General features: G+C 56.3%; 53 protein-coding genes and 2 pseudogenes (2 of these 55 only partly in view). 38 read left to right on the top strand and 17 right to left on the bottom strand.

Annotation, left to right across the window (positions count from 1 at the left end; all coding sequences use genetic code 11):
* On the bottom strand, nucleotides 1–232 hold the beginning of the coding sequence (locus KRR23_RS14575) for a hypothetical protein (RefSeq protein WP_216743061.1). The gene continues 245 nt to the left of window position 1, outside the view; the window shows 232 of its 477 coding nt (coding positions 1–232); its start codon is at nucleotides 230–232; the stop codon falls past the left edge of the window.
* A gap of 970 nt (nucleotides 233–1202) precedes the next feature.
* Here KRR23_RS14575 and KRR23_RS14580 point away from each other — a divergent pair.
* The 23 genes and pseudogenes from KRR23_RS14580 to KRR23_RS14690 all read left to right on the top strand — a co-directional run bounded on the left by KRR23_RS14580 (nucleotide 1203) and on the right by KRR23_RS14690 (nucleotide 21283).
* The gene (locus KRR23_RS14580; protein ID WP_216743062.1) at nucleotides 1203–2120 is read left to right on the top strand and encodes an NAD(P)-dependent oxidoreductase; all 918 of its coding nucleotides are present in this window, start codon (nucleotides 1203–1205) and stop codon (nucleotides 2118–2120) included.
* Nucleotides 2114–2428, top strand: coding sequence for an NIPSNAP family protein (locus KRR23_RS14585; RefSeq protein ID WP_216743063.1), 315 nt, complete (start codon nucleotides 2114–2116; stop codon nucleotides 2426–2428). Before KRR23_RS14580 ends, KRR23_RS14585 begins: the two co-directional genes overlap by 7 nt.
* A gap of 15 nt (nucleotides 2429–2443) precedes the next feature.
* Nucleotides 2444–3376, top strand: a complete 933-nt coding sequence (locus KRR23_RS14590) for a VOC family protein (protein ID WP_216743064.1) — start codon at nucleotides 2444–2446, stop codon at nucleotides 3374–3376.
* Nucleotides 3369–3746, top strand: a complete 378-nt coding sequence (locus KRR23_RS14595; protein ID WP_216743065.1) for a YciI family protein — start codon at nucleotides 3369–3371, stop codon at nucleotides 3744–3746. The genes KRR23_RS14590 and KRR23_RS14595 overlap by 8 nt, the downstream gene beginning before the upstream one ends.
* Nucleotides 3747–3756: 10 nt before the next feature.
* Nucleotides 3757–4710, top strand: a complete 954-nt coding sequence (locus tag KRR23_RS14600; RefSeq protein WP_216743066.1) for a fumarylacetoacetate hydrolase family protein — start codon at nucleotides 3757–3759, stop codon at nucleotides 4708–4710.
* Nucleotides 4711–4891: 181 nt separating this feature from the next.
* Nucleotides 4892–5839, top strand: coding sequence for a transporter (locus KRR23_RS14605; protein WP_216743067.1), 948 nt, complete (start codon nucleotides 4892–4894; stop codon nucleotides 5837–5839).
* A gap of 87 nt (nucleotides 5840–5926) precedes the next feature.
* Nucleotides 5927–7162 (top strand): MFS transporter, encoded by a 1236-nt coding sequence (locus KRR23_RS14610; RefSeq protein ID WP_216743068.1) that lies wholly within the window; start codon nucleotides 5927–5929, stop codon nucleotides 7160–7162.
* 190 nt (nucleotides 7163–7352) lie between these two features.
* Nucleotides 7353–8216: a VOC family protein gene (locus KRR23_RS14615; protein WP_216743069.1), complete on the top strand. Its 864-nt coding sequence runs from the start codon at nucleotides 7353–7355 to the stop codon at nucleotides 8214–8216.
* Nucleotides 8213–8917: a class II aldolase/adducin family protein gene (locus KRR23_RS14620; RefSeq protein ID WP_216743070.1), complete on the top strand. Its 705-nt coding sequence runs from the start codon at nucleotides 8213–8215 to the stop codon at nucleotides 8915–8917. Before KRR23_RS14615 ends, KRR23_RS14620 begins: the two co-directional genes overlap by 4 nt.
* Before the next feature lie 18 nt (nucleotides 8918–8935).
* A complete protein-coding gene (locus KRR23_RS14625; RefSeq protein ID WP_216743071.1) occupies nucleotides 8936–10396 on the top strand; it encodes a 2-hydroxymuconic semialdehyde dehydrogenase in 1461 nt (486 codons plus the stop codon).
* 10 nt (nucleotides 10397–10406) lie between these two features.
* Nucleotides 10407–11189 (top strand): 2-oxopent-4-enoate hydratase, encoded by a 783-nt coding sequence (gene dmpE, locus KRR23_RS14630; protein ID WP_216743072.1) that lies wholly within the window; start codon nucleotides 10407–10409, stop codon nucleotides 11187–11189.
* An 11-nt stretch (nucleotides 11190–11200) separates the two neighbouring features.
* Nucleotides 11201–12004 carry a 2-oxo-3-hexenedioate decarboxylase gene (gene dmpH, locus KRR23_RS14635; RefSeq protein WP_216743073.1) on the top strand — a complete coding sequence of 268 codons (804 nt, stop codon included), beginning with the start codon at nucleotides 11201–11203 and terminating at the stop codon, nucleotides 12002–12004.
* Nucleotides 12005–12020: 16 nt separating this feature from the next.
* On the top strand, nucleotides 12021–12221 hold the full coding sequence (locus tag KRR23_RS14640) for a 2-hydroxymuconate tautomerase family protein (protein ID WP_007971593.1): 201 nt from the start codon (nucleotides 12021–12023) through the stop codon (nucleotides 12219–12221).
* Nucleotides 12222–12256: 35 nt separating this feature from the next.
* The gene (locus KRR23_RS14645) at nucleotides 12257–13195 is read left to right on the top strand and encodes an acetaldehyde dehydrogenase (acetylating) (RefSeq protein ID WP_216743074.1); all 939 of its coding nucleotides are present in this window, start codon (nucleotides 12257–12259) and stop codon (nucleotides 13193–13195) included.
* A 10-nt stretch (nucleotides 13196–13205) separates the two neighbouring features.
* Nucleotides 13206–14225, top strand: coding sequence for a 4-hydroxy-2-oxovalerate aldolase (dmpG, locus tag KRR23_RS14650; protein WP_095966101.1), 1020 nt, complete (start codon nucleotides 13206–13208; stop codon nucleotides 14223–14225).
* A gap of 123 nt (nucleotides 14226–14348) precedes the next feature.
* A pseudogene (locus KRR23_RS29425) lies at nucleotides 14349–14723 on the top strand (LysR family transcriptional regulator); the annotation flags it as partial.
* A gap of 19 nt (nucleotides 14724–14742) precedes the next feature.
* Nucleotides 14743–16386, top strand: coding sequence for an acetolactate synthase large subunit (locus tag KRR23_RS14660; RefSeq protein WP_007938271.1), 1644 nt, complete (start codon nucleotides 14743–14745; stop codon nucleotides 16384–16386).
* 40 nt (nucleotides 16387–16426) lie between these two features.
* Nucleotides 16427–17869 (top strand): NADP-dependent succinate-semialdehyde dehydrogenase, encoded by a 1443-nt coding sequence (gabD, locus tag KRR23_RS14665; RefSeq protein WP_216743075.1) that lies wholly within the window; start codon nucleotides 16427–16429, stop codon nucleotides 17867–17869.
* A gap of 156 nt (nucleotides 17870–18025) precedes the next feature.
* Nucleotides 18026–18423, top strand: a pseudogene (locus tag KRR23_RS14670) (hypothetical protein); the annotation flags it as partial.
* Between the two features lie 98 nt (nucleotides 18424–18521).
* Nucleotides 18522–19286, top strand: a complete 765-nt coding sequence (locus tag KRR23_RS14675) for an SDR family NAD(P)-dependent oxidoreductase (RefSeq protein WP_216743076.1) — start codon at nucleotides 18522–18524, stop codon at nucleotides 19284–19286.
* A 74-nt stretch (nucleotides 19287–19360) separates the two neighbouring features.
* Nucleotides 19361–19825 (top strand): SRPBCC family protein, encoded by a 465-nt coding sequence (locus KRR23_RS14680; protein WP_216743077.1) that lies wholly within the window; start codon nucleotides 19361–19363, stop codon nucleotides 19823–19825.
* A 54-nt stretch (nucleotides 19826–19879) separates the two neighbouring features.
* Nucleotides 19880–20272, top strand: coding sequence for a nuclear transport factor 2 family protein (locus KRR23_RS14685; protein WP_216743172.1), 393 nt, complete (start codon nucleotides 19880–19882; stop codon nucleotides 20270–20272).
* A 102-nt stretch (nucleotides 20273–20374) separates the two neighbouring features.
* Nucleotides 20375–21283 carry a LysR family transcriptional regulator gene (locus KRR23_RS14690; RefSeq protein WP_216743078.1) on the top strand — a complete coding sequence of 303 codons (909 nt, stop codon included), beginning with the start codon at nucleotides 20375–20377 and terminating at the stop codon, nucleotides 21281–21283.
* Nucleotides 21284–21354: 71 nt separating this feature from the next.
* On the opposite strand, the gene KRR23_RS14695 is transcribed toward KRR23_RS14690, so the two are convergent.
* Nucleotides 21355–22293 carry a LysR family transcriptional regulator gene (locus KRR23_RS14695; protein ID WP_007938283.1) on the bottom strand — a complete coding sequence of 313 codons (939 nt, stop codon included), beginning with the start codon at nucleotides 22291–22293 and terminating at the stop codon, nucleotides 21355–21357.
* A gap of 183 nt (nucleotides 22294–22476) precedes the next feature.
* On the opposite strand from KRR23_RS14695, the gene KRR23_RS14700 reads away from it, so the two are divergent.
* Entirely contained in the window at nucleotides 22477–23352 is an 876-nt protein-coding gene (locus KRR23_RS14700) for a LysR family transcriptional regulator (protein ID WP_216743079.1), read from the top strand.
* Here KRR23_RS14700 and KRR23_RS14705 read toward each other — a convergent pair.
* Nucleotides 23315–24676, bottom strand: coding sequence for an aromatic acid/H+ symport family MFS transporter (locus KRR23_RS14705; RefSeq protein WP_216743080.1), 1362 nt, complete (start codon nucleotides 24674–24676; stop codon nucleotides 23315–23317). The genes KRR23_RS14700 and KRR23_RS14705 overlap by 38 nt on opposite strands.
* A 109-nt stretch (nucleotides 24677–24785) precedes the next feature.
* On the opposite strand from KRR23_RS14705, the gene KRR23_RS14710 reads away from it, so the two are divergent.
* The 6 genes from KRR23_RS14710 to KRR23_RS14735 all read left to right on the top strand — a co-directional run bounded on the left by KRR23_RS14710 (nucleotide 24786) and on the right by KRR23_RS14735 (nucleotide 30408).
* Nucleotides 24786–25682, top strand: a complete 897-nt coding sequence (locus KRR23_RS14710; protein ID WP_216743081.1) for a LysR family transcriptional regulator — start codon at nucleotides 24786–24788, stop codon at nucleotides 25680–25682.
* A gap of 246 nt (nucleotides 25683–25928) precedes the next feature.
* Nucleotides 25929–26699, top strand: a complete 771-nt coding sequence (locus KRR23_RS14715) for an SDR family NAD(P)-dependent oxidoreductase (protein ID WP_216743082.1) — start codon at nucleotides 25929–25931, stop codon at nucleotides 26697–26699.
* Between the two features lie 188 nt (nucleotides 26700–26887).
* A complete protein-coding gene (locus tag KRR23_RS14720) occupies nucleotides 26888–27835 on the top strand; it encodes a transporter (RefSeq protein WP_216743173.1) in 948 nt (315 codons plus the stop codon).
* A 171-nt stretch (nucleotides 27836–28006) separates the two neighbouring features.
* The gene (locus tag KRR23_RS14725; RefSeq protein WP_216743083.1) at nucleotides 28007–28951 is read left to right on the top strand and encodes an alpha/beta fold hydrolase; all 945 of its coding nucleotides are present in this window, start codon (nucleotides 28007–28009) and stop codon (nucleotides 28949–28951) included.
* Between the two features lie 89 nt (nucleotides 28952–29040).
* The gene (locus KRR23_RS14730) at nucleotides 29041–29775 is read left to right on the top strand and encodes a pirin family protein (protein WP_216743084.1); all 735 of its coding nucleotides are present in this window, start codon (nucleotides 29041–29043) and stop codon (nucleotides 29773–29775) included.
* 27 nt (nucleotides 29776–29802) lie between these two features.
* On the top strand, nucleotides 29803–30408 hold the full coding sequence (locus KRR23_RS14735) for an isochorismatase family protein (protein WP_216743085.1): 606 nt from the start codon (nucleotides 29803–29805) through the stop codon (nucleotides 30406–30408).
* 63 nt (nucleotides 30409–30471) lie between these two features.
* Here KRR23_RS14735 and KRR23_RS14740 read toward each other — a convergent pair whose 3' ends face one another.
* The 11 genes from KRR23_RS14740 to KRR23_RS14790 form a co-directional block, all read right to left on the bottom strand.
* On the bottom strand, nucleotides 30472–31590 hold the full coding sequence (locus KRR23_RS14740; protein ID WP_216743086.1) for an FAD-dependent monooxygenase: 1119 nt from the start codon (nucleotides 31588–31590) through the stop codon (nucleotides 30472–30474).
* A 46-nt stretch (nucleotides 31591–31636) separates the two neighbouring features.
* Nucleotides 31637–33157, bottom strand: coding sequence for an MFS transporter (locus tag KRR23_RS14745; protein ID WP_216743087.1), 1521 nt, complete (start codon nucleotides 33155–33157; stop codon nucleotides 31637–31639).
* A 10-nt stretch (nucleotides 33158–33167) separates the two neighbouring features.
* Entirely contained in the window at nucleotides 33168–34355 is a 1188-nt protein-coding gene (locus KRR23_RS14750) for an efflux RND transporter periplasmic adaptor subunit (protein ID WP_216743088.1), read from the bottom strand.
* 4 nt (nucleotides 34356–34359) lie between these two features.
* Nucleotides 34360–35865 carry an efflux transporter outer membrane subunit gene (locus KRR23_RS14755; protein ID WP_216743089.1) on the bottom strand — a complete coding sequence of 502 codons (1506 nt, stop codon included), beginning with the start codon at nucleotides 35863–35865 and terminating at the stop codon, nucleotides 34360–34362.
* 169 nt (nucleotides 35866–36034) lie between these two features.
* Complete coding sequence (locus tag KRR23_RS14760) at nucleotides 36035–36619, bottom strand: isochorismatase family protein (protein ID WP_216743090.1); 585 nt, start codon at nucleotides 36617–36619, stop codon at nucleotides 36035–36037.
* Between the two features lie 64 nt (nucleotides 36620–36683).
* A complete protein-coding gene (locus KRR23_RS14765; RefSeq protein ID WP_216743091.1) occupies nucleotides 36684–37520 on the bottom strand; it encodes a pirin family protein in 837 nt (278 codons plus the stop codon).
* 12 nt (nucleotides 37521–37532) lie between these two features.
* The gene (locus KRR23_RS14770; protein ID WP_216743092.1) at nucleotides 37533–38603 is read right to left on the bottom strand and encodes an alkene reductase; all 1071 of its coding nucleotides are present in this window, start codon (nucleotides 38601–38603) and stop codon (nucleotides 37533–37535) included.
* A 253-nt stretch (nucleotides 38604–38856) separates the two neighbouring features.
* Nucleotides 38857–39051: a hypothetical protein gene (locus KRR23_RS14775; RefSeq protein WP_216743093.1), complete on the bottom strand. Its 195-nt coding sequence runs from the start codon at nucleotides 39049–39051 to the stop codon at nucleotides 38857–38859.
* 36 nt (nucleotides 39052–39087) lie between these two features.
* Entirely contained in the window at nucleotides 39088–39279 is a 192-nt protein-coding gene (locus KRR23_RS14780) for an MbcA/ParS/Xre antitoxin family protein (protein WP_216743094.1), read from the bottom strand.
* A gap of 40 nt (nucleotides 39280–39319) precedes the next feature.
* A complete protein-coding gene (locus tag KRR23_RS14785; protein ID WP_216743095.1) occupies nucleotides 39320–39598 on the bottom strand; it encodes a hypothetical protein in 279 nt (92 codons plus the stop codon).
* 75 nt (nucleotides 39599–39673) lie between these two features.
* A complete protein-coding gene (locus KRR23_RS14790; protein WP_216743096.1) occupies nucleotides 39674–39829 on the bottom strand; it encodes a hypothetical protein in 156 nt (51 codons plus the stop codon).
* 131 nt (nucleotides 39830–39960) lie between these two features.
* On the opposite strand from KRR23_RS14790, the gene KRR23_RS14795 reads away from it, so the two are divergent.
* From KRR23_RS14795 to KRR23_RS14815, 5 genes are all read left to right on the top strand, one after another.
* A complete protein-coding gene (locus KRR23_RS14795; protein ID WP_216743097.1) occupies nucleotides 39961–40269 on the top strand; it encodes a helix-turn-helix domain-containing protein in 309 nt (102 codons plus the stop codon).
* Nucleotides 40270–40405: 136 nt separating this feature from the next.
* Nucleotides 40406–42013, top strand: coding sequence for a hypothetical protein (locus KRR23_RS14800; RefSeq protein ID WP_216743098.1), 1608 nt, complete (start codon nucleotides 40406–40408; stop codon nucleotides 42011–42013).
* Nucleotides 42014–43091: 1078 nt separating this feature from the next.
* Complete coding sequence (locus KRR23_RS14805; protein ID WP_216743099.1) at nucleotides 43092–44771, top strand: adenylosuccinate synthetase; 1680 nt, start codon at nucleotides 43092–43094, stop codon at nucleotides 44769–44771.
* Nucleotides 44772–44774: 3 nt separating this feature from the next.
* A complete protein-coding gene (locus tag KRR23_RS14810; protein ID WP_216743100.1) occupies nucleotides 44775–45425 on the top strand; it encodes a hypothetical protein in 651 nt (216 codons plus the stop codon).
* A gap of 22 nt (nucleotides 45426–45447) precedes the next feature.
* Nucleotides 45448–45909, top strand: a complete 462-nt coding sequence (locus tag KRR23_RS14815) for an NUDIX hydrolase (protein WP_216743101.1) — start codon at nucleotides 45448–45450, stop codon at nucleotides 45907–45909.
* A 168-nt stretch (nucleotides 45910–46077) separates the two neighbouring features.
* Here the strand turns inward: KRR23_RS14815 and KRR23_RS14820 are convergent, their stop codons facing one another.
* From KRR23_RS14820 to KRR23_RS14830, 3 genes are read right to left on the bottom strand one after another with little or no spacing between them, the layout of a single operon-like run.
* Complete coding sequence (locus tag KRR23_RS14820; RefSeq protein ID WP_216743102.1) at nucleotides 46078–48438, bottom strand: RNaseH domain-containing protein; 2361 nt, start codon at nucleotides 48436–48438, stop codon at nucleotides 46078–46080.
* Nucleotides 48416–51556: a hypothetical protein gene (locus KRR23_RS14825; protein WP_216743103.1), complete on the bottom strand. Its 3141-nt coding sequence runs from the start codon at nucleotides 51554–51556 to the stop codon at nucleotides 48416–48418. The genes KRR23_RS14820 and KRR23_RS14825 overlap by 23 nt, the downstream gene beginning before the upstream one ends.
* The gene (locus tag KRR23_RS14830; RefSeq protein ID WP_216743104.1) at nucleotides 51544–52578 is read right to left on the bottom strand and encodes a hypothetical protein; all 1035 of its coding nucleotides are present in this window, start codon (nucleotides 52576–52578) and stop codon (nucleotides 51544–51546) included. The genes KRR23_RS14825 and KRR23_RS14830 overlap by 13 nt, the downstream gene beginning before the upstream one ends.
* 471 nt (nucleotides 52579–53049) lie before the next feature.
* Here KRR23_RS14830 and KRR23_RS14835 point away from each other — a divergent pair, with 471 nt between their 5' ends.
* The 3 genes from KRR23_RS14835 to KRR23_RS14845 form a co-directional block, all read left to right on the top strand.
* Complete coding sequence (locus KRR23_RS14835; protein ID WP_216743105.1) at nucleotides 53050–55119, top strand: AAA family ATPase; 2070 nt, start codon at nucleotides 53050–53052, stop codon at nucleotides 55117–55119.
* Nucleotides 55116–57119 carry a UvrD-helicase domain-containing protein gene (locus KRR23_RS14840; protein ID WP_216743106.1) on the top strand — a complete coding sequence of 668 codons (2004 nt, stop codon included), beginning with the start codon at nucleotides 55116–55118 and terminating at the stop codon, nucleotides 57117–57119. Before KRR23_RS14835 ends, KRR23_RS14840 begins: the two co-directional genes overlap by 4 nt.
* 233 nt (nucleotides 57120–57352) lie before the next feature.
* A protein-coding gene (locus tag KRR23_RS14845) for a hypothetical protein (protein WP_216743107.1) crosses the window boundary here: on the top strand, nucleotides 57353–57377 show its start. 992 nt of this gene lie beyond the right edge of the window; the window shows 25 of its 1017 coding nt (coding positions 1–25); it begins with the start codon at nucleotides 57353–57355; its stop codon lies beyond the right edge, outside the window.

The raw sequence follows: 57377 nt of genomic DNA on the forward strand, positions 1-57377 counted from the left end.
AGGTTTCATCCAATTTGGCAAATTTTATCAGCGCTTTCTTCGCATATTTTTCATCGGCTAGGCATCTTGGATCTACTTTCGCATTCACCATATCTACGATGTCCAGTATCCAACCAATAGTTTGGAAGCGACAGCGCCGTGCGGATCGAGACTCCTGGCTTAAATAGTTTATTTCAACCCATGCTAGGTCTTGTTCTTCTCTATGTTCGATATGGATGATGTAAGCAGACATGAGGTGCTCCTGTTTTTGTTATTATGAATTAAGCCTAGCATGAGAATTTTTTGCCAGCAAATGCTTTTGGCTTGACATTTTTCAAGTGTTGGTTATACAGCGTTATAACTAACTGAGCCGTGTAAGAAAGTTAAAGCTCTGAGTAGGGTATTTACTAAAAGAGCGGTCTGGGCCCAAAGTCAGCGGTCACGCCCTTCGGCATCCAGATGCAATTCCAATGCTCCCAGTGGTTCATGCAGAGCACCTTTTCGAATGAGCAGAGGGCCGAGACTAGGAGATTCTCCGGTGGTTGGCGTGCCTGAGTTCTAGCGAGCTGATAATTCGACTTTTTCAACAGAATCGGCCGGTGTCTGCCGGTTGTTATCAGTCGTATTGGTTCGGTTAGCGACCATGCTTGACTCTGTCCATCCTTGTCCTCCTCCATCGAGGAGGACAAGCCATGAACACGATAGCTATCAATAGCCACGAGCTATGGAGCAAGGAAAGACTCGTCGATAAAAACACTCCGTCTCAGAGATATCTGGGCCATTCGAGTAAGGTTCCAACTCACGGAGAAGGTACCGGATCCGACTCTCTTTGACTCAGCAATCGACAGCCAGCTGCAAGCCTGCGACCAGAGTATGAGACGTAGCTTGATTGACTGAAGCGGATGGCCGTTTGAACGGCTCCGAGCGGCTACTACCGCGCATTCACACGTCTCAGCCAAAACCTGAAAACGAGCGTGAGCTGCGCAGCAACCAAGCTCGCCAGCAAAGTCTTGCATCCTGGCCGGTCGCTCATGGCCGATTCCTGTGTCCTCATGAAGGTCATCGCTTTCCAGCTCCTTGGATGAGGCATCGAGCTTCGTATAGCGCTTGCTTCTACTTATTCATAACTTCTGCTGTTTGCTCCCGAGCTCGGCTGCGCCTAGGTTAGCGCCTAGCCGAGCTTCAAGCTTTGCGTCAAAGAACAACAATAAGAGAGGCGAAAAATGCCTGTGATAACCATCGGTATGGTGGGAATCGGCCAACTTGGCCTTCCTATCGCAACCAACCTGCTTGCGGCCGGATTTCGCGTGGTCGGTTACCGACGTCGAGATCGCGAGGCCTTCATCCGTCAGGGTGGCATCGCGCTCGAAAGTCCAGCCGCCGTAGCGGCGCAATCAAACTTCATCCTCACTTGCCTGCCCAGCGAAGTGGCCCACATGGGAATCATGGAGGGGCCTGATGGCCTGCTTCAGTCCATAGGGTCACAGCACACGCTCATCGAGATCGGCACCTATCACAAAGCCTTCAAGCAACGTATGGCTCAGCGCATCGAACAACGTGGTGCGCGGGTGTTGGAGGCGGAGGTCAGTGGTACGCCATCAATGGTTTCCCAACGCAAGGCTTCCTTGTTTCTGGGCGGCGACCCTGACCTGGTGGAGCACTGCAAGCCGGTGCTCGATGCGATCGCCGACATCCAGTTCCACATTGGTGGGTTTGGGTGCGCGGTCGCGATGAAATTGATCGCTAACTATCTCGTGACTATTCACACCCTGGCCGCAGCTGAGGCGCTAAACCTTGGCGTGAAAGCAGGGTTCAGCGCACAGCAGGTGGTTGAGGTGATACGCCAAAGCGCGGGTGGCTCAACGATGTTCAGCGCAAGAGCACCGATGATGGCTGATCGTCACTTCCTACCGGCGCCAGGACCTTTCGCCACGCTGGAAAAGTACATCGACATGGCCAGTGAGCTGTCCGAGGAACTCGGTAGCGCCGCGCCTTTGTTCAATGCCGCCAAGCCCTATTTTCTAAGGGCTATCGAAGAAGGCATTGGTGAAGAAGATATCTCGGCAGTGATCAAGTTGATCGAAGCCGACTCCCAGGCCGACTCCCAGGCACATTCCAAAAAAGAGAAAACAACATGCTGATTGAACAACGTACCTATCAACTCAAGCCTGGCGCCCTGCACGAATTCCTCCGTGCTTACGAGGAGGAGGGGCTACCACTTCAGGGTGAGGCGCTGGGCAACTTGATCGGTTATTTCAAGCCGGAAACAGGGGACATCAATCGAGTCATTCAGTTGTGGGGGTATTCCAGCTACGAGGACCGCGCCCAACGCCGTGCGGCGCTGTCCAGCGATCCAAGATGGCGTACGTTCCTCGGCAAAAATGGTCATCTGGTGGTTGCCCAGCAGGTTGAACTATTGAGCTCCGCACCCTTTTCCCCTATTCGTTAAGAAGGAGCATCCAAGATGATTCGTTCTCTACAACACGTAGGCGTGACAGTTCCAGATCTTGAAGTGGGTCGTTCCTTCTACGAAGCTGTTGGGCTCGAAGCCCGCATGGCAGGTGAGCATTTGGTGTTGCGTTGCAAAGGGCGCGCCCAGGATCAAGTGCGACTGATGCCCGGCACTACAAAGCGCCTCAGCTATGTCTCGTTTGGTACCGATGCTGAGGGGCTGCAGACCATTCGCGAAAACCTGAGCTACCACGGTGTGGTCATCCATCCGGCACCTTTTGATATTGACCAGGAAGGGCTGTGGTTTCGTGACCCCTCCGGCGACTGGGTACACGTCAGTGAGGCCGAGTCCATGCCGATGGCTCCGTTACCGGCGCCAGAGTTGAATACCCCTGGACGGTACCGTCGCATCGGTCAGCGCGGGTGCACACCGGCCTCGAAGTTGCGTCGAGTCACACCGTTACGCCTGGGCCACTTGATAAAATTCACCCCCGATGTGGATCGTTCGATTGATTTCTATACCCGGGTGCTAGGGATGAAAGTCTCTGACCGCGCGGGGGACAAGATCGCCTTTCTGCGTTGTGGCTGTGGCGGTGATCACCATGTGCTGGGCCTGGCCAAGAGCAGCCATAGTGGCCTGCATCATCTCAGTTTCGAGGTGATGGGTATTGATGAGATCGAACTGGGCGCTCAACACCTGATGAGCCTGGGCTACGAAAGCGCTTTTGGCATGGGACGACATGTGGCCGGCTCCAACTACTTCCATTACATCCGCGATCCTTGGGACAGCATGGTCGAATATTTCTGGGACATCGATGTCATTCCCGAAGATGACAGCGAATGGCTGGCTATCGACGGGGCACCGCCAGACCTGATCGCCGTGTGGGCAACCAATCCACCCCCTGAGGCGTTCATTCAGAACTTCGAGGCGGTGCGTGATGAGTGATAGCTCTAAGACCAAGGAACTGCTGGCAGGGATGTTGAACAAGCCGCTGTTCGTGGTCATGCGTACGCCACGGGATCTGACCCGCGTACCAGAGCTGCTGGACGCCCACTTGAAGTGGGCGATTCTGGCGCAACAACGCGGCGAGTTGTTCGCTTCCGGGCCCTTTGTTTCGGATCAGACCTTTCCCGGTGAGCTGGGTGGCATGAGCATTCTGCGTGCGGCGGATCATGCCGAAGCGCAGCGCATTGTCCAGTCAGATCCCTTTATCGCCCACGGCGTTTATGACGTGGACATACGCAAGTGGCTGCTCATGGAAGGCGGCCTGACGCTCCACGTCAGCTTTTCCAACCAACGCTTTTCGCTCCTGTGATGGTGGCCCCATGAAGTATCAGCTTTTCACCTATCGGATGGATGTCCAGTCAAACGCTACCGGCCTGCTGGTTGGCGAATACGCCTATGATCTCGGTCAGCTGGTAGCCACGGCCGGCCTTGAGTTGCCGACAGCTTCCATTGATACATTGCTCGAGAGCTGGGAGACGTCCAATCCAAAGCTTCAAGACCTTGCAATATCAGTATTTGAAGCACCAGCGCATTATGAGTCGCAACGGCTCGACCTTGACGCTTTGCACTTCGCGCCGTTCCTGGAGCGTCCCGGCACCCTCTATTGCGCGGGCGCAAACTACCGTGACCATGTCGAAGCCATGGCTCGTGCGTTCAACATGAAACTGTCGCTGGATCCGCGCAGCGAGGGCATTGCTCCATGGCATTTCATCAAGCCCGGTCGCGGCAGTCTGGTCGCACACAAGCAAGCGGTAGACATTCCCGAAGGTGTCCGCATGCTCGATTGGGAAGCCGAGTTGGCGGTGGTGATCGGCAAGAGAGCGTCGCGTGTCTCCATTGAAGATGCACTCGACTATGTGGCGGGTTATACCTGCGCCAATGACCTGTCCGCGCGTGATCGACTGCGCCGAGAGCAAGTCGATCCGAGCTCGCCGTTTCGCTTCGACTGGATTGGACACAAATGCTTCACGGGCTCTTGCCCGCTGGGCCCGTACCTGACGCCGGCACAATTCGTCAAAGATCCCGAGAACTTGAATATCAAGCTGTCGAGGAACGGCGCTTGGGTACAGGATTCCAATACCCGCAATCATATGTACGGAATTGCAGAGCAGATTTCCTATCTGAGCCAGACCATCGATCTGTTTCCCGGCGATGTTCTGTTGACGGGAACCCCGGCAGGCGTGGGCATGGAAAGCCACACATTCCTGGACCGCGGTGATGTTTTGAAAGTCTGCATTGAAGGGCTGGGCGAGCTGGAAACCACTATTCGGTAATACCTCTCGGAGGGCCGGGCAATCAGTGCCCGGCCGTTGAATAACTCAACTGTTTGCAGCGTCCTGACAAATGACGGCATGCATCGCCGCACCTGAAATTTGCCAGCCGCTTTTAAGTAACGCTAGGGCTGAAAGTTAAAAAATTCTCCTCCGTAATACAAAAATAAAAATGGAACATGAGATGAACACACTAAGATCAAATACCCATCGCGCGTCAAACACCTGGATCAGTACCCTCTGCATAGGTCTTTTTTTTGTTCCGCTTGCCCAGGCAACAGAAGGCGGCGGCACCTCATACCCACTGGGTGTGAATACGGTCCTCGCGGGAAAGATGCCACCGCCAGGCTTTACCGAGTTTTTCTACTTGTCCGACTACAGTGCGAATAAAACGCTGGATGGCGATGGCAATCAAAAACAAGGTATTCACAACTTTGACCTTGATGTTCAAGCACTGTCGATGCGAGTGGATTACGTCTATCAGGACTACTCGATTTTGGGTGCCAAGCTGGCCAGTCGCATTGCCTTGCCCTTGGTCAAGGGCGACGTCAAGTTCGATGTCGATACGCCTGCTGGTCGAGTTCATCGCAGCGATCACCAAGAAGGCATCGGCGATCTGACGGTAACTCCATTTGTATTGGGGTGGAGCTCTCCACGGTACAGCCAAATACTCGCTCTGGATGTGTTTGCGCCTGTGGGGTCCTATGACAAGGACCGCCTTTTCAACCCGGGTCGAAACTACTGGGCTTACGGGCCATGGTATTCGTTTACCGCCTATCCGTTGGAAAAACTGGAGGTCAGCGCCAAGCTCATTTATATGATCAATGGTGAGAACCCCGCTACCCACTATCGTTCCGGCCGTGAGTTCAACGCCGACTACAACATTGGCTATAACATTACTCCCGAATGGCAAGTGGGCGTGAACGGCTATTTGTATAAGCAGGTCAGCGATGATGAGAAGAATGGTCAGACGTACCTGGATGGTAACCGTGGTCAGGTCGCCGCAATCGGCCCCTCGATCAAATACCAAACCCCGGCAATCGGGTTTGTCATGAAAGTGCAGCACGAGATGCTGGTCGAGAACCGTGCTGAAGGTAATAAAGTCTGGCTGCAGGCCGTTTACCGATTCTGAACTTTGCCTCTTTCCAAGGCTGCCATAAACAACATGGCAGCCCGCGGAACGAACATCACTGTCCAATAATTAAAATCAGGTGAAATCGTGACTGGAATATCCAAGTGGCATGTACTGATCGGTGGGTTTATCGCCTACCTTTTTGATGCAATGGAGATCATCCTGCTAACGCTCGCTCTGCCCGTTATCCGTCAGGATCTGGGGCTGAGCCTCAATGAAGTGGGAGCGCTGGCAAGCGCTACATTGCTGGGTATTGGTGTGAGCGGCGTTGCCACAGGCTGGTACTCCGACAACTTCGGTCGGCGCAGGGCATTGATGGTATCGCTGGCAATCTTCGGCGCACTGACCTGTTTCTTTGCATTCGCTCATGATCTCTACGTACTGATGGGCTTGAGATTTATCTCGGGTCTTGGACTTGGCGGGGTATGGACGATCCTCTCGGCTTATATCGTCGAAACGTGGCCGCCCACGCAACGCGCCAGAGCCATATCCTTCGTGATCAGTGCCTTCCCGGTTGGCGCCATCGTGGCTGCCATGGCCGCAAAGTTCATGCTGCCGGAATGGCGTTTGATGTTTTTCGTGTCCGGCGCCTCGGTGATACTGCCGATCATTTATGTGTACTTTCTAATTCCGGAATCTCCGGCCTGGAAGGCTCAGCGCGATACTCAGGGAACGGCTGCGAAGCGGATATCCGTCAGCGAGATTTTTTCGCCTGATCTACTTCGTAACACCTTGCTGGGGTCTCTTGCAGCCAGCTTTGCATTGCTTGGCTCCTGGGGAGTCAGCACGTGGCTGCCCACCTACCTGATACAGGACCGTGGCTTGAGTGTGGCGTCGATGACCAGCTTTATGGCGGTACTCCATCTAGGGAATTTCTTTGGCCTGAACGTATTCGGTTTCATCGCTGACCGCATTGGCAAGTGGCTTACGATTGTCATATCGCTACTACTCACATCAACGATGGCGCTGGTCTACGTCTATACCGTCCAGACCCAATCGCTGATCTGGATAGGGGCGGGGTACGCATTTTTCATGGTGTTTGCAGGATTGTTCGGCTCTTACTTCGGCGAGATGTACCCCGTCCGGGTGCGAACGCTGGGGGCGGGCTTCTGTTTCAATGCAGGCCGCGGGTTAGCAGCTTTTGCCCCCTTGCTGCTCAGTGGCATTGCCAGCTTTTATAGCCTGGCTGCGGGACTGATGGTCTGCGCTGGCTTCTACGTCATTTCCGCCTTGTTCGTGATCTCCATGCCAAGGAATAAAGCAGTGGGTGAGGTGAGTACGCTGATGGGCACTTCAGACATTGCCAAAGAGGCAATCGGGTAACCTAATCCGTTGGTGCCAATGCCTCGTATCTACTGATACGGGGCATTTTTTTTGCTCCAGAAAACAGGTGGCTGGTGGTGATATCTGTATAAATATTTCAGATAGTGCGAATAACTAATATTTGCTTCTTTTATTTATTGGTCAACGGGAAGATGAATCCCAGACAACAATAAATAAGAGGACATCCCTCATGATCAACCTGCATGACATTCGATACATACGGTTGGGAACCGCGAATCTGGATGACGCGCGTCGCTACGCCACTCAGATTCTCGGGCTGCAGGTCGCCCGAGAAGCCAACGGCGCGGTGTATTTCCGATCGGACAGTCGTGACCACACGCTCTGCTATTACGAAGGCGATCCGCAGGAAACCACGACAGCGTTCGAGGTCAGGACGGCGCAAGATCTGGAAGACGCAGCGGTGTTGCTCGAGCATCATGAATTCGACGTGCAGCATGGCTCACGTGCAGACGCTGAAGTGCGCTATGTCGACGACTTCGTTCGCTTCAAGGATCCCAGCGGCAACAACATCGAACTGGTGTTGCGTCCCCTTGCCAGCGGGCGACGCTATTTCCCAAGCCGCGATGCGGGTATCACCGGTTTCAGCCACATTGGCTTGCGCACCATGAATGCCCGGCGTGACGAACTGTTCTGGACTCAGCTGGCAAACGCCAGGGTAAGTGACCGAATTGGCGAGGCGCCGTTACTGCGCATCGACGAGGTTCACCACAAAATCGCATTGTTCCCTTCGTCCCATCCCGGCGTGCAACACATCAACCACCAGGTGGAAACCGTCGATGACTTGATGCGCGCCTATTACTTCCTGGTTGAGCGGGGCATTCGCATCCTCTTCGGTCCGGGCCGCCACCCCACCTCGGGCGCGATGTTCCTCTATTTCGAGGGACCTGACGGCATGACCTACGAATACTCGACAGGGGTCAGCTTGATCTCTCCGGAGAATGATGCAAGCCACCAGCCTCGCCAGTTTCCGGCGGAGGGTGCGGGATTCTGCATGTGGGGCGCCAAGCCAGACATTCCGGAGTTCAAATCGTGAATCGCTTGCCAACTCCCAGCCGCGATCAGCAATCGCAAGTACGGGTGGCCGCGCGCGCCTTGGCCCGCGCTGGTCTGGTTCATGCCTACGGGCACTGCAGCCTGCGGCTGGATGAGGAGCACTTTCTGGTTTGCGCAGCGCAACCGATGGGTTTGATCCGGCCGGGCGAGTCAGGAATTGTGGTGCCGATCAAAGGTGAATTGCCCGACGGAGTGCTGGGTGAAGTCCGCATCCACCAGCAAATATACCGTCGCCGCCCGGATGTCCACGCAGTGATTCGAAGCATGCCTGCCCAGGTCATGACCCTGTCTTGCGCAAGGCTCACACCCCGTCCTCGCCATGGAATGGGCAGCTATTTCCAGTCGCCAATCCCGCTGTGGGACGACCCGCAGCTGCTGCGCAGCGACGAACAGGCCAGCGCCCTGGCCAATCAATTAGGACAGGGCAACGCCTTGGTCATGCGTGGCAACGGCGCCATCGTCGTTGGCGCGTCGCTGATCGAAGCGTTGACGTTGACCTGGTACCTGGAAGACGCCGCGCGAATTGAATTGCAACTGCACAGCGCAGGTCTTGCAGCTCAAGGGCCGGTACTCGACGCACAGGCCTGCGCACGACGGGCTGTCACCAGCGGCCGAATTTACGAGCGCATGTGGGAATACCTGACGGCGGGCGACCCCGAATCCAGCGCTCCAACACTCTAAAACAAGAAGGAATACCTTATGCCTGCGAAAGAATTCCGCCATTTCATCAATGGTGAATGGGTGAGTAGCGCCCGTACCTTCGAGAACCGAAACCCGGCCGATAACAGTCTGATCGGCCTGGTGCATGAGGCCGGCAAAGCTGAGGTCGATGCCGCCGTACGAGCTGCGCGCGATGCATTGAAAGGCCCTTGGGGCAGCATGACCGTCGCCCAGCGAACGGCCCTGTTGCACAAAGTGGCGGATGGCATCGAACGTCGCCATGAAGAGTTTGTGGCTGCCGAAGTGGCCGATACCGGCAAACCCCGCGCACTCGCCGGGCACTTGGACATTCCCCGTGGTGCGGCCAACTTCAAGGTGTTCGCCGATCTGATAAAGAATGTGCCGACAGAAAGTTTCGTGATGGACACCCCTGACGGTGGCAAGGCGGTGAACTACAGCGTGCGAGCACCGCGTGGTGTCATCGCTGTTGTTTGTCCTTGGAATCTGCCGCTGTTGCTGATGACCTGGAAGGTCGGGCCGGCCCTGGCCTGTGGCAATACTGTGGTGGTTAAACCCTCTGAAGAGACACCGGCCACTGCCACACTGCTCGCCGAGGTCATGAATGAGGCCGGCGTGCCACCGGGTGTGTACAACGTGGTGCATGGTTTCGGCGGTGACTCGGCTGGAGCCTTCCTCACCGCTCACCCAGAGGTCAATGGTGTCACCTTCACCGGTGAAACCGGCACGGGCGAGATCATCATGAAAGCCGCAGCCAAGGGTATCCGCCCGGTATCGCTGGAACTGGGCGGCAAGAACGCCGGCATCGTTTTCGCCGATGCGGACCTGGAAAAGGCCGTCAAAGGATTGGGGCGCGCCGTGTTCGAGAACAGCGGTCAGGTCTGCCTAGGGACCGAGCGCATCTACGTGCAGCGTCCGCTGTTCGAGCGCTTTGTCGCTGCATTCAAGGCCCACGCAGAAGGCATCAAAGTGGGTGACCCGAACCAGCACGACAGCACTATGGGACCAGTGATCTCGCTCGGTCACCGCGAAAAAATTCTCTCTTATTGCCGTCAGGCGGTGGCCGACGGTGCCACGGTGGTCCACGGCGGTGGCATTGCCCAGGTACCGGAACACCTGGCCGAAGGGGCCTGGTTCGAGCCGACGATCTGGACCGGTCTTTCGGAAACCTCGGCCGTGGTTCGCGAGGAAATCTTCGGCCCGGTTTGCCATATCGCCCCCTTTGATACCGAAGAAGAAGTCGTCCGTCTGGCTAACGACACACCCTATGGCCTGGCGGCCAGCGTGTGGACCAGCAACCTGCAGGTCGCCCATCGCCTGGGCAGCGCGCTGGACGTGGGTGTCTGCTGGATCAACTCATGGTTCCTGCGCGACCTGCGTACCGCCTTCGGCGGCGCCAAACAGTCGGGTATCGGCCGTGAGGGGGGCGTGCATTCGCTTGAGTTCTACACCGAGCTGCGCAACGTCTGCGTGCGGCTGTAAGGAGCCATTCATGAATAAGCAAGAGATCCACGTTCTCGGCCAGCAACTGCACCAGGCCCTCAGCAACTGCCAGGCTCTGGCGCCGCTGACCGACACCTACCCGGACATGACGCTGGAGCAGGCCTATGAGGTACAGCTGTCGATGATCCAGCGACGCCTTGACGACGGCCAGAGAGTCATCGGAAAAAAGATCGGCGTCACCAGCAAAGTGGTGATGGACATGCTCGGCGTCGATCAACCGGACTTCGGTCATCTGCTCTCGGACATGCTCTATGCCGACGGCGCCGCCATCGCCATCGACGGTTTGATCGCCCCCAAGGCCGAAGGCGAAATCGCGTTCGTGCTCAAGGAAGACCTGCATGGCCCTGGTATCACCGTGGCTGATGTTTTACGGGCTACTGACTATGTGATGCCGTGCTTCGAGATCGTCGATTCGCGCATCCGTGACTGGAAGATCCGTATCCAGGACACCGTCGCCGACAACGCTTCCGCCGGGGCTTTCGTTCTGGGCGGGCAGGGCGTGGCCCCGCGTGACGTCGATCTGGCGTGCGTCGGCATGACCCTGGAAAAGAACGGTGAAGTGGTTGCCACTGGCGCCGGTGCTGCGGCCCTCGGCCATCCGGCGAATGCCGTGGCCTGGCTGGCTAACAAACTCGGTCAACTTGGCATTGGCCTGAATAAGGGCGAAGTCATCCTCTCTGGTTCGCTGGCGGCCATGGTGCCGGTCAAGGCCGGTGATCAATTGCGCATCAGCCTGGGCGGCATTGGCTCGGCCTCCGTTCGTTTCGTTTGAAGGAAACCTTTATGAATCTCTCTGCAAGCACTATCGCCCAACTGGCCGAACACCTGGAAAACGCCGAGCTCAACCGCGAGGCGGTGGCCAAGATTACCGACGCCCACCCGGACATGGACTGGGAAGACGCCTACGCCATCCAGGACTCCATTCGCCAGCGCAAGGAGTCTCGCGGTGTACGTATCGCCGGCCTGAAAATGGGCCTGACCTCTTTCGCAAAAATGAAGCAAATGGGGGTCACTGAGCCGATCCACGGCTTCCTTACGGACTACGGCTCTTGCCTGGACGGCGCGGCTATCGATGTTGACGGGTTGATCCATCCCAAGGTCGAGGCCGAGATCGCCTTTGTCCTCAAGCATCCGCTCAAGGGACCGGGCGTCCATGTTGGAGACGTATTGGCAGCTACCGATTTTATTTTGCCGGCAGTTGAAGTGATCGACTCGCGCTACGAGAACTTCCGCTTCGATCTCAAGAGCGTCATTGCCGACAACACCTCTTCGGCGCGCTTCGTCACCGGCGGGCAGATGTGCGGTGTGCAGGGAATCGACCTCAAATGCCTGGGCGTGGTGCTGGAGAAGAACGGCGAAGTGGTCGCGACCGGTGCCGGCGCCGCGGTGCTCGGGCACCCGGCGCAGAGCGTCGCCATGCTGGCCAACATGCTCGGCGCCAAGGGGCGTGAACTACCGGCGGGCTGTTTCATCATGACCGGTGGTATCACTGAAGCCATTGCCGTTGCTGCCGGGGACAACATCACCGTCCGCTACCAGCATTTGGGCAGCGTCTCCATGCGCTTCACTTCATCCAGCCAACGTTGATCCGGAGCTATCGACCATGCCTATCGCCATGATCCACCTCGCCGAAGGCCGCAGTGAAGAGAAGAAGCATGCACTGCTGCTCAACGTCACCCAGGCCATCGCGCAAAGCCTCGATGTGCCCGTAGATAGCGTACGCGTGCTGCTTCAAGAGATTCCCGAAACCCAGTGGGCTGCGGGTGGCAAGACACTTGCCGAACGCCGGCGTGGTAACGCCTGATCCCAGGCTGTGTGCAACGACAGGACACAATAACAATGAGTAATCCAATCAGCGTCGCCATCATCGGCTCGGGCAACATCGGCACCGACCTGATGATCAAGATTTTGCGTCACGGCAAACACCTGAAAATGGCCGCCATGGTCGGCATCGACCCGGCTTCCGACGGCTTGGCCCGCGCCCAACGCATGGGCGTGGCGGTGACCCATGAAGGTGTTGAAGGCCTGACCCGCATGGACGTGTTCAAGGACATCGATTTCGTCTTCGATGCCACCTCGGCCGGCGCCCACGTGAAAAACGATGCCTTCCTGCGCTCGATCAAACCCGGCATCCGTCTGATCGACCTGACACCTGCAGCCATCGGCCCGTATTGCGTGCCGGTGGTCAATCTGGAACAGAATCTCGGCCAACTCAACGTCAACATGGTTACCTGCGGTGGCCAGGCGACCATCCCCATGGTCGCAGCGGTATCACGCGTGGCCAAGGTGCACTATGCCGAAATTGTCGCCTCGATCGCCAGCAAGTCCGCGGGTCCTGGCACTCGTGCCAACATTGACGAATTCACCGAAACCACCTCCAAGGCTATCGAAGCGATCGGCGGCGCAGCCAAGGGCAAGGCGATCATCGTGATGAACCCGGCCGAACCGCCGCTGATGATGCGTGACACGGTGTTTGTGCTGTCCGAAGCCGCTGATCAGGCGCTGGTCGAAGCCTCTATCGTCGAGATGGCTGCCGCCGTACAGGCCTATGTACCGGGCTATCGCCTGAAGCAAAAAGTCCAGTTCGACGTGATCCCGGAAGACGCCCCGCTGAACATCCCCGGCCTCGGAAAGTTCTCCGGGCTCAAGACTTCAGTGTTCCTCGAAGTCGAAGGTGCCGCCCACTACCTGCCAGCCTATGCCGGCAACCTCGACATCATGACTTCCGCTGCCTTGGCCACCGCCGAGCGCATGGCGCAGTCGATGCTGAACGCCTGAGGAGACCGACATGACCTTTAATCCCGGTAAAAAACTCTACATCTCCGACGTCACCCTGCGCGATGGCAGCCATGCCATTCGCCATCAGTATTCGCTGCAAAACGTGCAGGATATTGCCCGCGCCCTGGACAAAGCCAAGGTTGACTCGATCGAAGTCGCCCATGGCGATGGCCTGCAAGGCTCAAGCTTCAACTATGGCTTCGCTGCGCACACCGACCTTGAGTGGATCGAGGCCGCGGCCGATGTGATCAGCCACGCCAAGATCACTACCTTGTTGTTGCCTGGCATCGGCACCGTGCATGACCTGAAAGCAGCCTACAACGCCGGTGCCCGGGTGGTGCGCATCGCCACTCATTGCACCGAGGCCGATGTGTCGAAACAGCACATCGAATATGCCCGCGAGCTGGGCATGGACACCGTCGGTTTCCTGATGATGAGCCACATGATTCCGGCCGAGCAGTTGGCTGCCCAAGCCAAGTTGATGGAGAGCTACGGCGCGACCTGCGTGTACATGGCCGACTCCGGTGGGGCGATGAACATGCAGGACATCCGCGAGCGTTTCCGTGCGTTCAAGGCGGTGCTCAAGCCGGAAACCGAAACCGGCATGCACGCCCACCACAACTTAAGCCTGGGCGTGGCCAACTCCATCGTCGCGGTGGAAGAGGGCTGTGACCGCATTGACGCCAGCCTGGCTGGCATGGGGGCGGGGGCGGGCAACGCGCCATTGGAGGTGTTCATCGCTGCCGCCGAGAGACTGGGCTGGAATCATGGCACCGACCTCTACACCTTGATGGATGCCGCCGATGACATCATCCGTCCGCTGCAGGACCGTCCGGTGCGGGTAGATCGCGAGACGCTGGCGCTGGGTTATGCAGGCGTTTACTCCAGCTTCCTGCGTCATGCCGAAGCGGCGGCCCAGCGCTACGGGTTGCGTACCGTCGACATCCTGGTCGAATTGGGACGGCGAAAAATGGTCGGTGGGCAAGAGGACATGATCGTCGATGTGGCACTGGACCTGACACGACGTTGAGTTATCCACGCGTCCGCATAACACTCAAGAATTCCAGTTTTACTGCACCTGCCGGTCGAAGCCCACGTCGCTTTGCTGGCAAGTGCAGTGTTTTGGTTTCTGAATGTCAGTCAGGGCGCTGTGATGAAAGATCTAAATCTGCTCTATACCTTTGAAGCGTTGTGGCGAGACCACTCCGCTTCAATAGCGGCGCAGAGTCTGGGTGTTACGCAGGCAGCCGTCAGCGGGGCGCTCAAGCGGTTACGAAACGACTAAGGTGACAGGTTGTTTACTCTGGTAGGTCGCCGAATGGAACCCACACCGTTTTGTCTCCACATCGCGCCGCGACTGTTGGCCTCCCTTGCGATGGTCAGGGAGGCTGGAAGCCAAATGCCGGTGTTTGATCCGAAACGTTGTGAAAAGACATTTACCATCAGAATGCGCAACGTTGGCGAAGTCGTTAGGTTCCCCGCCATCGTAAGCGAATTGTCCAAGGTTGCACCTCAAGCGCGGATACATGATTTTAGAGGAGAGTGAAATGCTCAAGGCTTCAGACGTCGTAGTGCAGTGCCTCGAGAATGAGGGCGTAGAGTTCGTGTTCGGGATTCCTGGTGAAGAGAACCTGGATTTACTTGAATCACTCAGGCGCTCCAACATCCGGCTCGTTCTCACTCGACATGAGCAATCGGCTGGTTTCATGGCGGCAACCTATGGCCGGTTAACCGGCAAAACGGGAGTCAGCTTATCGACCCTTGGCCCTGGCGCTACGAACCTGGTCACTGCTGGCGCCTATGCCTACTTGGGTGGAATGCCAATGCTCATGATTACCGGGCAGAAGCCAATCAAAAAGTCCAAGCAGGGCCGTTTCCAGATTCTTGATGTTGTTGGGATGATGCAACCGCTGACCAAGTACACCCACCAGTTGGCGTCCGCTGACAACATTCCCTCGCGTGTGCGTGAAGCCTTCCGCCTTGCTGAGGAAGAAAAGCCCGGAGCGGTTCATCTTGAACTTCCCGAGGACATCGCCGCGGAGCAGACCGAAAGCCGGCCAATTCCTCCGAGCCTGCATCGTCGCCCACTGGCCGAACACAAGGCCATCGAGGCCGCAGTCGAGAAATTGCAGACAGCCCGTAGCCCGATCCTCGTGATTGGTGCCGGCGCCAATCGCAAGATGACTGCCAAGGTACTCAAGCAACTGATCGACAAGACCGGCATCCCTTTTGTCACCACTCAGATGGGCAAAGGCGTGGTAGATGAGCGTCATCCACGCTTCCTTGGCAATGCCGCACTGTCTTCCGGCGACTTCGTGCACCGTGCCGTCGAGGCGGCTGATCTGATCGTAAACATTGGCCACGACGTGATTGAAAAACCGCCATTTTTCATGGTCCGTGGCGGCACCGAAGTCATCCACATCAACTTCCGCTCCGCCGAGGTCGATCCGGTGTACTTCCCACAGGTCGAAGTGATCGGCGATATCGCCAATGCTGTTTGGCAGATCGGCGAGTCCTTGAATGACACTTCACACTGGGACTTCACCCGCCTTATGACGATCCGTGAATCCAACGAGGCCCAAGTGATCGAGGGCGCGGACGACAACCGTTTCCCGATCTACCCGCAGCGCTTTGTCGCCGACGTGCGTCGTGCCATGCCCTCGGAAGGCATCGTGGCTCTGGATAACGGCATCTACAAAATCTGGTTCGCGCGCAACTACAAGGCACATAAACCCAACACCGTACTGTTAGACAATGCCTTGGCAACGATGGGTGCGGGCCTGCCTTCGGCGATGGCTTCACATTTGGTCTATCCGGATCGTCCTGTGGTAGCTGTGTGCGGTGACGGCGGCTTCATGATGAACAGCCAGGAGCTGGAAACCGCCGTACGTTTGAAGATGAACCTGACGGTCATCATCCTACGCGATGATGGCTACGGCATGATCCGTTGGAAGCAGTCCAACATGGGGTTCACTGATTTTGGGCTGGACTACGGCAACCCGGATTTCGTCATGTATGCGCGAAGCTATGGTGCCAAGGGCCACCGGGTGGAAAGCGCCGAAGGCTTCTTGCCGCTACTGCAGCGCTGCATCAGTGAGCCGGGTGTGCACGTTATCGATTGCCCGGTGGATTATTCCGAGAACGATTTCATTCTGAACCATGAGCTGAAAAGACGTAGCGCTTTGGTTTAAGCCAACGCTCGCCAACCCCTCATTCAGATAAGGAAACGTCATGCAGCTTAAAGACACCCTGTTGTTCCGCCAGCAAGCCTTCATTGATGGCGCTTGGGTCGATGCGGACAATGGTCAGACGATCAACGTCACTAACCCGGCAACGGGCGAAGTTCTGGGCACCGTGCCGAAAATGGGCGCAGCGGAAACCCGCCGTGCCATCGAAGCCGCTGACAAAGCGCTGCCGGCCTGGCGTGCACTGACCGCCAAAGAGCGCGCGAACAAGCTGCGTCGCTGGTTCGAACTGATCATTGAGAACCAGGACGACCTGGCTCGCCTGATGACCCTGGAGCAGGGCAAGCCATTGGCCGAAGCCAAGGGCGAAATCGTTTACGCCGCGTCCTTCATCGAATGGTTCGCCGAAGAAGCCAAGCGCATCTACGGTGACGTGATTCCGGGCCACCAGCCAGACAAGCGCCTGATCGTGATCAAGCAGCCAATCGGCGTGACCGCTGCGATCACTCCGTGGAACTTCCCGGCTGCCATGATCACCCGTAAAGCCGGCCCGGCCCTGGCCGCCGGCTGCACCATGGTGCTCAAGCCTGCTTCGCAAACGCCTTACTCGGCCTTCGCCCTGGCTGAACTGGCCCAACGTGCCGGTATCCCGAAAGGCGTGCTGAGCGTGGTGACCGGCAGCGCCGGCGACATCGGCAGCGAGCTGACCAGCAACCCGATCGTGCGCAAGCTGTCCTTCACCGGTTCGACCGAAATCGGTCGTCAACTGATAGCCGAATGCGCCAAGGACATCAAGAAAGTGTCCCTGGAACTGGGCGGCAACGCGCCGTTCATCGTGTTCGACGACGCGGACCTGGATAAGGCCGTCGAAGGCGCGATCATTTCCAAGTACCGCAACAACGGCCAGACTTGCGTCTGCGCCAACCGTCTGTACATTCAGGACGGCGTTTACGACGCATTCGCCGAGAAGCTGAAAGTGGCTGTCGCCAAACTGAAGATCGGCAACGGTCTGGAAGCCGGTACCACCACTGGTCCGCTGATCGACGAAAAAGCCGTGGCCAAGGTCAAAGAACACATCGCCGACGCCTTGAGCAAAGGCGCCCAGGTACTGGCCGGTGGCAACACCATCGAAGGCAACTTCTTCGAGCCGACCATCCTGACCAACGTGCCGAACAGCGCTGCCGTGGCCAAGGAAGAAACCTTTGGTCCACTGGCGCCACTGTTCCGCTTCAAAGACGAAGCCGAGGTGATCGCGATGTCCAACGACACCGAGTTCGGCCTGGCCTCGTACTTCTATGCGCGTGACCTGGGTCGTGTGTTCCGTGTGGCGGAAGCCCTGGAATACGGCATGGTCGGCGTCAACACCGGGTTGATCTCCAACGAAGTCGCGCCGTTCGGTGGCATCAAGGCCTCGGGCCTGGGCCGTGAAGGCTCCAAGTACGGCATCGAAGACTATCTGGAAATCAAGTATCTGTGCTTGAGCGTGTAATAGGTTTTCAACCTTATTAGTCTGATTGACTGAAAGGAATGGGGCCGGCGAGTCCGGCTCCGATTTTTTCTTCTGTCCTTTCATATCACTGAAGCTATCGCTCCGCGGCTACAAGCCACCCCAATTTTCAATGGAAGTGGGCGTAGGACCAACGGATACGCACGAAAGCTGGACATGGATGTGGTTGGCTTCTTGATGATGAGCCATATGTAGCCCTCCCAAGGGGTGGTGCAGCAGGGCAAGCTGATGGAAAGCTACGGTGCGCCGCAGCCGAGCGCCTGGGCTGGAACCATGGCACCGATCTGTACACCCTGATGGATGCCGCCGATGACATCATCCGTCCCCTGCAGGACCGTCCAGTGCGCGTTGATCGCGAAACGCTGGCACTGGGTTGTGCCGGAGTTTACTCAAGCTTCCTTCGCCATGCCGAAGCGGCTGCCCAGCGCTACGGGTTGCGTACCGTCGACATCCTGGTCGAATTGGTTCGGCGAAAAATGGTCTGTGGGCAAGAGGACATGATCGTCGATGTGGCGCTGGATTTGACCCGCCGCTGATTGGTGCAACAGCGCAACAGTCTTTGGTGGTTTTACGGGATTCTCGATCGTTGCCCCGGTAAATACAGTAAGTGGCATTACAAAACGAGAGTGTGGATATGAGCAACCTTGACGACCGGAACATCATTATCACTGGCGCCTCGGGCGGAATTGGCCGTGCTTCGGCACTGGCTTTTGCCAAAGCGGGCGCGAGGGTTGTGCTGCTTGATCGCGATACCGCAGGCATCGAAGAAACCGCCAGTGCTGTCACGGCTGCCGGCGGCAAGGTTTATTCAATCCCCTGCGACGTTACCGACGAAGATGCTGTGGCCGCAGCAGTCGATGATGTCGTCACTCGATTTGGCCGTCTGCATGGCGCGTTCAACAATGCAGGGGTCGAGCAAAGCAATTTGCCTCTGCATGAAATCTCGTCTGCGGCGTGGGATCGCATTATCCGCATCGACCTGACCGGTGTTTTCTACTGCATGAAGCATCAGATCCGCGCCATGTTGAACAGTGGCGGTGGCGCCATCGTGAATACCGCTTCGTCCCTGGGCTCGGTAGCGATTGCCGCTGCGTCGGACTATATCGCTGCCAAGCATGGGGTGGTCGGTTTGACCAAGGCTGCCGCCGTCGACTACGGCACCCTCAATATCCGGGTCAACGCAATCATGCCAGGCATCATCGAAACGCCGATGATCGTGCGTGCGAGTGAAGAGCCTAATTTTGCCAAACAGTTCGCTGCATTGCGCGAACGACACCCTATCGGTCGTTTCGGAAAACCGGAAGAAATCGCCAAGGCTGCGCTATGGCTGCTGTCCGATGACGCCAGTTTTGTGACCGGTACGGCAATGGCCGTAGACGGTGGTTATCTCACCGTTTGAGACCCCCTGACAGACTGTCCCTGACACTCGACAGGGAGTCGGTCACTTTTGAACCTGAAACCCCGGAGTACCCCATGATCAATGTAAGTCGTCGCTTGAAAGTCAATGCCCCTGAGGAGTCGGACGGTGTGAACCTGAACCGCAGCCAGGTATGGGAAGGGTTGGTGAGCAAGGCTCGCAATGCGGTGCCGTTCGTTGATGCCATTACCGAATGTAATGTCGTTGAGGACCAGGGCAATACCTTTATCCGCGAAGTGGTGCTTTACGGTGAGCGCCTTCAGGAAATGGTCCTGCTTACTGAAGAGCAGCAAGTCGAGTTCGTGCGCCTCTCCGGTAATGCCCGTGGTCTGATCAAGAACGTCATCGAGGAAGAGGATGGCGAACTGTTCCTGCGCTTCTCCTTCGATTTCTCCCTGCCGGGCGTATCGGCGGGCAGCGAGAAGGAAGTCGAGTTCTCAACCGGCATGCAGACGTCCTACCTGAGCGCCGTGCGATCCACCCTGCAAGCCATCCGTAACAAGGTCAGCAAAGCGGCATAAGATTCACCGCAGCGACCAGAAATGAAAAAACAAAAACAAGAAATGAGGCGTGCAATGAACCATGAATTGACAGGTATGTTTGAAAGTGTCGATCGGATGTCGATCGAAGGTTTTTTGAGTTATCTGGCTGATGATGTCGTGTTTCGGTTTGGCAATCCCCCGGAAATGAAGGGGAAAAAAGTTGTCGGGGAGGCGATTGAGTTATTTTTTACTCAAATAGCCTCTCTGAAACACGTTCTTCAAGGCGTGTGGAGCGAAGGCGACACAACAATAATGCGCTTTGATACGTATTACACAAAGCATGACGGCACGGTTATCAATGTTCCTTGCTGTGTCGTCGTTCACTTCAATGCTTCCCGCTTGATCAATGATTATCGAATTCACATTGATCTTTCACCGCTGCACAGTAGCGCATCTGCCAGTGATGTTATCCACGCGACTGCATAACACTCATGAGTGCCAGTTTTACTGCACTTGCCGGTTGGAGCCCACGACGCTTTGCTGGCGAGTGCAGTGTTTTGATTTCCGGACATCAGTCAAGGCGTTGTGATGAAGGATTTGAATCTGCTCTATACGTTTGAGGCGTTGTGGCGAGACCACTCAGCTTCAATTGCGGCGCAGAATCTGGGTGTCACGCAGGCTGCCGTCAGCGGTTCGCTCAAGCGGTTACGAAATGATTATGGTGACAGGTTGTTTACGCTGGTCGGTCGCCGAATGGAACCCACTCCGTTTTGCGTCCATATCGCGCCGCGACTGTTGGCCTCCCTTGCGATGGTCAGGGAGGCCGGATGCCAAATGCCGGCGTTTGATCCGAAAAACTGTGAAAAATCATTTATCTTCAGAATGCGCGATATTGGCGAAGTCGTTTGTTTGCCCCCTATCTTGAGTGAATTGTCCAGGGTTGCACCTCAAGCGCGGATACACACCGTCGGGGGTGGGATGGATGAGACGCTCAATGGCCTGTCCACTGGCCGGATCGACTTGGCACTCGGCTTTATGCCGACCCTTCAGACTGACATTCACCGTACACCGGTTTTTTCTCAGCATTATGTCTGCGCCATGCGCAAAGACCACCCCTTGGCACATTGCGGCTTAAGCCTTGAAGCCTTTGTCACCAGTGAGCATTTGTTGGTGGAATCCGGTGGTAGTGGTCACCAGGCACTGGAGCGTGCCCTGATCGATGCGGGTGGCAGAGACTGCATTAAAATGCGCACCCCTCAGTTCTTGTCCGGTCCGCACTTGCTGCTGGATACCGACATGATATGGACGCTGCCTATCGCCTTGGGTAAAACCTTGGCGCGATTTTATCCTCTCGTCATACACCCTCTGCCTCTGCAAATACCCTCGTTCGAGATTGATCTGTACTGGCATGACCGATTTCATCGAGACCCTCAGAACAAGTGGCTGAGAGAAATGGTTGGCCAGGTACTGCGCAGCCAGCAATCGGCCTGGCAGTAGTCGTTTTCAAGAGAGCTGCAATCCTCATTCCCAAACTCAAAGCATGAGCGCGCGGGGCGTTTGCACCTTTATCAAACGACCCTCTCAACGGTGATGCTTCGCTCCTGGATGCTTTGGGGTAAATGGAGGCTCAGGTAGTCGATCAGGCTGCGAACGGAGGGCAACATCCCCTTCGGTTTGGGGTAGAGCAGATGGATGATATGCGTTGCACCGGTCCAGGAGGGGATGACGACTTCCAGAGCCTTCGCGCGCACAGAGGCTGCAGCTATGGGCTCTGGCAACAAGGCGACGCCCAACCCATTAACAGCGGCCTCCAACTGCATACGTAGATCATCGCAGATGAGACGTGGCTGATGGCTGACCAGCCGCTCTTCACCTGATGAACTGCGCAGGAACCAGCGACCGACACCATCATGGATGTCACCAGGACGAGAAAGTGTCTCGATTTCTGAAATGGCCTTGATCGTGGCAGGCCGGCCGACACGATCGAGAAACCGAGGGCTTGCTACCAGTATCTGCTGGGTTGCCCCTAATTCCTTTGCGACCAACCCGGCCGTTTCTTCAATCCGGGCACGCGATCGCAAGGCCACGTCGAAGCGCTCTTCAAAGAGGTCGACCTCCCGATCTACTGCATTCAACTCAAGCCGTACCTTCGGATATTTTTCCATATACCCAGGCAGCAGGGGGGCCAAATAGCTCTGCGCCATGACCTGAGGACAGCTCAGCCGTACCAACCCGACAGGTTCTCGTCGAAGATGCTCCACACTTTCATAGGCGGTATGCGCACCCTCGACAACGGGTTGGCTGAGCGTAAAGAAATGATGGCCAGCTTCGGTCAGCGAAACCTGGCGTGTTGTGCGATGTAACAGTCTGGCTCCCATTCGCAATTCCAGATCCGCGACATGACGACTGAGCAACGTTTTTTCAATGCCCGTTGCCCGTGCAGCTGCCGAGAACCCTCCATGTTTGACCACCAGCACGAAGTAATAAAGGTCATTAAGGTCTTTCATGCAGTTGACGCTCTCCTGCGAGGGGCACCGCTGAGCAACCGTCAACGGAACCTGGCGCTGTACTGATTGAGTTCGAGGCGTGTGGAATGGCTTCGAAGGCTGATGTAGTTATCATTGATCAAACTGGATGCGGGATAAACCAGCTATAATTGAAATGACTGATCCACCAATGGAGCAATCAACATGGAACTTCTGAACGACATGGCGTTGTTCGTCGAGGTCGTCAAAGCCCACAGTTTTCGCAGGGCCGCAGAAGCGATGGCGATGCCCAATTCGACCTTGTCGCGACGCATCAGCGGGCTTGAAAAGGCCATCGGCTTGAGGCTATTGCACCGCACCACGCGCAAGATCGAATTGACCGAAGCAGGGCAGTTGTACTTTGACCGATGCAAGCGAATCGTTGACGAAGCGAGGTTGGCACACGAACAGCTGGGTGAAATGCTTGCGCATCCAAGTGGTCTTTTGCGTGCATCACTACCTGTGGACTTCGCCAATATTTACCTGGCGCCGCTCATCGCCGAGTTCGCCCGACGGTATCCTGGCATCAGCTTTGAATTCGACCTCACACCGCGCCAGGTCGACCTGGTAAGCGAACCCGTCGATGTAGTCATCCGCATGGGCGAACCGGCAGACTCAAATCTGATTGCGCGAAAACTCGCGATCCTCTCTCGTCGCTTGTACGCCTCGCCTCGTTATCTGGAACTCAATGGAGCGCCCAGCAACCCGTCTGAGCTGGTACACCACGAATGCCTGCGATTGCGAAAGGCTGGCAAGTGGCAGCTCTTCCATTCTGGTGAAGTGGTTGAAGTTGAGGTAGGTGGACGGTTTCAACTCAATAGCGTCGGGATGCTTCGGCGCTTGGCGACACTGGATCTGGGGATCGCCCTGCTGCCTGAAGGCATTGCCGCGGACGATCTGCGCACTGGCTTGCTGCAGCCGGTTCTGCCCCAATGGCACGCCAATCCGATCCCGGTGTATGCCCTCACTGAAACCCGTCTTTTGCCCGCAAAAACACAACGCTTCATTGAGTTTCTGCGTGAGCACCTTGAGCACGCTTGACTGTCTGATTCCGGCCAGTGCTGAGCCAATAAAGGCCACCTATGGCTGTCGCGCCGATCAGCACGGGAAGCGCCAGCCAATGGAAGAAAACCGGTGATGTGCCTGTTATGGAAATAAACCAGGCACCCAGCATCGAGCCGACAATCGAACCGCAACGGCCGACGGCCATTGCCCAACTCACCCCGGTTGCGCGGGCAGCGGTGGGGTACAAGGTGGCGGATACCAGGTTGAGTCCATTTTGAGCGCCGGCCACACCGAAACCGATGAGAAATACCATGATGGCCAGATGGTAGGGATTACTCATCAGGTAGCCCGTGACCGCAATGACTACAGCCGTCCCTGAGTAAGAGAGCGCCAGCACGGGGTAAGGTCCGACGCGATCCATCAGCAGGGCCATGAGAATGGCACCGATGGTACCGCCCAGTGGCACCATGGCGCCAATGCGCGAAGCGTAAGCGATATCGTAGCCGACCTCTTTGAGCAGGGTAGGCAGCCAGCTGGTCAGCAGGTAGAACACAAAGAGCGAGCAGAAGAAAGTCACCCACAGCAGCAGTGTTCGGACCAATCGGCCGTCGATGAACAGGTGTGAGATTGGCGACCTGACCTGAGTCGACCGCTCATCATCAAGGATCGTTACACCGCTCCAGCTCTTTGCGGTAATGCGTTCGACCACCCGGCGCAAGGCGTCGGTGTGCTTGGCCGAGGACGCCATGAACCGAACCGACTCAGGCATTAGCCACGCTAGCAGTGGCAGTACCGCCAGCGGCATGACGCCACCGAACACCAGCACAGAACGCCAACCGAATGCAGGAATCATGTGTGCCGCGAGCATACCGCCTAAGGCAAGGCCAGCTGTGAAGCCACTCCAACTCAAGGTCACCATGATCATGCGCCGGCGGGCAGGGGAATACTCGGCGCTCAAGGCGATGCAAGCCGGCATCGCGCCACCCAGGCCGAGGCCGGTGATGAAGCGCAGAACCGTAAGCGACTCGATCGAATGGGTATAGGCGCTGGCCAGGGTGGCGAGACCAAACACCAACACCGAAATCAGTAAAACGCTTTTGCGCCCGATGGCATCGGCGACCGGGCCCAGGATCAGACTGCCAACCATCAGGCCGAACAGTCCGGTCCCGAAAACCGCCGACAACTGGGCAGGCAACAACCCCCATTCCTCGCGCAGTGACGGGGCGATGTAACCAATGGCAGCGGTATCGAAACCATCCATCAGGACGATGAGGAAGCACAGGGCGAGGATAACGATCTGGTACGGCGAGATCTTGGCGTTGTCGATGATCTCGCCAATTCGGGCGTTGTCAGGGTTCATGCGGCTACCTTCCGTTTTTTATTTTTTTATGTGGACGGGATCGTCGCCAAGCGCTTTAAATAAAGGAAGCCAATTCTAATTATTCCAACTATCTGGTTTCGTTATATCCATGCGCACCGACCTTAATCTGCTTCGTGTCCTGCTAGCCGTTTATGAAACTGGCAATGTCACTGCGGCGGCGAAGCGGCTAGGCATCAGCCAACCCGCAACCAGTGCTGCACTGGCCCGCCTGCGCCACTCATTGGGAGACCCTCTGTTCATTCGTTCGGGCAACCTGATGGAGGCGACGCCGCGGGCGCAAGGCATCATTGAGCGCACCCGCGAAGTGATCGAGATCATCGACCGGGACATCCTCAGCGGCCCGACCTTCGACCCTGCTACGAGCGAGCAGGAGTTCGTCTTTTGCCTGAGCGAAGTGGGTGAAGTGGTCTTTCTACCTGCGCTATTTCAGAGCCTGCGCAGCGCGGCGCCGCATACGCGCATACGAACCGTCAGCCTGGCACCCGATGAGCTTGTGGAGAACCTGCATGAAGGCCGGGTCGATGCAGTGCTCGGCTATTTTCCCGACCTCACAACCCCCAACATCTATCAGCAGCGGTTGTTCTCTCATGACCTGGTCTGTCTGATACGCCTCGATCACCCTCTGGCAGGGGAACGTCTGTCCCTGGAAGATTTCAGCAGGCTGGAGCATCTGCAGGTACGTGATGGCAGCCGTCGCCAGGAAATGTTCGAAGCCCACTTGGCCAAGGCAGGCATCCACCGCAACATCGTGCTGCAGACGTCTCACTACATGAGTGTGCCATCGATCATCGAACGCTCCGATTTGATCGTGGTGTTGCCACGGACCGTTGCCAACATGTACACGCATAATCTGAATGTGCGAATGGTCGAGCCTCCCTTGGACATCCCACGCTACGACCTCAAGCAGTACTGGCATGCGCGTTTTCACGAGGCCCCCAGAAGCGTCTGGCTGCGGCGCTTGATCATGTCAGTGTTCAATGGGTGACGTACCTGGAAAACCGGTGTGGTTAGATCCGGAATAAAACCGCCTCTTGAATTTCTGCCCTTGCCTGTCATCTCCCTTATAGACCCTTTCACCATGATTGTTGCTTGAGAGCAACAGTCCTTGGTGATTTCCGTGCCTAGTCAATAAGTAGTGGTCTACCTACAGTTCGCCCAACTCATTAACCGCCACGACTGATCGGGTGTGTTACTGCAAGCTGTTCTTATAAAAACAAGCAGGAGAAATGGGATGCTTAAGAGTAATCGTCTGCAGGGTAAAGTTTGCATTATTACAGGTACGGGCGGATCCATGGGGCGAGCCTCGGCATTAATGTTCGCGCAACAAGGTGCCAAAGTAGTGGGGTGTGACATCTATCATGAGGCGGCTCAAGAGACAGTAGATGCAGTGAAGTCTATAGGTGGGGATATGGTTTCCCTGAACAATTGCGATTTGACGGACCCTGCCAACTGCGCACGCTTGGTGGAGTTGGCTGTTTCGGAATTCGGACGCGTCGATGTGTTATTCAATAATGCGGCGATGGCTTACTTTGGTTGGATCGATCAGATATCAGACGATGACTGGCATCGAACTATCAATCAGGAACTGAATCTGGTTTTCCATCTCGTGCGTGCAGCCTGGCCGGAGTTAATCAAGTCTCCGGGCGCTTCCATAATTAACACGGCTTCGGTTTCGGCGTGGTCGACCTACCGCATGCTCCCTGGAATCGCGCATAGCGCGGCCAAAGGGGCAGTGCTTTCCATGACTCGCCAACTGGCGTTGGAAGGCCGGGTCCATGGCTTGCGCGCCAACAGCATTTCCCCGGGGTTGATTGAGTCCAATCAAACAATCCCCTTGCTGCAGGATCCCGAGTGGGCTGAAACGATGGTAGGCAAGGTGATGCTGGGACGTTTGGGTAAGCCCGAAGAAGTCGCGGCCACCGCTTTGTTCCTGGCTTCTGATGAAAGCTCTTTCATAACGGGTACTGATATTCGGGTCGATGGTGGTACCACTGCCTGGTAACTCTACCTGACACGAAACCTAACTATTCAATTGGGCCTGCCTGAAACAAGGTGGGTTCTATTGCCTTGCAAACAATAAATACCCCTAAGAGGCACGCTCTATTATTGTCGTGAGGCGTTACATCGGTTGTTCTGTTTGCCCGCATGAATCTTCGTAATCAAAATAATAATCCATACGAGATCATCCTTATGTTGCGCGTAAAAACCTTGCTGCTCAGCAAAAGTTCTCCCTTGCTTTGCACGGCCGCCATGCTGCTGACCTGCGCCCAAACTCACGCTACGGAAAATAATGGAACCGCTTACCCGCTCGGTCTTGATACCGTATTGGCTGGGCGAATGCCGCCACCAGGGTTAACAACCTTTTTTTACAGCTCCGCTTACGAGTCTAATGAACTAAAGGGATCTGATGGACACAGCATGACCGGGATTGAAGACTTCAAACTCAGTTATCAGTCACTCGCGGTATGTCTGGACTACGTCTATTCCGACTTCACCTTATGGGGAGCGACGCTAGCCAGTCGTGCAGCCTTACCCTACATAAAAGGGCAGGTGAGTTTTTATACAGAAACACCCCAAGGGCGCGTTCGGAACAGTGGCAAGGATGAAGGCTTCGCCGATTTGGCGTTTACACCACTGTTTCTCGGTTGGAATTCGCCACGTTTTCATCAGATGTTGGGCGTTGATTTATACGCACCCACGGCATCGTATGACAAGGATCGGCTCTTTAATGTGGGAACCAATGTGTGGTCCTACTCGCCGTGGTACTCCTTCACGGCGAACCCTATAGAAGAGGTGGAGATAAGCGCCAAGATTCTCTACATGATCAACGACAATAATCGTGCGACGGATTACAGGTCGGGGCGCGAGCTTAATGCTGACTACCATCTTGGCTACAGTTTGAACAAGAATTGGCAGATTGGTGTAAGTGGATATTTGTACAAGCAGGTGAGCGATGATGAAAGTCACGGTGAGTCGGTAGGGGAGGACGGCAATCGAGGTCAAATCGTTGCTTATGGCCCTGTTGTGAAATATCAAACTCCTGAATTTGGTGTACTGATGAAGTGGCAGCATGAAACGCTTGTCGAAAACAGGGCTCGCGGCGAACGGCTCTGGCTCCAGGCGGTCATGCGATTTTAAGCCTGATCTATAGGTTTCATCTGCTGAGCAGGGGCGCCAGTCATAGCCCTTGCATACCCTTCCACCGTGATTAGTGCGTGAGCACAACAGTCCTTGGTGATTTTATCGTCTAGTCGATACCAGGCGTCTCATTTATGTTCTGGTTATTAGATAACTCAGGCGGGCTTTGGGATGCTGCAAAAGGAACACTTCAAAACGCTAACCGGCTTCGGCTCCGTGCACGGCGTACCAAGGCTGCCAACGGGTTTTACTGACGTCTTCGAAAGCTATGAGATCGCTGCTAACGGCGTGAAACTGCACGCCGTCATTGGCGGGCAGGGCAAGCCGCTGTTACTGCTGGGGGGGTGGCCACAAAACTGGTTTGCGTGGCGTTACCTGATGCTGCCGCTGGCTCGCACGTTCACTGTGATCGCCGTCGATCCGCGGGGCGTCGGGCTCTCGGAAAAAGCCCAGGAGGGTTATGACTCACGAACCCTGGCCCAGGACATGTTTGGGTTGATGGACGCCTTGGGGCACGAGTCCTTCGCCATGGCCGGCCATGACATCGGCATGTGGACCGGTTATGCCATGGCACACGATCAACCCGACCGGATCGAGCGCATTGCGTTGGGCGAGGCGCTTATTCCAGGCGTATCGGCTTCTCCGCCATTGCTGCCTGACCACCGCTGGCTCAGTGATTTTCTCTGGCATTTCAACTTCAATCGGGCGCTTGGCATTAATGAGCAACTGGTCAGTGGTCGCGAAGAGCTCTACTTCGGTCACCAATTCGCGACCAAGGCAGGCTCGCCAGAGGCGGTGCCTCGTTACGCGGTTGACTTCTACGTCGAACAACTCAAGCGCGATCCGCAAGCCCTGCGGGCCAGCTTCGACTATTACCGAGCAATTGATCAGTCGATTCCACAGAACCAAGAGCGCAAAGCAACTCGCCTGACCTTGCCGGTGCTGGCGTTTTCGGGTGCGCTTGCCTGTGGCGACAGCGTCGAGGCGGAGTTGCGCACGGTCGCTTCCCATGTCGAATCCGTGGTCATTCCGGATTGCGGTCACTATCCGGCGGAGGAGCGTCCCGAAGCATTGTTGGCCGCGTTAGAGACGTTTTTCGCGCCTTATGCAAGATAACCCTATTGTCGTCCGGCGCGAGAGGGTGAAGCCACACCCATCTCACTATCGCGCATTGAACGATACCACCAGTACCAGAGGCTTTCGCCATGTCTGCCGTTATCGCCCAGCTTAGTCGCGCCAACCTGGGCGGCCATTTCCACGGTTACGGTCTGCGCACCGATCCAGAGTTGATTTCCCCCTTCATCGGGGTTGACCACTACTGGATGAGCGCGCCGACCTTTGCGCCACACCACCATGCCGGCATTTCGGCACTGTCCTACCTGCTTCTTGATTCCGAGACGGGGATGGCCAACCGCGACTCGATCGGCACCCAGAACGTGATTCAACCAGGGGGCCTGCACTGGACCACCGCCGGCCGTGGCGTGGCGCACGAGGAGGTCCCGGCAGAAACCGGCAAAACGGTTCACGGACTGCAGATATTCGTCGCTCTCGCTCCATCGCACAGGGACATCGCTCCGTTCCCGCTGATACTTGAAGCGCAGGATGTGCCGGTCGTGCAGGAGCCAGGTGCTAACGTGCGGGTACCGTTGGGGAGCTATCGTGAAGTTCGCTCCCCACTGAGTCCTCCGACCGAGGTAACGATGCTCGATATTGCTCTGGAGGAGGGTGCCGAGCTGAGTGTGCCGATTGCCGCAGGCCACAGCATGTTCGTCATGCCAATCGACGGCACGGTCGAGGTGGCGACCCAGCGCTTCGATCGCGAGGACCTCAAACTTCCGGTGTTCCCGGCGCAAGATGCTCCACACAAGGTCAAGTTGAGAGCCCCGCTGGGCCGTGCCAACGTCGTGCTTTTCAGTGGACCTCCACTACCCTTTGTTTGACCCACCAACGAAACGAGGATCTGTACTATGGCTGCCGTACGATTCACTGCAGAGAACGCCGCGTTGTTGCTGATCGACCATCAGGTCGGCACGATGCAACTGATCAAAAACATAGACCGTGAGTTTGCCGCCAAGCAGTCGATTGCGCTGGCGAAGATGGCGAAGATCCTCAACATGCCGGTCGTGATTACGTCTAGCCAGGAAGATCAGGCCCAAGGCCCGATTCTCCCGGAAATCGCCAAGGTGCTTCCGGAAGCGCACGCGGCACGGATCAAGCGTCCCGGTGTGGTTAATGCCTGGGAATACGCCGACTTCCGCAATGCGGTGCTTGCCACTGGGCGCAAGCATCTGATCATGGCCGGTGTGACCACCGATGTTTGTCTTATCTTTCCGGCAATCGATGCTGCGCTCGAAGGCTTTGCCGTCCAGGCCGTGCTGGATGCTTCGGGCTCGCCCAGCGATCTTTCCGAAGAGTTCGCCCGTCAACGAATGCACGATGCCGGCGTCGTGCTTACCGCCACCAATACGCTCATGGCAGAAATCGGGCAGGATTGGTCCACACCTAACGGACAGCAACTGATTGGCTTGTTGTTCACCGACGTATTCCCGGCCCTGGGTGCCGGCATCCAGTAAAACTGCGATCCTGTCGCGCTGCTCGAAGTGCATGGCTCTTCGGGCAACGCGACGGTTCCCAGATCAGTAGGCTGCCGCATAGCGAAGATATTCGGCGCTGATCCGGTTTGAATGGGTGACCAGCCCGCGGACGAAGGGTAATCGTGTTTCCTCATAGCGGGCCAGCACGGCGGCAACGGGTTCGTCTGCGCCTCGATCTGCGAGCATTCGAGCCAGCACCGCCGCATCTTCCACGCCGGTCAGGAAGCCTCGCCCGGTCATCGGTGAAACGACGTGGGCAGCGTCCCCGATGATGGCCAGTGCACCTCGCGCCAACCGCTGTGGTTTGTACTCCGCAATCGGAGCCCCGCTCAATACATTCACTGAGCGCACGCCGACGGTCACCGCCTCCGCCCATGTCGCAGGCCAGACCTGTGGGACCAGGGCGACCAAGCCAGACCTGACGTCTTCATCGATCGTCCCACGTCCAAGTGTGCCCACGATGTGGCCATCGGCAGTCAGGCAGCTGGTGCGACGGAGCAAAGCTTCCTGATGCACATCGAACCATGCGAATGTGATTTGACGCTGACCTGGCTCCATCGAGCCGTCGCGACCAGGAAGTACTGCTGCAACCAGACGATATCCGCCCACGAACTCAATCCATAGGCCTCCATCCGACGGCCAAGGGACGGGACGCGTGAGCATTCGCTCCTCGACCAGTCCACGCCACACGAGATAACCGGCGTAGCGGGCAAGCGGTGCATCTGGCGTGACCACCTGGCGAACGATGCTGCGATATCCGTCCGCACCGATCACTGCCGCGGCAACCCTCTGCGTTCCGTCGGTAAAGGAGAGTTTTGCCTGATCGCCAAGGTCTGCGACCGAGGTGACGGCTTTGCCTTCTTCGAGGACGATGCCTGGTGTTGCGAGAGCCCGGTCTCGTAGCCAGTTGTAAAGCGCGGGCCAGGTCGTCAGTTCGCGATAAGCGGGGACCACGGGCAAAATGGGCGCAGCACGTGGATCATGGCCAACCGTCGTCGCGACCAGCTCCAGATCGATACTCAGGCTGTCTCCACCGTGCACGCGACCAACAGACCGCTCAACGACACGAACGGGCACGCCCCTGGTCGCGCAAGCGAGCGCAAGCGTAAGACCGGCAAGGGATCCGCCGACAATAATGATTTCCGGGTGTGTAGTGTTCATCGCGAGTAAGCACTCATAGCGTCAACATTCGTGAAAATATTCCGGTTCATCTAAAAGTCTTCTGCGTGACTGAAATGATGAGCGCGATCATCGCCACGCCGATCACGACCCAAAAGTATTCCACGCTGGCGACCAAGGTCGATTGCTGCTGCAGCATTTGTGCGTGCATTGCCACCGAGATTTGATTCGCTGTCGTGGCACCTACTTCGGATGACAGTGCTTGCGCCAGCTGTTGAGTCTGGTCCACATAGAGAGGGTCGCTGGCGCTGAAATGCACGTTGAGGTTGTTGTATTGCGTGGTAGTGCGCCATTGCAGAAACAGTGTGGCGGCCGTGGTGCCAATCGCCATGGCTATCTGTCCCATCATGTTTTTGATCTGGTAGGCATGCGCGAAGAGCTTCTCCTCTTGCATCACATCCCGAAAGGTTTGCATCGCGGCCGTCGACATGACCAACATCACAAAGCAGCCATTGAGAATCAATGCCGGGAGAATGTTCGACCACATATTGGCGCTGGGCGTCAGCGAGGACAGCAGCCAGCCAAAGCCACCCAGTGCAATGAATCCCAGAATGAAGAACTTCTTAGGGGCAGGGTACTTTGGAAGGAGAGTGGACATGATGACCCAGGTGGCAAGAGTGCCAGTCAGTCCGATGGCCTGGAATGTACCGATGGTATCCCAGGAGTAGCCCAGTCCTGTTTGCAGGAAGTACGGCAAGATGTAGTTATTGGCGCCCAGTACAACGTAGGCGTAGCAAAACAGCGCCACGCCCTGGAGGTAACGAGGCTGCATCAAGTCTCTGACCTTCAGGAAGGGCTTTGCCTTGTTGTGTTCGGCGTGGAAGAAGGTGTACACGCCCAGTGCTGCCAATAGTGCGCAACCGACGAGGATGAAGGTGTCGTTATAAAAGTCGTAGTAGGACCGCTGTAAAATGTAGAGCAGAAAGAAACTACTGACCGACAACAAGAGAATGCTTGCCAGGCTTGAGGGGGTTCGGTCCTCCTCAGGGGTAGGGCTCGTGGGCAGAAAACGCACGCAAAGTGCTGCTGCAACCAGAGCGCCGGCGATCAGTATCCAGAAGATTGCATGCCAGGTATTTTCGGCAACCACCAACGACGAGATAAAAGGCGCCGCCGCCGTCCCACCAGCGAGCCCGGTGGCAAATACTTTGATTCCCGTAAACCGGCCTGGGCCAGGGGGAAGCAGGTTGATCATGAGGCGTGCCGAAGTCATGAACGAGGCCCCACCCAGGGCCATGACGACTCGGCCTACGGTGAAACTGGTCAAATCAACGCTCACACCACACACGAAAGCGCCCATCACGAAAATGCTGATTGAGCCGAGCATGAAATTGCGCCAGCCCAGACGCTCCGTCAACCAGTGCTGTTTCGAAATCACCACCACAGCGATACAGGCATACAGGGCGGCAACCAGACTGAATTCTTCGGGGCTGGCCTCGATTTCGCCGCGAATCGGTGCAGAGGCAAAAGCAATCATGCCAGCCTGCAAATACTCCAGCGCACAGAGCAAGCCTACAGTGAACAACAGAGCAGCGTGTTTTCTGTACATGATCCCCCCGTCAAAATTTCAGGTTTTTGGGGTCATGGTCACTACCCTCATTGGCACTGATCACGCGCTCCACAACTTCATTGGCGTCCTGAAGTTCATTCTTGAAAATCTCGGTGCTGTAAACCGGTTGCTGTGCAACGGTCTTGTTCAGGAGGGGGCGATTACGATCGGCGGTGTCGACCGAAACCCGCATGGACAAACCCAGGCGCAAGGGGTTTTGTGCTACTTCCTGCGGCCGTAAAGCGATCCTTACCGGCACCCGTTGGGTCACCTTGATCCAGTTACCAGTAGCGTTCTGGGCCGGTAGCAAGGAGAAAGCACTGCCAGTACCGGCATCCAGGCCGATAATGGTCCCGTGGAATATGACGCTGCGGCTGTAGGCATCCGCACGCAGTTCAACGGGTTGGCCAATGCGCAAGTCTTCAATCTGCGATTCCTTGAAATTGGCATTGACCCAGACTTGATCACCGGGCACTACCGACATCAGTGCGACGCCCGGATTGATTTTTTGTCCGACCTGCACAGTGCGTTTGGTGATTACGCCTGCAACCGGTGAATAGATTTGGGTGCGATGCAAAGCGATGTAAGCATCACGCAGGTTGCTTGCTGCCACCAGCACATCCGGGTGAGTACGAAGTGTGGTGTCGTCGACCATCGCGAGCCGAACGGCGAGGGCGTGTTTGGTGCCTTCAAGCCCAGCGATTGCATTTTTGAGTATGTCTGCGGTGTGACTGATCTCTTCACGAGAAACTGCACCACTCGCAGCGAGTTGGCTGCGTCGACGCACATCATCCTGAGCCTTGCGCACGTCGTTTTGACGCTGGTCCACTTCAGCCTGAAGTTGCTGGACCTGATAATACTGGGTGCGTGCCTGACGAACCGCACGGGCCAGGTTCGACTTGGCGCGCTCATACTGGATTTCGGCATCCACGGCGTTCAATGTCACCAATGGCGAGTTGGTATCGACATGATCGGTATTGTCGCCGCTGATTGCCGTCACGGTACCGCTGACTTGTGAGGTCACCTGAACAACGTTGCCGTCGACATAGGCATCATCGGTGGATTCGGAATTCAGTCTCAGCAGGTAGCCAGCGCACAAGGCAACGACCAGAAGGACTATGGCCAGGGTCAGCAGCAATGTGGGGCGGTACAAGGCTCGCGGCTGAGTGGTGGCGGCTGGGGAGGGCGTAGTAGTCATAACGTCATTTACCTGCCAAGGAGGGAGTGGCGTTGTCGGGCGCCGGGATTTCGGGCGAATAGCCGCCCCCCAAAGCCCGGCTCAGGTTCGCCTGAAGGGAAAGCGCTCTCGATTTCAGGTCTACTAGTTGGCGTTTCTCGGTCAACGTTGAGTTTTCAGTTGCCAGTACCTGCAGATAGGTTGCCAGTCCTGCTGCGTACCTTTTGTTCACCAGGTCGGCGGCGGCCTGTGCAGTGGCTACCGCTTCATTCTGCTGGGCCAAGCGTTCTTTTAACCAACGCAGGGAGGACAACTGGTCGGCGATATCGCGTATGGCATCGATAACCGTCTGGTTGTAGTTTTCGACGGCCAGATCGTAAACGGCGTCCTGGGCGTCCAGGTTCCCACGCAATCGACCGCCCTCGAAGATCGGCAGGCTTATCGCGGGTGCGAATCCCACTATGCGGCTGCTGCGTTCGCTGAAGGTATCAAAGCCAAGACTTTGCATACCGATGAAGGACGTCAGGTTAACGTCGGGATAGAAGCGAGCTTTTGCCACCTCAATTTCATGGCCTGAGGCTTCGACGCGCCAACGTTGCGCAACGACGTCTGGGCGATGACCAATCAGCTCGGCTGGGAGGTTGGTCGGCAGTGCCACGGTATCGCTGGACTGAAGATGGGGTCTTGTGATCGTCCGTCCCCGGTCAGGGCCCTTGCCCAGCAAGGAAGCCAGTTTGTTTTGGTTGAGCTCGATCGATTCCTTCAGCGCGGCAATATTGGCCCTATTGGCGGGCAGGGCGGCTTGGGACTGCTTGATATCGATCTGAGTATCCAGTTCAGCTGCAAATCGCTGCTGGGTCAGTTTCTCGATTTGCTCTTGCTGCGCCAACAGCGTTTGGGCCACATCCTGTTGCTCGTAGCCGTTCTGCAATGCAATGTAGGCCTGCACAATCGATGCAGACAGCATAAGTGCCGCCGCACGCTCATCGACTTCAAGTGCATGTCGACGGCCTACGGCCGCTTCAATGGCCGAGCGGTTTTTGCCCCAAAAGTCCAGCTCATAACCCACATTCAAGGTGGCCTGATCGACGTTCTGCCAAGTGCCCTTCGCCGGCGCAGGTGTCGTGCCGTTGGAGCTGAATCGCTCGCGGGTCGTGCTCATTGTTGCATCGACATGAGGCAGTAACTGGGCCCCTTCGATAGCTTCTAAAGCGCTGGCCTGACGCACTCGCGCCGCCGCTGATCGCAGGGTAGGGCTGCCTGCCAAGGCCTCCTTGATCAGAGCATCGAGTTGCGGGTCTTTGAAGCTGGTCCACCAGTTTTCAGTGGGCCAGACCGCCGGAGACAGCGTGACTGCACTGTCGGCAAGAGTCTCGCTGACATCGGTGGGCGCGAGCAGATGCGACTGCGGCTTCAGGTCACTGAAGGAGCATCCGGCTAGCAGGACCAACATCATCGCCAACGACGCTCGTGGGGAGAGCCGATAAGTGGATCGAACATCCGTTGTACGCTCTGGTTTAAGACTGTTCATGAGCGATATTCTCTGGCCCAGATAGGCGGGGTTATGCGATGTTTGCCATGACACTGAACGCAGCGGCCCATCTCCGGGATGTGTGGAGGGGGGCCGCTTTGATCAAAGGTTGCGCGGCGTCGCAGGGTGGCAGAACCGGAATTTGAAGTTCTGCCAGCCAGAAACGTGCTTAACCTTGCAGTGCTTCCATGAGTACCTGCACCAATTGCCCGCCTTCCGGCGTCGCCCAGCTGCCGGCGAGTTCTGCAATCAGCTGGTTGGTGCTGGTCAGCGTCACGCCGCCCTTGTCCATCCGGCGCAGGGCGATGTCATCGGCCATCACGGTCGGTGAGCCGCCACCATCGGCCACCACCTGAACTTCATACCCATCACGCACCAGGCTCAGGGCCGGGTAGACCGTGCAGACGTCATTGGTGACACCGGCAATGATCAGTTTTTTACGGCCAGTCGCTTTGACCGCGGCGGCGAAGTGTTCGTCGTCCATGGCGTTGACGATGCCCAGGCGTTGGATGCGTGAAGCGAATTCGGCAGGGAGGATCTGCTCCAGTTCACTCAGCAGCGGCCCCTGCGCGTGCTGCTCCATGCTGGAGGTCAGGACTACTGGAAGTTTCAGAATGCTGGCCGCTTTGGCGAGCATCAGCGCGTTGCGTTTGAGTTCTTCGAACGGGATGGATTTCACCCAGCCCATGGTCCCCACCTGGTGGTCGATCAACAGCAGGGCGGCATTGTCAGCACTGAATTTTTCGTACGTCATGATGATTCTCCTGGCAGTAAAGTCGGGGCACCTAACGCCCCGGATTTGGGACTATTTCGATTATTCAACGTGGTTGCAGCTTTCCGAACGCACCACGCTGATAGCCGTCAATGGCTTCAGCCAGCGTGTGCTGAGAGGCAAGCGCCAGTGGTCCTTGCCAATACACGGGTTGATTCAACGGGACACCAGAAAACAACACGGCCTTGGCGTTGCCCCTAGGTGCGCTCAACCCAACCACGCGGTCGTCACGCAGCGGTAGATTCACCGGCAGCGTGAGTTCGCTGAGATTGAAGGGAAGCCCGTCGACCATCACTTCGCCGTCAATCGGCATCACGAACGCCACATGACCTTCGGGGATCGGGACGCTGACTTCAGCGCCGTCCTCAAGAGAGATGTCCAGCACGCTCACTTCGGTGGGAACCGACAAGGGCGACGACACCTGGGCGAAACTGCCCAGTGGCACGCGCACCTTGACCCCGGGCAATCGCACCACGGGCACTTCTTGCGCTTCGAGAGTCAGTGCAAACGGCGCGTCGGCTTGGCGCTCCTGCGGTAAATTGATAAAAATTTGCAGCATGTGCACCGTCTTACCCGGCTCGGCCGGCACCTCCTCATGCACCACACCTTTACCCGCCGCCGTCCAGTGCAGCCCTCCCGGTTGAATCAGGTTGCGATTGCCCAGCGCGTCCCGGTTATCAATCCCGGTCTCGGAATCAAGAAACAGATAGGACACGGCCGAGAAACCGGCATGTGGGTGCGGTGGAAATGTTGGCCCGCTGATCCAGGCATGATCGACTGCGAGGAAGGGGTCGATAGGCTTGGCGAACTGATTTCCACGCAGGCTGAAGGCCCGGAACTGACTGCCGTGATTCATGCGCTGCAAACGTGCGATGGGTAACATGGCTGTGCTCCCTCAGACGCTTTGCGTTGCGGGCAAAGCAGGGTAGTCGATATACCCTTGCGCGCCCGGTGCGTAGAACGAGTTCTTGTCTGGAGCATTAAGCTCGGCGCCTGTGCGAAAACGCTCGGGCAGATCCGGGTTGGCGAGGAATGCACTGCCAAATACGGCAGCATCGGCGCGGCCATCAGCGATCAGGGATTCGGCGGCGTGTTGATCGAGCCCGCCACCGATCAGGTAGCTGCCGTCAAACAGTGGACGTAACAAGGCGTGGTAGTCGACATTGGCGCCGAACAGGGCGACATGCAGATAGGCGAGATTCAGCCCATACAGGTGTTCGACCAGATAGGTATAGGTTTCTTGCGGGTTGGCATCGACGATGTCGTTGAAATTCATTTCAGGCGAGATTTTGAGACCCACCCGGTCACCACCGATTTCCGTCGCAATAGCGGACAGCACGTCCAATACAAAACGCACACGGTTTTCAACCGATCCACCGTATTCATCCGTGCGCTGATTGCTGCCAGTCGAGAGGAACTGTTCAGGCAGGTAGCCCGACGCGGCATGCAACTCGACGCCGTCGAAGCCAGCTTCCATGGCCAGGCGCGCCGCTTGGCGATAGCCTTCAATGACCGAGGCAATCTCAACCACGCTCAGTGCATGGGGGGTAACGAAATCCTGAAGGCCCGTCGCGGTCCAAGTCTGGCCAGCGGGTTTGATCGCGGAAGGGGCCTGTGGCAGGGCGCCATTCGGCAGCAACGAAGGGTGCGAAATGCGACCGCTGTGCATCAACTGCATGAAAATCCGTCCGCCACGAGCATGCACGGCCTCAGTGACATGCTTCCATGCAGCGACCTGCTCGGCGGTTTCGATACCAGGGGTTCGGACATAACCCTTGCCCATTGCAATGGGGAACACGCCTTCACTGATGATCAGGCCGGCACTGGCACGCTGTGCATAGTAAGTCGCAACCAGTTCGCTTGGCACGCCGGCATCGTCGGCACGCGAACGCGTCATAGGGGCCATGACCATACGATTGGAGAGGGTGTAGCGACTGACTTGGACTTGAGAAAAGAGAGAATTCATTGTGGGGCTCCTCAGTAATGATGGAGCCATAATTGATCAATCCTGAACCGGGATAAACTGGGTTAAATTGAAATGACTGATCCACTAGTGGGGCAATGTCTCTAGTGGATTCCACGATAAGGTCAGAAAATTGAGCTGAACCTTCAGGATGGGAAGAAGTAAGAAAAAATGCAGCCTTGAATTAGACGTAACGGTCAACGTTGGGAGGCGATCAAACTCCAAAATGATGATGTGCTTGGGCTCCTATCCCTACCTAATTTTTCCGTCCTGGTTCCGGGGTAGCCAAAGCCTCGTGCTCTTCGAGATGCGACACCAAGGCGGTGCGCAATTCGAGCAGCGCATTTCGCAATCGAGCGTCTGTACGAGTCTCGCCTGACTGGGGCCTGAACTCATCAACGTGATGGAGTAAGGCTTCGCTGTCGTTTTGATTGAGGTCAAAAGCAATCATGTTGAGTCCTGAGCTTGGAGGAGGGGGGAACTCGCATTAGCAGGCGAATCCGTGACTGAGTTTTTCAAGCTCAGTCTTTACGACTTCGTATCCCTCTTCAGTGTGAGCGAGCTCCAATGGCGTACTTCCACCGAGGGTGTTTTTCGGTTGGGTCAGCCAACTGTCGGCTTTTACTTTGTTGCCAAAGACGAGCTTGGCTTGGTGTTGAATCAGCTCGATATGATTCATTTTTCTGGCTCTCCGGAGACTCGTCGGCGTTCGTTCGGTTTTAGCTGGCGGCCGAGGTCGAAGCTGGGGCCTTGGCGCAATATTCGCGAAACGCCTTGATGCCGCGTTTGATGATCAATATTGGCTTAATCATGTAGCGATAGCTGACGAACACTTTGAGCGCGAGCCAGCCCATTTGATAACTCGTCCCATAGAAACCTCCATGATGCGCGCTGGCTTGCCAAAAGCCATAGGCAATGAAAATAGTAAAAATGGCGACCATCAGAGGCAGGATGCTGAGTCGACCCAAGGACACGGCGATGAAGGGAATGGTGACCACTGACCGGACGGGTTCATTGTCGAGCTGAATGGCCCATATCCGATTCACGTTGTCTTTGCCTGGCTGGTACGTCGCTCAAATTCGGTAGCCCGCCTTTACGTGGGCGTCGAGAACGTCCGGAATTTCGAGCTTTTCGTGCTTCTTGCCGTCAATTTCCCAGTAGTGGTAGCTGATCATGTCGCCGCCGAAACCGCGCGATTTCTCGTCGATCCGGCCGTCTACGATTTGCATTTCCTTCATTTTGATCCCTGTCTTTGCGTATTGATGTGATGGCAAAAGGATATTTCTTTAGAATACTAAGGAATACTTAGTATGTCGTCAAAGCGAATCTAAGAATCTCTTAGCCTTTTGCGGCGAGAGAAATGACGATCTTCAGCACGCGTTTGAGAGAGGCGCGCAAGGCGCGAGGTTTTTCGCAAGAACGTCTGGGCATTGAGGCAGGCATTGAGCCGGCCACAGCCTCGGCGCGGATGAATCAATATGAGAAGGGGGTTCACCAGCCAGGTGAGAGCATCGTTCAGCAAATTGCGGCGGTGCTGGATCTACCCGTGGCATATTTTTATTGTGTAAACGACGATGAGGCCCATTTGCTGCAATGCTTTCATTGCTTGGAAACCGATGAGCAAAGGCAGGTGATCGATTTGGTTGAGAATCTTGCTTTGCGGAACTGATGTTTGCCACCAGAAATTATTTGGTGAGCAGCCTTAATGAGCAATAGCTTGTGGTAAAAGATTCTTTCGAGCTTTGCCATAGAGTTTATGGCAATCGACACTGCTCCTAAGGACTGATGGTTGGCAGGATACAGCAATGCCCAGACTGCTAAGTAACAACGCGGTGCGCCTGTTAGAGGCCAGTCAGGAATCACTCGCCTTGGCCCTATTCTGCCTCGGTACACCCAGTCGCGGAGAGCTTCGGGTGGAAAGCGCCCGATATTCGCCAGCTATTGGTCTTGTTGGCACAGCAGCGGAGCAGGCTCTGGCCGCGATTATCGTGCAGGTTCGGGGTGAACAGGCAATGATGCTTTCCCCGACTCAGTTCAAAAGTGCACGGCAAATTCTTGGTGATGTACGAGACCTCCTTCGAGCCCCTGTCCCGGCAGCCTCGTTTTTAACCGCTGGCGTCGCAGACGCAGTCGGGCATAGAGGACTGGTGAATGAAGCGACTCAAGGATTTTCACTTCTATTCACGCAAAGAGCTGCTGGGCTTCATGCCGGATCAGGAGTATCCCGAGCCGTGACACTAATGCAAGCGCTCAGGGTTCACGGCTTTCTGGAGCTTCTAGCGACTTCTACACGCATGCGACCTTATCTGGATCGCCTCCCCACCCCATTGGAAGATGTCATCGACCAGAATGTGCTGGTAGACGATCTCATACAAAAATTCCAACACGCGCACGCACCTGCAGAGCGAGTAACTGCTTTGCGGTCTTTATTTTTGGTACTTCCCGAGATTCCACCTGAAGCACCAGAATGGCTGGAAGCATTTGATCGATCGGTTGTCTCGCCGACAGCCGCAGATATCGCATTGCTTTTAGGGACGCTGCAAAATGCTGCTCCAATTAGATTCCAACGCATCAATCCAGGAGGCCAAGGGCTTAATGTTGTAGTGCGGCCGAATGACCCCAATGCTTTAGCGATTGCCCCACAACATCTGCGCCGAGCTTTTGCTGACATTCCAGACCAATTCGCGGCTGATGTTGGTATCGCGAATGGTCGATTAAACGAAGGAAAGTTGGATCTACCCCCGGAATCCTTCCTCCTTGATTTATGCCTTCTTGGTCCCGAACAAATACTGCATGTTTTGGGGCGACCAAACCTCACAGTGCAGGAGGTATGGCCTTTCGTAGCTACGGCTCTGGTTCAACAGGGAACGGAGCGCCCGTATTGGTTCCTTGTTTCATTGGTCGACGATATCGGTCGTCTGATTGGACAACTGCGCCTAGCCGCTCGGGTATCAACGCAAGAACACTTCAAGCAGAAAATTTTGGCCGCAATCGATGCCCTTGAAGCAAGGAGACAGGAACTCCCGTTACGCCCGGACGCTGAGTTGACGACTTTCACAATCACCCAATTCCAGCAGGCTGACCAAGTTCGAAATGATCTGTCGGCGGCAATAGAACGCTCTGAAGGAACAGAGCGGGAACCAGAGGAACAAGCAATTACGGCTTTGATGCGAGTATGGGAACGTGGGGTCAATCCAGGACAGGCATTCGGAGCAGTGCTTGAAATCGGTTCAGGTGTTGCCCGTCTGTATTGGTCTAAGCGCCTCGCTGAAGCCTCCACTGAGGTAGAAGACCGGCAGATGCTAATCGATATCCTGCGAAACGGCGATTTGGCTGCCGCAAAAACTGCAGCAAGGAAAGCTCTGCGGCTAGCGGATATTATGACTTACGGCCCCCAAATTGAACTTGAATAGCGTACACACCGTTAGCTTCTAGGCACCATATTGCGGCCATAAGTTTCTGGGAAACCGGTCACTCTCATAGGCGATATGCACGGATTGAATTTGCGCTGAATCGTAATCGTAGAGGAGGGTAGTCGATGGAGGGACTGACAAAATGACAGAAGGGACGTCTGTCTGTCAGCTCCGCGATAGGAGTGGCAATCACCGATTAGAGCGGTTCCGTAACCACGCCAAAAATCGCGTTCACCTGGGTATCACCGAAATACCGATAGACCTATTGAGTCGCGTTCTCCTAAACGCTACAACCCCGCTCCAGCAACACAATAGCGATTTTGAAGTTGAGGGGATGCAGGATGCGATCGTTGAGATCTGACCCATTTGTTAGCGATGAAAGCGCTGGGCCAGGCGTAATAAAGGATCGTTTCCAGATTCGTGAATTTACCGGATAGGCTACTGCCTGATCGGTGTGGAAAAAAACATATCAACTTAGCCAGGCCAGCTACGCTTTAGCGTGATATTGAATTCGCAAGACAGGGAATGTCATCACGTGAAGCGACTACTTCTTTTGAGCGGCCCGATGGCCAGTGGCAAGACGTCAGTTTCTGCCTCGCTACAAGAGTGCCATGGGTTTGTTCCGATCAGCAGTGGCTCCTTTCTGCGGGCTCAGCTGGCTACCCGGAATGAGCCATTTGATCGTCGTAGCCTCCAAGAACTCGGTGACTCCCTCGACAGGGCAACTGACTTTTCCTGGCTCATAGAGTCTGTCGCAAGTCCGGCCATCGAAGCCCGACCAGATGTTGATAACTGGCTACTGGATGCAGTCCGCAAACCCCGGCAGGTGGAGTTGTTCAGGCTCCATTTCGGGGATGTGGTGAGACACGTGCACATTGTCGCGCCTGAGTTTGTTCTGGAGCAGAGATACGTTGCGCGTAACATAAGTCTTCGCGATGAGTATCAAGTGAGCGTATTGCACCCTAACGAGCAGAGTGCTCGTTCGCTTGCAGGTTTTGCGGACAAAGTTCTAGACACTCAACAGCACACCTCATGGGACATTGCGGATCAGATAATGGGCATCTGGGAGAAATAGCGTATGGAAACTCGGCAGATTGTAGTGATCAGTGGCAAGACCTGTAGCGGCAAGAGTGGATTAGCCAGTTTGTTGGAAAAGGAGTTTGGCTTCGCCGTGGTTTGTAATCGTCGAGCCGCTGAAGATGCCGAGTGGCGCCTGCGCATGGATCAGCCGGACATTCTTGATCGGCGACGTGAGTTGGATCAGGCCGAGCATGAGCAGTGGATGCTTCTGGAAACCCAAGCGAAGTGCGGGAGTGAGAAAGACGGCCGACCGTTAGTCGTCGATCACTTGGATACGCTGGCACAGGTACTGCAGTTTCGACAGACCTTCGGGGCCGACCTGGTGCATGTCCATCTGTACGCCAGTGACCCTACGCTTCAGGGGCGTTACGCAAAACGAACAGAAGCCGAGGTCAATCCTTTGCCCTATGACGAAGTCAATCAACTCAGCGATCAGGCGGAAATCCAGGCGCTCAAGGATGATGCTGATGTCCGCGTTTACACCGAACGCTCGGACTCCAACGACACACTCGTGCGGGTCGCCGCCCGTTTGCATTTGTACACACCACCCGGGATCAGGTGTGTGGATGTGCTCATTGGTGGGCAGTACGGAAGTGAGGGTAAGGGCAATATCGTTGCATATCTGGCGCGTGAGTACGATGTGATGGTTCGTGTCGGTGGCCCTAACGCTGGACATACCGTGGCGAGTGCTGCCGGCACGTTTACCTACCATCATCTACCTTCGGGATCGCGTGACGTGACTGCGCGCCTGCTTCTCGGCCCCGGCATGACCATTCATTTGTCTGGGCTTTTGAGGGAGATCGAGGAGTGCCGTATCGGCCCAGATCGATTATTCATCGATCCTCAGGCCACCATCATTGAGGAAACGGACATCGGAACGGAGAGAGAGGGACACCTGGTTACAACCATCGCATCAACCGGAAGCGGGAGTGGAGTAGCCGCAGCGCGGCGAATTCTGAGCCGAGGTAAGGAGATCAGGCTGGCCAAAGATATTGATGAGCTGCGACCGTATGTGGGTACTCCCGGAAACTACCACGGCTCTACATCAGATCGATTAGAGGAGGCCTACCGCAGTGGTCAATCCATCCTACTGGAGGGTACCCAAGGCAGTGGGTTGAGCATTTTCCATGGCGACTATCCGTATGTGACCTCCCGGGACACAAACGTTGCTGGCTGTCTTGCTGAGGCCGGAATATCACCCAGCAGAATTCGAAAAATCCTTATGGTCATTCGGCCCATGCCTATCCGTGTTGGCGATCCGGATGGAAACGAGGGCCACATCTCTGGAAGGCTCAAACATCCGACGACTTTTGATGAAATTGCACAATTTGCAAAGCTCGACGCCGATGTCTTAAACGCCGCCGAGAAAACCTCTACTACACACCGTAACCGGAAGGTTGGCTGGTTCGAATGGGATCAATTCCGAAAAGCGTGCGCGCTCAACGCACCGACGGACATCGTCCTGACCTTTGCCGATTACCTCAAGGAAACAAACCGCAACGCGCGCCGCTTCGAGCAGCTCGATTCGGACACGATCAAGTTTGTGGAGGAGTTGGAGCGCGTTTCCCAAGCCCCTGTCTCGCTGATCAACACTCGGTTTACCCGAGACCCAGACCCCAGCGATTTACGATCGCTGATCGATCGACGCAACTGGACTGCACGTTCTGACAGGAGATAACAGATGGATCTGGACAAGTTGATCGAGCTTTACCCACGGGTTTATCACATGGCCGAATGCGGAGCCTGGGGCAGCATTCGTACCCGCGGGCTGATGAGCGCAACGGCAGTCCTTGACTATCACGCCATTGAAGGTGACGACCGCGCCAGATTTGAGAGCGAGCACCGCAGTGAAAAAATGGATGTTAGGGCAGGGCACCCCTCCAACATCGTGCTTCGAGACCAGAAGCCCATGCCTGAGGGAAGATTGATGCAGGCCCTCACAGATGGGACAACACCACGACAGTGGTATGAGTTGATCAACCACAAGGTTTTCTTTTGGGCTGAGGAGCAAAGACTGCATCGTCTGCTCGGCGCTCGCGATTACCGCAGGCTCGAACACGATGTCCTGACGCTGGACTCGGCGACTTTCATCCCGGCGTATGCTGAAGCCATTTGGCTGTGTCATATGAACTCGGGCAATACTTGGCCTATGCCGCATCGTCGCGGTACAGAGATCTTCCGTAGAATTCCAGATTATCCTGTGAAGCGCTCAGGCAAACCGATCAAACCCGTGGTCGAGATGGTTGTTGATTACGCTGTCCCCAACATTGCTGAGTATGTAGTGGAGGTTCGGCGGATGCAGGGTAGTGAGGTCTTGGAGGTCATTGGTTAGTGCTCATCCATCGGGGGTACTCATGCCGCGACGCCGTTTAGCCTCTCGCATATTGTTGATCAGCCCGGCTCATCGACTGCTGCTTTTCAAGATCAATTATAAGACCGGCGCTTTGGCGGGGATGAGCTACTGGGCGACACCTGGCGGACAACTCAGACACGCTGAGTCTTTTGAGGAGGCGGCAGTGCGCGAACTTCAAGAAGAGACCGGTGTTGATGTTCAATCCGTTGGCACATGCATCGCACGCAGAGAGTTCCTGTGGCAAATGCCTGATGGAAAGCCTGTGCTCGCGGTCGAAAATTACTACGTGGTGCGGGCCGGTGCCGAACAGTGCTCCTCTGCTGCATGGAGTGACCAGGAGCGTGGCGCCGTATGCGAAGTGAGGTGGTGGTCGGAAACCGAACTGGCGAGCTGTGACGAAGATATTTACCCGCCGGATCTGACGAGCTTGTTCGCCAAGGCGTTGCTCATCGGCGGCGGGTGAACCCAGCGAGTCTTCTGAATCAGTCGATTTGCCTCAGGCCGCCGGCCGACGCTCGTTAGGCGTTGTCCATGACGATCTTCGGCGGTTATGAGATTGATGTGATTGCGTATCGGCTGGACTCTCGCAGTCTGCTCAACACCCCAGGCCGTGCCAAGCCGGGAGCCCCAATCAGAACCGACCTTTCCTCAGCTTTTCGGTAACCGGATGATCCTCTGCAATCTGTCGGGCCGCGTGAAGCGGGGAGGGAAGCCGAAGAAAACCATCCCACAATGGGGCATTCTTGCACCAGTATCCGGCCTGCAGCGCCAGCTGGTCTTTGTTCGCAAAATTGCCTTCCTGGATCATCACAAACTCCGTCACTCCCAGCTGCTGCCACGAATCCTTGAGCTGCGACTGGGTGACGTCGTAGCGGGTGTGGTAGCGGTGAGACCGCACCTTATTGAAGGTCTTGGAGTAAGACGTGAAGTAATACACCAGCTCTTGGTGTTCAGCTTGATGCACACCGATTCGATTCCCTATGTACATCGGCGCCAGAGGCGAAAGTGAGTGCACACCGGTCATTTGAGCCGTTTGGTAATCAGACCGCGTGCGTATCAACCACGCGTTTTTCGGAACGGGAGGCAATCCATGGCCTGCGCCATCATTCATGCCTGGGTACAGCCGCTTCGCACCGGCGTTGATGTACACAATCAATGGACTCTCGGCCACGGCAGTAGGCGCGAGGAGTGCTTGCCTGATCAGCAGTTTGGCAGCGTCCTGATCCAGCAACTTGGGGCTTGCATGGATGGCACAGAGTCCTTCGCTGTAGCTTTTCCACTGGCCTGATTGACCACCAGCATCATCAACATAGACCTGTAGATACCGGGTATTGACCAAGGAGCGCGTGATCACGGGCAGGTAAGTGTTGGACTTTTGGAGGTAATCGACATAGATAGAAACGACGGTCGTATTGGCCGGGATGCCTGCAGTACGTTTCAGTGGTAGCGGAACATAGCCGGTACCACGAGTCGCATCAATGAGGCTGTTGATGGCGGGGTAATCGACATGCGGATCAGATTCCTCAGTCTTGGCTTTGCGCAGCCGACTCTTCAATCCTGAAGCAGTGCCCTTCGATGACGTGGCTCCTTCGCCTTGAGGCGGTAGATGGAAGATGAATTGCGTGGGGATCCCATGTTTGGCGCAGAGTGTCCGCAACACATGCTTCGGATCGTTCTCGTCCTTCGTGGCCACCTCGGGGGTTGTTTCGATAATCGCGGCGTCGGGTACCAGACTGGTCAGCCGCGGCAACAATTCATTGGTAAACCAGTTCTGAATGTCCGTCGAGGTTGCCTTGGAAGTAAGTACCCGCTGTGCATCCTTGCACTGGATCTGCTGGAGTAGGACTGTAGGCTTGGGCTTTTCCTTGAACACGGGAGAAAGAGACTCCAAGTTTTCGTAGGTTGTGTTGATGCGCATCATGATGTCCGTGTGCGCGGTCACTACTGCGATTCGAATTGGCCGCTCTGGCTCGTCTGACGTTTTGTCTCGCTGGGCGATGAGCCGGCCCACATAGCGCGTCAGCATGGGTTTGGCTGAGATCAGGGTCTTCTGGAAGTGAAAGCTTGTCTGGTCGAGGATGACCGTACCGACGCCACTGCCAATGGGTGAGCCGATCGGCGTGTGGGCATGAATCGGCCGGAGGGCCCCGGCCATAGAAATCTCATCGCCACCCAACACCGGCAAACTTCCTTCGCCCATGTGTTGGATGAGTTCGGCGGCAGGACTGGTGTAGACGGTCTGAAAGTGACCATCATCTGTTCGCAATGTGCGGATCTGGAATTTGGAAATTCCGCGAGCGGTTTTGATCCAGGTCGAGTGTGTGGTGTGACGCCACTCGGGCAAGATATGGCTTAGGTGAACCGTGACGGACGCGTACTGACTGGGCACCTTGTGCAGCAACAACAAATTCGTTGAAACGGAGTGCATAGCCACTGCGCGGCGATCGCCACGTTCGTAGAACAGCGGGTTGTCCCAGGCTAGCAAGGAGCCGTCGCTGCAAACAGAGAGGTTCAACGGGACGGAAGACTCCATCGGTTTGCTCGATAATTGCTGCGCGAGCATCCACGGTACGACCTTGTATGCCACCGTTGACTGTCGAGGGTCGTGCATTACGTCAGATGCATGGATAGGAACTGGGTGCTCTGGCACGAGCAGATCGATGAAGTCCTGTTCGCCTGGCATTGCTTTGCGCAGGATGTGCTGAGCCCATACGTTGATTGCCCGGTTCAGTTTGCCTGGGTCGATGGGCTTGAGTGACGCGATGGCTGGCGCCTCCTTGCTCTTGAGCAGTTGCGCGTTCACCCAAACCGGGCCGCCTGACAGGTAACTGAGAATCTCTTCAAGTGATTCAGTGGGCAGATAGGGCTTACCGAAATGATTGGTGAGCAGTTGCCATCCATTCACGAAATTCCGTGAAGCGTGGTATTGCATGACGGGAGGAAGCTCATCCGGGTCGAATCGGAACAGGTTAGTCCTCAGGGAAATCGTCATCAGGTAGCCCCTCCGTCTCTTGAGTGCCTGCAGTGGCTTGCGGGCCTGCCGCTTCGATGTAAAGCGTCATGGCTTCCACCAGGCCCGCATGGTGCGTTGAAAATTCGCTCCAGTGGCCATCCTGCTTGAGCTTCTCGATCGTCCGATTCAAAAGCATCGCCCAAGTGTAGCGGCTGTCGAAAAACGCCGCGTCAGCTAGATAGCAAGTGACGGGCGTGCCGCCGCGTCTGGCACGCCCGACAAGCTGGGTGAGTGTCACCAGCACGTTCATGATGGTGAAGAACCGTATGCCTTTGGGCTGGCTGTAAAAGTAGGGGGGAGCCAGCCGGATGCCATTGAGTATTCGGTTCGCCATGGCCCGCTCCTTCAGCAGTGCCAGCCCCGGGCTGGGGGACGCTTCCACGCTTTCGCCAACGCTATAGCAAAGATGTGCAAGGTTGTTGCCTGGCTGATCGGAAGAGGGTAACGGTCGCACACAAACGACTACTCCACCCAAGGCCGACTTCCCGTCCCTGGTCACTATGTTGTGACCACGCGCCATTGGGTAGATGGAGCTGACCATCAATTGCACATCAGCATTGGGGCCATCGGCAAACTCCACGAGATCGTCGTAAGTGAGCTTGTTCGCCAGGGGCAACCGCTCCTGCCGATCGGCTTTCTTGCCTCCCCGAATCCATGCGACCTTTCGTTGTCCCGCTGAAATTTCGTAGAGCGTCGAGGCGAGTTGCTCTGCCTCGGCATCACTCCCCGTGACCAACAGCAAGCGTGCTCGATGGCAGGTGCTGTCATCTTGCTCCAATGCTGCTAAGCGACTGGTAAGCCATGGCCACAGCTCATAGGCCAGATCCCGGACATGAATGAGTCGAGAATCAAGCGATGCCCCCGATACATGCACTGAGACATTGACGTTTTCGAAGCGAATGTTCCCCTTGGCATCCGGTACGTCAATCAGCGTCTTGGCGTTCAAGTCGAAGCAGCTGGCGCCAGGGAAAAATGCCGTGGCACTGAAGCCAATAAAGGTGCGATTCACGCCGGCATGGATTTTCGATGTCAGGTTGGGCAGGTATTGAAGTGTCCGATGAGGGTCGCCGGACATCGCCACTACCTGGAGTGACCACGTGTCTCGTCCATCCTGCTTGCGTTTGAATCCGTAAACGACACGCTGGAGAGGGCCAAGCGGCGTAGGGCTGAAGGGCGCTGATCCTGAAAGATCCTGCTGCACCCTCAGTGCTGCGGCTACTTTTGTGCGCGCCAGCACGGGGACATCTGCATAGAGGGTGCGAAGACTGCTTTCAATAAAGTGCAAACTCGTCCTGATGACCAATGACGACCTGAGCCTTTCGAGCTTTTTGTCGTTCAGCCGCTGCCCCAGGTTTTTCCGCTTCGCCAGGGTGCTGAGCAGCGCGCTGATGTTGACGACTACCTCAACCGGGCTCGGCAGTGGGTCGTTGTGTGAAAAGGCTTGCAAGAGTTCCCGCAGCGGCGCCAGGTGGGGAGGGATGGCCTGCTCACCATATCCGCAGACGCCGTCTAGCGCCAATGGATCGACGCCCAGGTAATCAGCAATCATCTGATCTTCTGCCCGCTCCCACACGGTCTCGCGGTCAGGCCAGGTGAGATGCTTCAGGGCCAACTGGAGCAAACGTGTGGTATGGAGAATCACGGCATTGCAGGCCCGTTGAGCACGGTACAGGGTAGACGCGTCGACGTCGGGAATGCTGTCACGCCCAAAAATTTCCATATGCAGCTCAGCAAGGCTGCTGTGCTCGATGTGATTACTCAACGGGAGTTCGAAGACGCTGGTATCGATCGCACTCAGCAGCAACCCATCGATCTCATCGACCATGAAGAGCGAGGCCGAACGGAGCAGCAGCTCGAGCAGGCTTCTCGACTCTCCGCCACCACCTTCTGTAGCGATGCGTGTGGTTCCGGAAATCAGGGCATGGTGGTTGACCACCACTATGTCGGCCGCCAAAGCTTGTTCGAGCATGGTGCGCTTGCCACACTGATTCAAAAACGGACAGCTACGAATGCGCTTGAACGTCTCCCGCCCCCGACGCTCGCCTGGAAGCTGCAGGTTGAAGCAGGGCTCCTCATCGCGCGGGCTCACGCTCCCGTCAGTGGCACAGGCATCGAGCAGGCATCGATAGTCGTAAGGATGATCCTCCCTTGCACGGGCAATGTAGTAATCACCCGCTTTGGCTATCCGGCGTTGGGAATGCAGCGGGGCGATCTTCAGATGAGGGGCCACGATACGTACCGAGTGCTTCAGGGCCTCAACCATATTGCGTACGTCAGTCAGGTTGGGCACCGCGATCACCACGCGATGCCGCTGCAAAGCGGTGTGAATGCCCATCAACTGCATTACAACAGTTTTCCCCGTCCCAGTCGGCGCATTGACCCGATAGAACTTCCCGGCACGGGCTTCTACGCAATCGTCGTTGCGCACGATTGAATTCAAGGAGCTTCGGTGGCTTTGGTGCAGATGGTTCGCGGGGTCACATCCAGCTAGATCCAGTGCACTGGCTATCTCATACAGCGAAGCCTTCTCCCAGGAGAACGTCGTCACATCCGAGGCTTCTACCAAGGGTAGACGGGTATCATTCAACACCAACCGGGAACGCTGCGCCTCGGAGATCACGAAAGTGCGGTAGCCATCAGATTGTGTCTCCCGAAGGAGAATCTGTCCTTCAGTAGGCCATTTCGTGCATGACGGGGCAGTGGGTTCCGTTTTGATGGCGTAGAGTTTCTCCTCAATCAGACCGTCCAGGTCGAAGCCCGCCTGGAAATAGTAGACATCAGTCTCCTTGAGGCGCGGAGGGGCTTGCTGGTCACTTAAGAGATCAGCCGCTGCTACTCGAAACGGCGCACCACCACCGAAGATTATTCGCCCGGCCTCTTCAAGAAATCGACCAGTCTGGTTCAGGTCAACAGGGCGATACTTGATAAGCGTGATGATCTGGTCGCGCACCATCTCAGAAGCACTTTCCCAGCCGCTCCAGAGATGGGGGCGCCCCACCAGGAACACTTCGGCGTCAGCAAGGGTTGGCTCCTTGCTGATATGCTTGATGGCCAACCCGAGCGCAAGGGCGGTGGCATTTTCAGTTAGCGTTGGCATAGTTTTTTCACCCAACGCAGGCACTGGGACTCAGACATGATCTGCCTGGGCAAGCACTGCTCATCGAGCGTGTGCAGGAATTGCGCCTGGTAGTCAGGGATGACGATGACCGTCTCCGTAAACGGAGTACTGGCCAGGTGTAGTCCAAGGTTCTTGGTGGAATGCCATACCTTGGCATCCAGCGAGTAGGTACGATCATCGAGGGTGAAGCGCAGGTCAGCCTGATCAACGTCTGGCCACAGTTCGGCAGATACCCCCAGTCGACTGAAGCCATCAAGCAGGCGCAGCTCCAGCAGCCCCGGAATCAAGGTAAATGTCCACAGAGGTGGGGTGAGCCGGTACTTGTTCTTGGCGGGGTGTGGTTGGATTACCTTCGCGTTTCTAACGCTCACCAGTTCGTCATCCATCCACTGAAAAATTCCGACCGTTTGTTCACACCAGTGCGCGCCACAGGACACAGCGTGGCGGTGAATTTCCATTGGCCATCCGCAGCCCGGACACAGGTAGACCTGTCCCAAACGGATCAGATGCTCAGGTATCGGTTCGTACAGCGAGTTGAAGCTGACTTGCAGCGGGATCAGAAAGTCGAGGCTTCGGTCAGCATCCACGACACCATGGTCGATCAGAAAACTTCGGAACAGACGGTACTCATCAGCCCCACGGGGTCGAGTTCTGCAGAGGTCGCGAACGTTCTTCACGATCTGCTGGACACGCTCCCAGCCCACGCGAGGATTGGTTTCCAGCGCGATCGCGTTGCACAGCATGGTGGGCTCGTCGGCAAACTGCAGCGCGCCTTGGTACCCTTGCCTGAAACGGCTATCAAGCCATTGCTCAAGTGGCAGGCTTAGGCAGGAGAGCAGGTTGGCGATTGTGCGGGGAGGGGATCCAGGCTCCAGCCACCAGAGCAATGCGCTGGCCTGGCGCAGAAGGTCGTGCCGCTCGGCGTGCTGATGGGCATCGAGCTGCGCCGCCTTCACGATCAGGCTAAGCAAGCGTTGGGCGTTGCTGTCCACTGAGTCCATAAGCCCCCCTGGAATTGGAAGCATGCGTCCCTGCGCAGCATCGTGCTCGCATTTCTTACTATCTGATCAAGCAGGCTGGCCCAATATATCGGTAACCGCAAGACAGCCGGTCGGGCCGCGGTTAAAGGGATGGCCCCAGCGACCTAGCGCAAAGCCCATGATGCCTGGTCTGCTGTCTCGTCTCGGTTTCATATCGGGAGGGTAGTTCCGATAAATGGCGACGCGAGCGTGATGATAGCGATCGATTACCATACCGACGTTTCCAGAGCGAGGAAGCATGTTGCATGTATGTTCGCCCGACGCCAGGACAGTGCAACGTCTTGGGCTAGCAGGATTTAATGCGACCGAATCGAGTAGCCCTCGACAGGCTTTCGTGGCATATAGCTACCACATTCAGGGAGGAATGGTTCTAGCCAGGCTGGCGCTGGGCAAACCCTCTCCCTGCCACGGAATCAGGATGGGGGCAGCGCTGTGTACCTTTCGGCTTTGAAAATCAAAAATTTCCGTCAGTTCGGCCATGACAATCATGCGCTGAACATCCAATTCAATGAAGGCGTGACTGCTCTCGTAGGTGAGAACGATGCGGGTAAAACTGCCGTCATCGATGCGATCCGGTACGTTTTGCAGACCCGGGATGCTGAGTACCTTCGATTGCAAATCGAGGACTTCCACATTGCCAACGATGGCACTCAGGCGGAGACCATCACCCTCAGATGCACCCTGGAAGGCCTAAGCGTGGCGGAACTCGGCGCTTTCGCTGAGTACGTGACGTACACCGGTGGCGTGGGGCGACTGTACGTTCACTGGTCGGCTCGCCGCGTCGTTGCATCGGCCTCCACCCGCAAATGGGTCGATATCTCGGTTCGATCGGGTGAGAACGGAGAAGGCCCGGCTTTGGATGTGGGTGTACGGCAACTGTTAGCCACTGCATACCTGAAACCACTGCGGGACGCTGAGCGGGAAATGTCCCCAGGCCGCAATTCTAGGCTGTCCCAGGTATTGAGCAGTTTCCCTAATATTGAGGCGGGCAACTCGTTCGATTCGGCTGCACTCCCGGTCGACCTCTCTGACGCAGAAGCGCTGAGCATTGCCGGCATGGGCGATCTCCTGCGCCACCTTGTGAACCGCCACGGTGCCATCGTCTCCGCTCAAAAGGAGATCAACGAAACTTACCTTCGCCCACTATCCCTCGCTGGCCAACCCCTCACGAGTAGCATCGGTTTTGGGGAAGCCGGGACTGATCCAGCCAAGCTCAAGCAGATCCTGGAGCGATTGGAACTGGGGCTGCTGGATCATGCCACTGGAAAGGCGCGAGGCATCTACGGGCTGGGGTCAAACAACGTGTTGTTCATGGCCTGCGAATTACTGCTGCTCGGTAAGGAGCCCGACGGACTCCCGCTGCTCCTTATCGAAGAGCCAGAAGCCCACTTGCATCCGCAACGTCAGCTCCAATTGATGGAGTTTCTTGAAGCAGCGGCGAGGCCTTCGGCAGGCTTGAGGCCGGTTCAGGTCATCCTCACCACCCATAGCCCCAATCTGAGCTCGAAGATACCGTTGCAGAACTTGGTGCTAATGCAACGGCAACAGGCCTTCTCGCTAGCACAGAGTCAGACCTGCCTGGCGCCTGATGATTATCGCTTCCTCAGCCGCTTCTTGGACGTCACCAAGGCAGGGCTGTTCTTCGCAAAGGGCTTGCTTGTCGTGGAAGGCGATGCGGAAGCAATCTTGCTGCCTTCGCTTGCTCGACGCTTGGGTAAGGATCTTACCAAGCACGGCGTATCGATCATCAATGTTGGCGGTGTAGGGCTGCGGCGCTACTCAAAAATCTTGCAACGCAAAGATGCTTCAAAAGGCGAGATCACTGTGCCTACGGCATGCATCACCGACATGGACGTGATGCCGGACTGCGCGCCCGAGATTATGAGTTTGAAGGGGGTGAAGGGGTCGGTCTGGCCAGACAAAGCCGACCGGCGCTGGCGCGCCATGAAAGACTTTGGTATCACACCGGCCGACCTTGAAAAAGGTCTCAAGGAGCATCGCGACAAGCGAACCGAGAGCGATGGGCAATGCGTGCGCACGTTCGTTGCCGACCACTGGACGCTCGAATACGACCTGGCGCTCCAAGGCCTTTCGAAGGAAGTCCATCATGCCGGATACCTGGCCATCAATGAGGACAAAATCGATGAAGGCAAGGAAACCAAGGGCAGCCTGTTGAAAAAAGCGGACACGGCCTTCGCTAAAATCCAGTCCACCCATACCACCGAGGAAGCTCGGTGCTCCGCGATCTACAAGTTGTTCAAAAGGGCCTCCAAAGCGATCGCAGCACAGCATCTGATCGACCTGATTGACCAACGTTTCGAAGCCCGCACCTTGGATGCCATAACGCTGCGCGGGCTGCTGCCCACCTATGTTGTTCACGCGATCGAATATGCGACGGGGGGTTCAGCACTGGCCACGACCTCCAGTTCGGCTCCCACCGTGACCGTGCCCACCGCACCGAATCCAGGATCGGCTGACCCTGTGGAGGAGGTCGCCAAATGACACTCAACCAGCTGGTTGCCCCCATCACTGACGCCGATGTGGACTGGGTCATGGAGCTGATGGGGCTTGAGGCGCTAGACGAGCCTCGTCGAGATTTTCTGAAGTCGATGGATACCGTTGATGTTGCGGCCTGTCCCGGGAGCGGCAAAACGACTTTGGTAGTGGCGAAGCTGGCGATTCTGGCACGCCATTGGAAGAGCCGTATGCAAGGGATCTGCGTGCTATCGCATACCAACGCGGCTCGGGAAGAGATCGAGAAACGGCTCGGCGGCACGGAGGTGGGGCAACGGCTGCTGCGTTTTCCTCACTACATCGACACCATCCATGGCTTCACCGGCCGATTCCTGGCCTCGCCATGGTTACGCTCGAAAGGGATTGCGTTGCAGGCCATTGACGATGAGGCCACGCATAAAGCACGTCGAAGGGAGCTGACGTACCGCGAGCACTTAGGTGCACAAGCCGCCTTCGAGAAGAAATTCAAAAGTCTTCACAGCTTGCGGATCAGGTCTGCTGATTTCGACCAACCCCTCGGCGCTGAAGATATTGGTTTTGCGCCACACACGGCCACCTACAAGAGTGTGGTGAAATCGCTCAGTGGCGCAGCCAAGGCTGGCTACTTCTGCTTCGATGAGGTGTTCGTGCTGGGCCACGCCCTACTCGATCAGCAGGCGGGAGTGGGCGCTGCATTACGCCTGCGCTTCCCTTGCGTCTTGATCGATGAAATGCAGGATACCCAACCTGATCAGGCGGGCGTGCTGCAGCGTGTCTTTCCCCACGATGATCCAGATGTCCGGGTCATTCGCGTCGGCGATCCAAACCAAGAAATCTTCGAGAAGAAGACGCCACTGCAGGATCCGTTCCCTGACCCGGGGCGTCAGCTGGAGATCGCCAGCAGCTTCCGCTTTGATCAGGCCATTGCATCGATCGCCAACCCCTTTGCGTATGTCCCTATCACGAATGGTTTGGTAGGACTTCGGGCTGCGCGTACGCCAGACAGCGTCCCCAACACGATCATCGTCTTTCCTGACGAAGATACGACCCAGGTTCTGGATGAGTTCGCAAAGCTGGTGCTGAAGCATCTACCGACCGAAACCCGCAAGTCGGGTGTGTTCGCCGTCGGCGCCGTGCACCGTCTTGAGAACTTCAAAGCGAACCAGTACCCGAAGGCACTGGAGCATTACTGGCCCTCTTATCGATCTGATACGACCAAGACATCGTTCAAGCCTCGCACGTTCGCCGAAGGTGCACACATTGCTCGGCGTTATGCGATGCGAGAGCCTACAGCCGCTTCAGCCGTTGAGCTGCTGGCTTACTGCCTGGCCAACCTGAGCGTATTGGCGTTTCCTAATAGCCCGGTGCAACTGAGAGGCCGACACCACGCTTCAGTCGAAGAGAAACTCACAACCAAACCTGAAGCGTTCGCTCAATACCGCGAGTGCATCCAGCAGATTCTGTTCGTGCCATTGGAGGTCACAGAGCATGATTGGATCAAGGTCATTTCACCCAAGCTCTTGCTGCTGGCAGCTGTTCTTCATGGTGCTGAGGGCGTAGCAGTTGATCTCCAAGCCCATCTGTACCTCGCTTGGGAGCCTGCACCCGCAGCCACTGAAGCCGGAGAAAGCGGCGGATCACTGATAAACACTTACCGATTCCAGGATGGCGCCGACGGCGTCGATATCCGGATGTCATCCATTCATTCGGAAAAGGGCAAAACCCATTCTGCGACGCTAATTCTGGAGACCTTCAGGAAGACCCACTTCATTCAAAAGCTCATGCCGTGGCTTGAGGGCCAAAAGGCCGCCGCCAAGAGGCCACCGGACAGTGCGAAGAAAGACATGATGCTGATGTACGTGGGGATGACCCGGCCGACTCACATGCTGTGCCTGGCCATACGTCAGAGTACCTTGGGGGAGGGCGCCACTGGAGAGAAGCGCAGGGCGGCGCTCAAAACAGCCGGATGGTCGATTTTGGAACTGACAGCTCTGGCTCCAGTGCCATAGCTACTCCGTTGCTCCCGTTACGCGAGGGGCAAAAACGCCTTTCGCTATGAATGACTGAGAGCAGGCCGGATCAAATAGAGAAATTTATTAACCCCTGAGTCGCGATTGCCCTTCCAATACAAACGGAAGGGCAATCGCGGAATCAGTCAGGCATTGCCGCCAACCACGCTTGTTCTGTCGGCTCAAGTTTTGTCGCGTCGAGCCCTACGTGAAATAGCCCTAGGAATTCAGACATGTCCTTCGCAAACGTGCATCAGG

The organism is Pseudomonas sp. CVAP#3, assembly GCF_018986375.1.
Taxonomy (GTDB): domain Bacteria; phylum Pseudomonadota; class Gammaproteobacteria; order Pseudomonadales; family Pseudomonadaceae; genus Aquipseudomonas; species Aquipseudomonas helvetica.

What these genes read in the sequence shown, in the direction of transcription:
- KRR23_RS14580 (WP_216743062.1), top strand. Translation starts at nt 1,203, where the DNA reads ATGCCTGTGATAACCATCGGTATGGTGGGAATCGGCCAACTTGGCCTT.
- KRR23_RS14585 (WP_216743063.1), top strand. Translation starts at nt 2,114, where the DNA reads ATGCTGATTGAACAACGTACCTATCAACTCAAGCCTGGCGCCCTGCAC.
- KRR23_RS14590 (WP_216743064.1), top strand. Translation starts at nt 2,444, where the DNA reads ATGATTCGTTCTCTACAACACGTAGGCGTGACAGTTCCAGATCTTGAA.
- KRR23_RS14595 (WP_216743065.1), top strand. Translation starts at nt 3,369, where the DNA reads ATGAGTGATAGCTCTAAGACCAAGGAACTGCTGGCAGGGATGTTGAAC.
- KRR23_RS14600 (WP_216743066.1), top strand. Translation starts at nt 3,757, where the DNA reads ATGAAGTATCAGCTTTTCACCTATCGGATGGATGTCCAGTCAAACGCT.
- KRR23_RS14605 (WP_216743067.1), top strand. Translation starts at nt 4,892, where the DNA reads ATGAACACACTAAGATCAAATACCCATCGCGCGTCAAACACCTGGATC.
- KRR23_RS14615 (WP_216743069.1), top strand. Translation starts at nt 7,353, where the DNA reads ATGATCAACCTGCATGACATTCGATACATACGGTTGGGAACCGCGAAT.
- KRR23_RS14625 (WP_216743071.1), top strand. Translation starts at nt 8,936, where the DNA reads ATGCCTGCGAAAGAATTCCGCCATTTCATCAATGGTGAATGGGTGAGT.
- dmpE (WP_216743072.1), top strand. Translation starts at nt 10,407, where the DNA reads ATGAATAAGCAAGAGATCCACGTTCTCGGCCAGCAACTGCACCAGGCC.
- dmpH (WP_216743073.1), top strand. Translation starts at nt 11,201, where the DNA reads ATGAATCTCTCTGCAAGCACTATCGCCCAACTGGCCGAACACCTGGAA.
- KRR23_RS14640 (WP_007971593.1), top strand. Translation starts at nt 12,021, where the DNA reads ATGCCTATCGCCATGATCCACCTCGCCGAAGGCCGCAGTGAAGAGAAG.
- KRR23_RS14645 (WP_216743074.1), top strand. Translation starts at nt 12,257, where the DNA reads ATGAGTAATCCAATCAGCGTCGCCATCATCGGCTCGGGCAACATCGGC.
- dmpG (WP_095966101.1), top strand. Translation starts at nt 13,206, where the DNA reads ATGACCTTTAATCCCGGTAAAAAACTCTACATCTCCGACGTCACCCTG.
- KRR23_RS14660 (WP_007938271.1), top strand. Translation starts at nt 14,743, where the DNA reads ATGCTCAAGGCTTCAGACGTCGTAGTGCAGTGCCTCGAGAATGAGGGC.
- gabD (WP_216743075.1), top strand. Translation starts at nt 16,427, where the DNA reads ATGCAGCTTAAAGACACCCTGTTGTTCCGCCAGCAAGCCTTCATTGAT.
- KRR23_RS14675 (WP_216743076.1), top strand. Translation starts at nt 18,522, where the DNA reads ATGAGCAACCTTGACGACCGGAACATCATTATCACTGGCGCCTCGGGC.
- KRR23_RS14680 (WP_216743077.1), top strand. Translation starts at nt 19,361, where the DNA reads ATGATCAATGTAAGTCGTCGCTTGAAAGTCAATGCCCCTGAGGAGTCG.
- KRR23_RS14685 (WP_216743172.1), top strand. Translation starts at nt 19,880, where the DNA reads ATGAACCATGAATTGACAGGTATGTTTGAAAGTGTCGATCGGATGTCG.
- KRR23_RS14690 (WP_216743078.1), top strand. Translation starts at nt 20,375, where the DNA reads ATGAAGGATTTGAATCTGCTCTATACGTTTGAGGCGTTGTGGCGAGAC.
- KRR23_RS14695 (WP_007938283.1), bottom strand. Translation starts at nt 22,293, where the DNA reads ATGAAAGACCTTAATGACCTTTATTACTTCGTGCTGGTGGTCAAACAT.
- KRR23_RS14700 (WP_216743079.1), top strand. Translation starts at nt 22,477, where the DNA reads ATGGAACTTCTGAACGACATGGCGTTGTTCGTCGAGGTCGTCAAAGCC.
- KRR23_RS14705 (WP_216743080.1), bottom strand. Translation starts at nt 24,676, where the DNA reads ATGAACCCTGACAACGCCCGAATTGGCGAGATCATCGACAACGCCAAG.
- KRR23_RS14710 (WP_216743081.1), top strand. Translation starts at nt 24,786, where the DNA reads ATGCGCACCGACCTTAATCTGCTTCGTGTCCTGCTAGCCGTTTATGAA.
- KRR23_RS14715 (WP_216743082.1), top strand. Translation starts at nt 25,929, where the DNA reads ATGCTTAAGAGTAATCGTCTGCAGGGTAAAGTTTGCATTATTACAGGT.
- KRR23_RS14720 (WP_216743173.1), top strand. Translation starts at nt 26,888, where the DNA reads ATGTTGCGCGTAAAAACCTTGCTGCTCAGCAAAAGTTCTCCCTTGCTT.
- KRR23_RS14725 (WP_216743083.1), top strand. Translation starts at nt 28,007, where the DNA reads ATGCTGCAAAAGGAACACTTCAAAACGCTAACCGGCTTCGGCTCCGTG.
- KRR23_RS14730 (WP_216743084.1), top strand. Translation starts at nt 29,041, where the DNA reads ATGTCTGCCGTTATCGCCCAGCTTAGTCGCGCCAACCTGGGCGGCCAT.
- KRR23_RS14735 (WP_216743085.1), top strand. Translation starts at nt 29,803, where the DNA reads ATGGCTGCCGTACGATTCACTGCAGAGAACGCCGCGTTGTTGCTGATC.
- KRR23_RS14740 (WP_216743086.1), bottom strand. Translation starts at nt 31,590, where the DNA reads ATGAACACTACACACCCGGAAATCATTATTGTCGGCGGATCCCTTGCC.
- KRR23_RS14745 (WP_216743087.1), bottom strand. Translation starts at nt 33,157, where the DNA reads ATGTACAGAAAACACGCTGCTCTGTTGTTCACTGTAGGCTTGCTCTGT.
- KRR23_RS14750 (WP_216743088.1), bottom strand. Translation starts at nt 34,355, where the DNA reads ATGACTACTACGCCCTCCCCAGCCGCCACCACTCAGCCGCGAGCCTTG.
- KRR23_RS14755 (WP_216743089.1), bottom strand. Translation starts at nt 35,865, where the DNA reads ATGAACAGTCTTAAACCAGAGCGTACAACGGATGTTCGATCCACTTAT.
- KRR23_RS14760 (WP_216743090.1), bottom strand. Translation starts at nt 36,619, where the DNA reads ATGACGTACGAAAAATTCAGTGCTGACAATGCCGCCCTGCTGTTGATC.
- KRR23_RS14765 (WP_216743091.1), bottom strand. Translation starts at nt 37,520, where the DNA reads ATGTTACCCATCGCACGTTTGCAGCGCATGAATCACGGCAGTCAGTTC.
- KRR23_RS14770 (WP_216743092.1), bottom strand. Translation starts at nt 38,603, where the DNA reads ATGAATTCTCTCTTTTCTCAAGTCCAAGTCAGTCGCTACACCCTCTCC.
- KRR23_RS14775 (WP_216743093.1), bottom strand. Translation starts at nt 39,051, where the DNA reads ATGATTGCTTTTGACCTCAATCAAAACGACAGCGAAGCCTTACTCCAT.
- KRR23_RS14780 (WP_216743094.1), bottom strand. Translation starts at nt 39,279, where the DNA reads ATGAATCATATCGAGCTGATTCAACACCAAGCCAAGCTCGTCTTTGGC.
- KRR23_RS14790 (WP_216743096.1), bottom strand. Translation starts at nt 39,829, where the DNA reads ATGCAAATCGTAGACGGCCGGATCGACGAGAAATCGCGCGGTTTCGGC.
- KRR23_RS14795 (WP_216743097.1), top strand. Translation starts at nt 39,961, where the DNA reads ATGACGATCTTCAGCACGCGTTTGAGAGAGGCGCGCAAGGCGCGAGGT.
- KRR23_RS14800 (WP_216743098.1), top strand. Translation starts at nt 40,406, where the DNA reads ATGCCCAGACTGCTAAGTAACAACGCGGTGCGCCTGTTAGAGGCCAGT.
- KRR23_RS14805 (WP_216743099.1), top strand. Translation starts at nt 43,092, where the DNA reads ATGGAAACTCGGCAGATTGTAGTGATCAGTGGCAAGACCTGTAGCGGC.
- KRR23_RS14810 (WP_216743100.1), top strand. Translation starts at nt 44,775, where the DNA reads ATGGATCTGGACAAGTTGATCGAGCTTTACCCACGGGTTTATCACATG.
- KRR23_RS14815 (WP_216743101.1), top strand. Translation starts at nt 45,448, where the DNA reads ATGCCGCGACGCCGTTTAGCCTCTCGCATATTGTTGATCAGCCCGGCT.
- KRR23_RS14820 (WP_216743102.1), bottom strand. Translation starts at nt 48,438, where the DNA reads ATGACGATTTCCCTGAGGACTAACCTGTTCCGATTCGACCCGGATGAG.
- KRR23_RS14825 (WP_216743103.1), bottom strand. Translation starts at nt 51,556, where the DNA reads ATGCCAACGCTAACTGAAAATGCCACCGCCCTTGCGCTCGGGTTGGCC.
- KRR23_RS14830 (WP_216743104.1), bottom strand. Translation starts at nt 52,578, where the DNA reads ATGGACTCAGTGGACAGCAACGCCCAACGCTTGCTTAGCCTGATCGTG.
- KRR23_RS14840 (WP_216743106.1), top strand. Translation starts at nt 55,116, where the DNA reads ATGACACTCAACCAGCTGGTTGCCCCCATCACTGACGCCGATGTGGAC.